Raw genomic sequence first — 41,747 nt, 5'->3', positions numbered from 1 at the left:
GTATAGATATAATATAGGTTTAAATAAAAAGAGAGGTTTTTATCTTTATAAAAATGATTGGTTTGAGAAAATATTAAACATTATAGTAATGGTAGATTAGTTTTTTAGAATAAAAAAATTATTTTTATTTAGGAATGCTGGACCATCAAGGCCATATTGGATCCATTAAGCAAGTATTTCTTTACTATCATTATGAAAAAGTAAAGGAATCGCAAGAAGAGGCACTTAAATATTTAAAATTTAGACGTTAAATTAAATGATTTCGAATTTCAATTTCAATTGAGTAAGTATTGTGCTAGAGGATGGGGAAGTTTAACACGCTTACTTGTAGAGGCATTTAAATATTATTATCTGGCATTTCTTTAAGGTCATAAAAAAGCAGAAAAAGCATTATTTCCTCGCATTTTACAGCAAAAAAACAGAATAATCGCCTGTCTAGGAAGATCTTCTGTTTTCAATTGATTTAATGGAGATGGCAAAAATCGATTTAATAAAATTTTATTGTCAATAACTTGGAGCATCGCTCCAATTTTCTTTGAACCGCTACGCATCCAACCTTAGTGTGCGCTGAGCCCATTCTAAGATGCTAAAAAATACATGCCGGTCAAATAGAATTGATGACTTTCATCGACAAAAAAGGTTCTCTCCATTCCTCTGGATTATTTCCGACAAATTCAATTTTTATTTTTCTTTCCTTGTTTAAAACGCTTTCATTAAAACGATGGAAAAGTAAAGACCGCATCCATTCTATATAAATGTAAATTTGCTTTTGCTTCATTATGAAAAATCTCGCCTTAAATTTTGTTCATAATATGGAACTGGTAGAAAATCGATAGATCCTATTTCTGACACCCTAGCATAAAAATAAAATAATTTTTAAATTTGTTAAAGAATCCTCATCATCAGGGTTTCAAAAAAATTATTAACGAACATTTTATCAAGGATTGAAACGTATTAAACATTTTCTAAAAAAACTAATTAGGGAAATCATTAATTTAAAAAATGCCATAATGAACCAAAAAAATGCCCATTTTTATTGATAAAAAAAATTTTGAACAGGTTTGCATACATTTTTTCTGGAAATAAATGCTCAGGTTTGGAATAAAACAAGACTCGATCCCTAAGGATAGGGATCTACCACCAGAAGTTTTATCAAATTGAGAAGTTTAGATTCATGAAAAAATTCAATACCTATTATCATTCTTATCTATTTAAATGCTGGCTAGTTGCCTTAGCTTATCAGTCAGGAATTTCCTCTTCTCTAGCGGCTTCCGATGAAAAATATGACGAATTTGCCAAATCTTCATCTGCCTATGTCAACCCAAGTTTGAATCAAGGAACAGGAAACATTAAAATTGTCAAAAAGAAATCTTTTCAAAATGACAGTTTAAAAAATATTGTTGGGGTAACTTCTAACACTAAAACAGCCGTTGGGCAAGTTTCTTCCCTTCCCGTTTCTTCTTCTGACGAGTTAATTGATGATTTAAGTCATTTCTTAGCTAATGATGACAAACTCCTTGCACAACTAACAGATGGCGAGCAATCTTCTTCACTTTTAAATTTAAATACCCCTTTTGATTCCAATCACATTCCCCTTCCGGTTTTGACTCCTTCTCAATATCCTAAAGAATCTCCTATTTCTCAACCTTCTACTTCACAAATCGATTTAGCACCTTCTGCTTCACAACCCTCTCAATCTATTATCGATCGCCCTCAAGGGTCCGTTGACTTACCAGATATCACCCAACCACCAGCCAATCCTCAAAAAATCAACGAGAATAATCCGTCTATTCTTACTTCGCCTAGGTCTGCAAACTCATCTTCTGCAAAGACCTCAACCAATCTTGAAACAACTCCGCAAACAGACGTCCCTTCAAACGGGCAAGGTTTAAAAGAGATCTCGATTAATTTTAACAACGTTTCAATGATTGAATACATTCGATTCATCAGTCGAATCTCTAACAAAAATTTTATTTTTGATGATGAAGATTTACAATTTAATGTCACAATTGTTTCTGAAGAACCAACCTCTGTTGAAAACCTTATGGCAGCCCTTTTACAAGAGCTCAGAATTCGTGATCTACTATTGATTGAACAAGGAAATAATTTAATTATCCATCGCAATTCTCGCGTACGTGCTCCCTCACGAATTGTCTTTAGCGGAACAGAACCCACAACATTTGAAACAGAAATTGTCACTCGTGTATTTCGTTTAAATACTTTAGATCCGCTCAAAGCCAGCGAAATTATTAGACCTCTTCTTTCAGAGGATGCTTTAATAGAGGTCTTACGCGACTCCAATAATCTAATTATCACAGATTTAGTTACTAATGTTAATAAAATTGCTCAACTAATTTCTACCCTTGATGCTCCTAATAGTGGAGTGATAGTTGGACAATATGTGGTTCGAAATGCTTTTGTCGCTTCGCTTGCCGATTTGGCAACTAAAATTCTACAACCAATTGCGCAAGGAAATCCTTTTGTTTTAGTTCCTCATTCCTCAACTAATAGTATTTTTATCGTTTCTAATCCCTTCATTGTAGACAAAACTCTAGCTATTCTCGAAAATTTAGATATTAATGAAGGTAAAACTAAAATCCTTGATCTCGAGAAATTGCGTATACAGCAAGAAGAAGCTACTCGATTAAGATATCCACCAGGAACTCACCCAGGGGGCCCAGATAGCTCAGCCGTTCCGGAAGAGCGAGATACAAGTGGAGTGGGAACAGGTGGAATATCTCCAAAAGGGACTCCTTTACGAGCAGGTGACACTACTGGAACATTAAACATTCCAGGAGCCCCTCTAAATCCTAATTTTTTACCAGGTAATGAAGGAAGGTTAGGAATTTTTAAGGAAAATCAAGAATTTCTTCCCGGTGGAATCTCCCCTAATTCACGTTGGGCTCAAGATCTTCCTGCTGGACACATTGAAAGAACTCTATTTTTCATTTACAAACTTCGCTACCGTAAAGGGGAACAAATCGTCATGGCTCTTCGAAGAATCGGAGAAAGCTTGCAGATGACAGGATTAGCAAATCTAGATTTGATTGCTTCCATTAACAGTAGCCAATGGATTGAATCTTCTAATTCGCTTATTTTTACTGGAACCGTTCCTGCTTTAGAACGAATTAAAGAGCTTATTTTAGAAATCGATACTCCTCTACGGCAAGTTTTTATCGAGATGCTTATTCTTGATACAACTATTACAGATTCTTTAACGTATGGAGTGGACTGGGGATCACGTTTTGGAGGGGGTAACACGGCAGGTGGTCAGAATTTCCTTGGAACAGGGTCTGGGCTTGTGGGTTCTTTAACAAATGCTATCACAAATAATCCTATTGTGGATACCGTTCTAAGTGGGGATGGCTATACAGCCGGTATTATTGGCCGTCATTTAACCCATGGTGGATTGCATTTCAGTACGATTGGAGCTCTGGTTAAAGCCATTCATTCGGATACAAAAATTAATATTATCATGAACCCAAAAATCGTAACGGAAGATAACAATACCGCCGAGGTTTTTGTGGGTTCGACAGACCGTTATAAAACACAGTCAATTGCTAACGACATTGGATCTGTGATTACCAATAATTTCCAATTTATTGATGTGGGGACCACTTTGCGAGTTACTCCATTAATTGGGAATAACGGAATTATCACTCTTGACATCATTCAAGAAGTAACCAATGATGGGGGTAACGCTAATCCTAATGTCGGGAATAATCCCTCTGTAGTGGACGTTAACTTAGTCCCTGTCTTGTCAAAAAGTCGTACAGTTACTAAAGTTCATGTCCCAGACGGATTCTTTGTTATTTTGAGCGGTATGATTCAGAGCACCGAGTCTAGATCTGTAAATAGAATCCCCTGTTTAGGAGGGCTTCCTTTAATAGGAGGAATTTCTAAACAAAAATCGAATCGCGACAGCAAACGTAATCTCATGATTTTTATTCGTCCTCTTATCGTTGATACAGAAGAAGACCTCGAGAGTGTGACCAAACGTCAACAAGATGTTTGTATTGAAAAATCTAAATTCAAAAGATCGTGGAATTATGAACTTGATGAAGCAATGGATTTCTTAAACCTTAAATTGACAGATCCAGATGAAATTGGTCGTACGGTTCGATGATAAAAAAGATTTGTAAATATGCCATCCATCTCGCATTGATAGCTCAATTGGCCTTAACATCAAGTTGCCAAATGACAAATTGTGAGATGGATCCTATCATTGTTTACACACCGCCATCTCATCAACTTACAGATTTACCATCACCTTTTCAACGTCTTTCTCCTGAGGAAGAAAAAAGCGAATGGGGTAAGGAGCTAATCATTGGAGAGGTATTTGCCAAAGAATGGGATTTATATCGAGCTATTACAGCCTATAAAAGAGCTTTAATTCTTATCCCAGAAGAATTAGTCGAACGAAAGCTGCAGCTTCATTATGATCTATTACTTTGTTACTATCTAGGTCATAAATATCAAGAAGTTGTGAACATTTTTGAGTCAACTGATCTCCTTCAAGTGACTTACTTATTTCCTGCCTTCAACAATCTTCTTCTCATTCTTTACGAAAGCTATCAGCAATTAAACCAAGAAGAAAAAGCAGAATGTATTCATAAAATGATTCAAAAATGTTCAAACGAAACAGCTAAAGATTTGACTCTATTTTCTCTTTTGAAAAAAAAACAAATTGACGAAGCTCAATCACTCATTCATCAACATCGAGACTTTAAAAGTATACAATCTATTTTAAATACGTATTCTACATACGCCAAATCGCCCAAACGAGCCCGTTTTTTAAATGCTGTTTTACCAGGAGCTGGCTACTACTATGTAGGCCAAAAAAAATCAGCTTTAACCTCTTTTATGATTAATGCATTATTTACTTACGCTGCTTATCAATTTTTTCAAAGAGGTTATCCGGCTGCGGGTATCATTACAGCTAGTATGGAGATGGGGTGGTACTATGGAGGGATCAATGGGGCTGGTCAAGAAGCTCAGGAATTTAATAATCGTCTTTATGAAGGGGTCTGTAAAAAAATTTTGGTTGATCATCAATTATTTCCAGTTCTTATGTTTCAAACGAGTTTTTAGCGTGAAAAAATATTGTTTTAAATATTTTATGTATAGTTTCATTTTTATTACCCCTTTGTTGAGCGAACCTTGGGGAAAAGATGCGGATTTAATTTCTCCTCATTTTGATGTTTGTCCTTCTTCCTCTTCTTCTCTTTTAGCAAAATTAGGCATGCAAGCCATTCGCTTTCACCAAGAAGTGATCTCACCTGCTGACGGGCCAAGAAGCCATTTTATTCCCAGTAGTTCTCAATATACATTAAATGCAATGCGTAAATACGGTTTTTTTCGAGGTTATACGATGGGGTGTGATCGCTTAATGAGAGAAAATGACGATCCGTGGATTTACCGAACAATTCTCGATCCCAATGGTAAATCAATCAAATGGGATCCTGTTCCCTAAAATTTTATAAAAGTATATTTTTTCTTTCATGAATGGGAGAATTGTGAAGTTAATTCAGCAAGATCTTCTCATAGGTATTTATGGCCTAATAGAAAAAATGATGATGATTATTGATTTGTAAATCAAGAAGCCCTTATAAAGCGCTTTTAAATTTTCCCAAGCCCCTATTACGGTGAGCCTCTTTTAGAAACTCTTACTAAAGAAGTTCAAGAAACAAACATTAAAAGCAAAAATTATTTTTTTGGTAATTTTTCTTTTCTTGTGCCTTATCAAGACTCTAAAGTTGGTTTAAAAGGCCTCTATCACATAGCCCTGACTTATCGAGTTAAGGACGCTAATTTTGAGGATTTTAATATATCAATTATCAATGAAGATGTTAACGAAAGCCTTTGAATCTGTTAGCATACTCTATGTCAAGAAGATTGCTCCCCCTCTTTTAAAAAACCTAGTCGGATTTAATTTCAGTAAAAAGTTTTTACCATAACTTTAACTTATTTGTCCTCTGCCATCAAACAGCTCTGATAATATAAATAAAATTAGTTGGCTACTGGTGAAATAACTGAAGAAGGATCTATGACTTGAGAAGCAGAAATAGCTTCGGGCATAGGCATCGCAGTAATAGGAGGAACAATTTCTGAAATATTTGCTGTATCGATGGATAAAAGCTCATGTGCTCGTATAAAAGCTTTTTGGACAGATAATTGAGGATGTTTTTCGTCAAAAATAAATAAATTGCTTTTTCCCACAATATCAATGATTCCCGAATCACTCAAGACATCCCAAATTTGATGGGTTAATCCACAGCCAATAAGGTGCCTTCCTGAAGATTTCAAATAATGATGAAGTTGTTGTAATGCTAAACAAGTTGTCGCATCAATATCACGCGCATTTTTGAGCTGTAAAATGAGGACTCTTGTTGTTGTATCATCTTCTGTGATTGACTTTAATGCGGCCTGAAATAAATCTGCTGAGCCAAAAAACAGTTCCCCTTCAACCTTAATAAAACGAATACTTCGAGGTTCTTGTAATTGATGGTGATCGATTGTATGCAAGACTCCTTCATTATCTACTGTAAACTCGACAAGCTGAGGAATCGCTGCTTTTTTTAAGTAAAGCGAAATAGACATGATAACACCTATGTAAAAAGCAATATCTAGTCTAAAAAAGATGCAAGACAATATTGTTAAAATCAAAACAAAAGCATCTGATCGCGTAGCTTTCAAACAGACAAATAATTGTTTTAAATTCACGATATTACTAGCTGATGCAACTAGAAGAGCTGCAAAAGCGGCAACAGGAATATGTCTAATGAGAAAACCAAAAGCAAATAAAATTAAAGCAACAGTTAGAGAACTTACTATTGCTGCTAAACGTGTTTTAGCACCATTTTCAAAATTTAATGAACTCCTAGCCGCACTTCCTGATACAGGCATCGCTCCAATAAAAGCACCAAAAAAATTTCCTAAGCCCACTCCAAAAATTTCTTGATTTGTAGAGAGATGCTGACCCGACTTTACGGCGATGGATTTAGAAGCTGTTGTTGCTTCCATGACACTTAAAAGAGCAATAGCAAAAGCGACAGGAAGTAAGTTGTTCATAATGCCTGTATTAAAATAAGGCAAACCCCAATTGGGAATTAATCCCTCACCGTTCGTTTCTCCAACAAGGGCAATAGGTTCCATTATTTTTCCAATATATTCCCAATTGAAAAATTGATATTCATTAACAATAAAATAATTGTAAATATAACCAAAAAAATAAGCAACAAGAGCTACTATAGCTAAAACAATGGCACCAGAAGGAAGCTTTCGATCAATTCTTCTTAATATGAGCAACAAACTTAAACACGTAACACCAATTAAAGCTGTCGGCCAATTGATCGTTGTCAAATGCGTTAAAATATAAACGCTCATCTCATAGAGAGAAGAAAGATGACGAGGGACAGGCATACCAAGTAATGGAAAAATTTGGTTAATCACAAGGGCAAGAGCAACCCCAGAAATATAACCAATAATCACCGTATGACTGACAAAGTGCGTCAACCTTCCCAATTTAAAAAATGCAGCTAAAATTTGAATTGCTCCTACTAACAACATAAGTTGGGATAAAATTTGCAAAATAAGCTGCTCCTTTTCAGGACCAGAAATATCTCGATAATAGGTAAATAAAATTTCTGAAATACAGGCTTGAATTAGAATAGCGATTGCATTGCTAGGACCAACAATCAAATGGCGAGAAGAACAGAAAATAGCTACCACTATAGCAGAAAAAACAGAAGCCAAAATACCACACGAAACTGGTAAACCAGCTACAAGGGCGTAAGCCATTACTTGAGGAACTGTCAGCATAGAAACAGATAAGCCCGACAGTAAATCTAAGCGCAATGCACTCCAAGAATATTTTTCAAAATCTTTCTTGAAAGCAATCAGAGATACTTCGTCATGATGAGAGTGTGACATAATTAAATAGGTAATTTTTTATGGAAATAACTTTATTCTAATTTATTAAAAAACTTAAATTTTTCTTAACGCTGTCTAGGCTTTTTGAAAAAAATATAATATAAAAATAAATGATATTTATTAAATAATAAACAAATTTAACTTTTAATTATAAAACCTATCAGGATTGTTTTGAAACAATTATTTAAAATATATATATATTTTTAATCGCTTTTTATTTAATATTTTTCTGTAGAAATGCTTTTTCGAAGCTCAAAATTCAAGTCAGACCACTTATCAAAAAGATTAGAGCTAAAAATATTAAACTATTTGATTCAGAACTTTTCATTCTAAATTGTTCGTCAATTGTAATCAACCGAGGATCATCATGACCCATTTACCCAAACTCGCCATTGTTGGGCGACCAAATGTGGGAAAATCAGCACTATTTAATCGAATCTGCAAACAAAAAATTGCAATCGTGGATGAAGCGGAAGGAATAACTCGGGATCGATTGTATGCAGAAGGCGAACTATTTGGACTCCATTTTCAAGTAATCGATACAGGCGGTATTAATGCTCGTTCAAAAGAAGTTTTTAATGAAGAAATCAAACGTCAAGCTGAAATCGCGATTGAAGAAGCAGATACTATTGTTCAAGTTGTCGATGCTCATGTCGGTTTAACAGAATTGGATAAAGAAGTTGCGAAAGTTTTGCTAAGAACAAAAAAGCCTGTTTGTTTGGCCGTCAATAAAATTGACAATTTATCACAAACGTCTTTAATGCATCAATTTCATTCTTTAGGAATCAAGCAAATGATTCCCGTTTCAGCAGCGCAAGGCTGGCAAATTGCAGAACTATTGGAAACAGCTTTTGAAAAAATTTCGCGTGAAATTGAATCTCAAGAAACTTTTTCTTCCATTAAAGTGGCGATTGTGGGAAGAGCTAACGTAGGAAAATCTTCCCTGGTTAACTACTTATTAGATGAAGACCGTTGCATTGTTAGTCCTATACCTGGAACAACTCGTGATAGTGTAGATATTTCATTTACCCATAAAGATGAATGCTACACTCTTATTGATACAGCAGGAATAAGACGAAAACGAGCTGAACATGAAGTTGTCGATAAATTTGCTGCAATTCGCACCGAAAGAGCTATTGAAAGGGCTGATTTATGCGTTTTGATGCTAGATGTCCAAGAAGGAATTACAGCGCAGGATAAGAAAATAGCGAATACGATCGAAGAAGCTGGACAAGGCTGTATCATCTTGCTTAATAAATGGGATCTTGTTCAGGGTTTCCGTATGGAACATTGCCTGCAAAACTTGGAGGAAGAAGTTCCTTTTCTTCGTCATTGTCCCAAGATTTTCACCTCTGCTAAAACGGGACGTAACATTGATAAATTGTTTCCTTTAATTCAAGAAGTTTATGCAAATTCGCAAAAAAGAATCACAACACATCAATTGAATAAATTTATCGGAGAAGCACTCCAAAAAAATCATCCTCCTATGATTCAAGGTAAGCGTTTACGCATTTATTATATGGCACAGGTTGCCGTTAAACCTCCCAAATTTATTTTATTCGTTAATTATCCGAATTTGATGACCGATACTTATAAAAAGTATCTTTATAACCAATTTAGGGAAGCTTATGCCTTTACTGGCGTCCCTATTCTTATTCATTTGAAAGGAAAAACAAAAAGAGACAAACCAGTTTCTTCCTTGCCTCTAACTCGAAAACAAACAAAATCAACAGATCAGGAAAATAGTGAATATGATGAATTGTATCAGGAGCAGAGGGTAAGTGATGAAGACTATTATTTTGAAAATGAAGAAGATTTAACAGAAAAATAAGAGGAAACTAAGATGGAAGCTCCGCTTCATTTAAACTTAAATCTTTCGTCTGGTCATTTACCTTCTCAGATAAATACCATTAAAGAAATAGATCGTAAAATAGAAAACACTTTGATTAGAGCTTTTAAAAGCCCTACTTTTTATGCATTTGTTTGTTTGGGAACATTAACGGGACTGTCTTTTTCTACTTTGATTAGAATCACCATCTTATCACCCAAATTACTAAAAACAACTTTATTAGCTTTATCTCTTGCTTTTATTTTTTTACTAAAAAATAACAATCACAAAATTTGGTTTGAGTTTTCTCTTTTATGTATTAGGCTAGAAGCTGCTTTTATTAAAGTTATGTCTAAACTACTTCCCTTTTCTACGAAAAGAAATTGGTATGATGAAATCCAATTTTCTCACAATTCTACCATGAACCATAAATTACTTTTAGGAGCTATTCCTTTAGCGACGATGTCTCACCATCGAGAACTTCAAAATCTTTTATCTGATCGTTCATTTTCTGTTTTAAGTGTTTTAAAAACATTTGAAAACACTGAAAATGGGTGTATAGGATCTCCTGTTTTCCCAACTGACTGGGCTCATTTAAGTATTCCACATAAACAAATTGAAATCTTTGATTTACATCCCATTCCTATCAATGAATTAAACGAAGGGGTTAACTTCATTCATGAGCAATTGCAGCAAAGACATGTGTATGTTCATTGCAAAGTTGGCAGAAGCCGTAGTGCGATGATGATTATTGGATATATCATGAAATATTGCCAGCATGAGCTAGTTCTACAAGAAGGCACGAATTTAGTTCAACAAGCAATCAATTTTGTAAGAAAAAGTCGCCCTCAAATTTACATCAATTCTGTTCAAAAACAAGCTTTAAACAATTATGCTGTCACCCTGATGTCGAATTCTATAACGCTGTAATTGAAATTTAATAGAAAAGTCACTAGGAATAAAAAAACCCGTTTGTTTTACAAAGAATTTTTATTACTTATCTTACCTACGAAAGGGTAGATGGAAAATAATTTTTTTTATCCCTAAATCCAAGTCTCAAAGAAAAAACTTTAAGTTTAAATTACTAGATCGAATCGTTATAAAGTGCAAATTATGTTTGAAATTTTATTGATTTTAATGTGTTTGATTCTTAATGCATTTTTAGCTGGAGCAGAAACAGCTTTTATTGCAGTTAGTAAATCAACTTTGAGAGAATGGATTAAAAAGGGGCATGCAAGAGCTAAATTGCTTTTAACTTTACGCGAAAATCCAGAGAGAACTCTATCCGTTATTCAAATAGGAATTACTTTTTTTGGGGCATTTGCAGCAGCTTTAGGGGGTGCTGGCGCCGAAGAAACCATTACTCCTTGGCTAACTTCTACGTTTAGATTGACTGAAACTTTAGCTGAAATTCTTTCGTTGATGATTGTTGTTGTTCCTTTAACTTTCGTTAGTGTAGTAGTTGGAGAGCTTGTTCCCAAAACTCTGGCATTAAGACGCCCTTTATTTTTTGCTTCGAAATCTGCACCTTGGCTTTTTCAGGCCAGCCGATTTATCAGCCCTATTGTTTCTTCACTTGAATGGTCGACCAAAATGGTTTTAGCCTCTTTTCCAAAGCACCACGTTGTGAGTGAAGAAAGTCAAGAGGAATCAAATTTTCCCTTAGAACATCTTTCAACGTTCGATAAGCAATACATTTTTAATATTGTTAAGGTTGAAAAAAAAACTGTCAGAGAAATTTTTGTTAGTTGGCCTGAAGTTATTAGCGTTAACTGTGCTCAAACATTGTCCGAAGTAGAAAACATTGTCATCTCATCAGGTCATACACGCTTACCTGTTTTACAAGGTCAAGAAGTTATGGGAATTATCAACGCTAAAGAATTTTTAGCTTTTCAAAAAACTGGGCAACAAAATTGGATGTCTATTGTTCGTCCCCCCCTTAAAATTGAAGATAAATTACCCATTCTCTCTGCTCTTCGTTTTATGCAAGATCATCGGAGTCATATGGCTATTGTCTATCAAGGAAAAAATAAAAGGGGGATTGTTACCATGGAAGCTATTTTCGAAGAAATTGTCGGTGATATTTACGATGAAGAAGATGATGGATCATTAAAAAGAATCTTGGGTCGTTCTATAAAATAATTTGTAAAATTAGAAGAATTTTTTTTTATTATTCTACATCTGAAAGAGTCATATGATCATCATCTTTTTCTTCGTAAGTGAGAAGTTCAATTAGTTCATTTCTGGTGAACTTTTTCAAGGTATTTTGATCATCAACGCCAATGATTTCTTCCATTAACTGGCCTTTTCGGTTTATCATTGCATCAATTTTTTCTTCAAAAGTTCCTTTTGTCACAAGTTTAAAAACTTGAACTCCTTTCATTTGCCCAATTCGGTGAACACGATCTGTCGCTTGATTTTCACGTGCCGCGTTCCACCAACGATCATAATGAATCACAACAGAAGCTGCTGTTAAGTCAATTCCCAATCCTGCGGCTTGAAGTGATCCCACAAAAACTTCACACGAAGGATCATGATTAAACTTTTGCAGCTGTCCTTTTCGATTTTGTGTTGACCCTCGAATCGACGCGTAACCGATTTTTTGATCATTTAAGTAATTTTCAATAATATCTAGCATGCCCAGATATTGTGAAAAAATTACTACTTTTTGCTGGCTTTCTCTTGCTTCACGTAAAAGCTCTATAAAAAGTTCCCATTTACCAGAAGAGTATTTTTGATAGTCTCCCGGATTTTTTAAATGAACTGCTGGATGATTACAAATTTGCTTAAGACTAGAAAGAAGAGCAAAAATATGTAAATAGGGGATAGGTGTTTGATCATCTTTTAAATCTTGCATTAAATGACGTTTACGCTGTTCTAAAACTTCTGTATAAAGTTGCTGTTGATAAGGAGACAAATCACAATAGGCTATTTCTTCACTCTTTTCGGGTAAATCTTTCAACACATCTTCTTTTTTACGACGCAATGTAAAAGGTTTAATTAATCGATTTAGGATATCTTTTTTGTGTGAATTATATTCTCTTTCAATAGGTTTAATAAAAAGCTCTCGATAGTCATTTTCGTTTGGCATGTAAGTTGGCAGAACGATGTCAAATAAAGATTTCAATTCTCTCAAATGATTTTCAATGGGAGTCCCCGTTAATCCTAATTTCATTTGAGCTTTAACATTTTTTAAAGCAGCGTAAACTAAACTTGTCTGATTCTTGGCAACTTGAATTTCATCGAAAATAGCAATTTCAAAATTCACTTGAGAGAGAAGTTCTTTCTCGTTACGAAGAATTCCATAAGATGTCAGAAGAATATCATAACTTTGATGAAAAGCCGCTAAACTACGTTTTACACCAAAAAATGTACAAATTCTCAAACCTGGCAAAAATTGCTCTAATTTATCTTGCCAATGGTAAATGACAGAAGTTGGACAAACGATAAGAAAGTGCCTTTGAATACCTTCTGCATAATTACGATAAAGATTAGCTACAGAAGCTATCAAAGCCATGGCTTGATGGGTTTTTCCCAGCCCCATATCATCGCAAAGTAAACCAGCTAATTGTTGATGATAAAGAAACCATAACCATTGAACACCAATTTCTTGATACGGTCTTAAATGACTGTTAAGACCTGTAATATTAGGTACATCTGGGGTTTGAAGTTCCTGTAAAGCGATAAAATTTTTCTGACTAGTTTCTAATTCAAGATTTTCAGTTTCAAAAAATTGTATTTGCTCAAAAGCATTGAGGCGCATAAATTCTAACGTTGTTAAAAAAACCACTTCTTCATCTTTATCAAATCGATCTTTATCTAATCTGCGAATCCAATCTAATTGTTTATCTTGAAGAGCGATTAATCCTGCCTCAAAAAAAGCAAATTGTTGCTTCTTTTTGTTTAAAGCTTGGCGAAGAGCCGTAATTGGGATAATGCCATTTTCAGTTTGATAATATAGTTTAAAGCGATACCAACCTTTACCTTTTTTCTCTTCCGCTTCAACAAAACTTGTCACCAATTGTTTTTTTTGAGGTTTGAGAAATCTTGGGTCGATATCATGAATGTAAGGGCGAATTTCTTCCATTTCATAAGAGAGAAATAAATCTAATTCTTCCCCTGCTAATTCAATAGGGTAGCGAAATTTTTCAGGAAGTCTTAAGGGAGCAGAGAGCTCATAAAACCCTTTTTTCTCGATATAAATGAAATCATCAAACAAACGAAAATTTGTGTCTTTCAAAAAAGGTAACAAAACGTATTCAGGATTAATTTTTATGGTGCCCTTTTGAGTCATCTGAAGATGGAGTTTCGTTTTTTCGAGAGGACATTTTTCATAAAAAAAATGAGGAATCAAAGATAGCTCGTCGCGATTCATTCGAATAAATAAAGGAACTTGTTCGGGACTTAATGAAAAACCAGGCTTTAATAAATGACTAAACGGGCCAACGGATTTAGAATAAAATCCATATTCTTCTAAATAAACCCATACTCCAAAATCCTGCAAACGAGCTCGTTGTTTTGCTTTCGCTAGGGAGCATTGAAAAGTAAGACGATTTGTTTCACTCACTTGATAACTTAATTGATATTCAATGCTTCTAATATGCGTATGAAATCCTTCTATGTTATTTAACCAACCACGATTTTGTGTCACAAAATCTGATACTTGATAAATAGGAATCATCGTTTCCACTTCCTCAAATCGCTTATTTTCTAAGGGATAAAAACCTTCTCCATCTAGATAAGCCCAATCTCCAATGATTCGTGAATAGTTTAAAGATAAGTCGCCTATTTCAAATAAATAAGCAACAATATGCAAATTCCATTTTTTATCGAAAAACAATTGATAGGAAGGAACCTGTACAGATCTATGAATCACTTCATTCGTTAATAAAGTAGAAAGAAAACGTTGATGCTCAGTTAAAGCAACGGACAATTGTTCTCCTTCTAATTCTGGAGTTTGCAATAGATTATGTGGTTCATCAGTATAAAACCCCTCTTCAGGAATAAATATCCAATTTTCTAAACGTATCCCACCTAAGTAAGTATCCGATTCCTTTTTAATTTTGGGTGCTTTCTCAAGAGATCCTTCAAATATGCGCATGATTCCCGTTGTTTTATCATACTCTATACGATCAATTCCTTGATTATTAGCATTTCGAACTGATAAGGGAGATTTGACAGTAGCTAAAGAAGGAATAATGAATGGCAAATTAGCTTCCGATAAATAAAACCCTATTTCTAAATCGTAGAAATCAATTTGTATCCAATTAGGGAGTTTCTTTTTAGAATACTGGAATGATACTTGATACTCTTCTTGATTATCTTGTTTACGCATTAGCCATTTCGCTAAATCACTCCAATAAGAAAGATCATATCTTAACTGTGGATTAGGCCTACCCTCACGCCAAAGTAAAAGATCTTCGTTGGATAAATTAGAAAATTTTAGAGAAGTTTCTTCTGTTTCTTTAGGGCGAGGAGTCACTAGTTCATCTAAAAATAAAATCGATGAATCACTCAAAGCTTTGATAGAAAAAATAATTTTCTCTGAACTAGACTGAAAAATATAATGACCAGGTTGGAGTTGCTTTAGCTCCATTAATGTGTCATTTAAACGATCTTCATAAAGGAAACAAAGATGATTCCACAAAGATCGTTCAAATCTTAAATGTAAGGGTGTTTCATTTGTATTGAATAAACTCAAATAAGCAACAAGTTGATGTAAGCATCCTTCATCTTGACTATTACACGAACAAAAAGCATCTTTAATGTTTCCTTGTGCTTCTAATTGGAGAAAAACCCAATACTCTAAATGTGTGTATAAATCTTCAACAAGAATCTGATAAGTTGCCCCAGAAAATTCAATCTCTTTCGCTAATTTTGCATTTAGCGATTTTTCTGCATCTTGAAAGTAAGGTTGTAAATAAGCAGGAATAGCAGTCATCGTTTCTCTTTAAAGCTAAAAGGACAATCAAATTTTCTTCAAAACTTTTAATCATATAATAATCAGAAAAATAAATGTATAAATTCTAGAGCTAATTGCAAGACTCTGAAATTTTGAATTTTTTGTGGTAATTAAAGAAGTAATGATGTTTCAAGTGCTAAATGTTCAAACATAAGGTCAATAAAAGAGGCTTAATACTCTAAGTCTGATTTAAGCTCTTCCAAAAGAATTCCAGAAGGTAGCTGATCACCAAATAACCGGTCTTTTTCTATCTGAGAAAATATTCTTTCAGAAGACAAACGATGGGTTAAATCAACATCTGGAAATTTTTTAATTAACTTCTGAATTAGAGTTTCAGATACATTCAATTCTCTTTGATTTGTCTTTTTTGCTAACTGTTCTAACAAGAAAAGGTAGTGAAATGGATCTTTAGGAGTGATTTTTAACAACAGCTCAATCCATTTTTCAACCATGTCTTTTGAGATAACTTGACCTGCAGATCCATAAATCAAATTCCTCGTTCCAATTCGCGAAAGAGCCCAATAATCGCATATTTCTTCTTCACCTCGAACAAATCTTTGAAGAATTAAATTCCCTAATCGATGTTTTAAAGAAAGTTCAATCCTTTCCAAAGCCGCAAAAGCTCTAATTTTTTCTGAATAGGCATAAACTTCATTTTTTCGCTTACAATTTAATTGACCACTTTTCTTATCCACCAAAGTCTCTATTAAATCACTAGCTATTTGCATTTGTTGGCCTTTATTCAGCCCTCCAGCGATTCGTCTAAAACAAATCCATTTTTGAATTAAAACCTCTTGTGTTTTGCTGCTCTTGAAATCACTTAAAATAATTTTCCATAGCTCTTTAACCCGAAAATCGTCAAGAGGAAATCCAAATCCTGGGCGCAGAAAAAATCCTGCTAAATTCCACCATCGCGTTTCATATTCTTGCGAAAGTTTGCGATTTGCTGCACACTTTAATAAAGGATTCCACAATTCTCTTAAAATGCTTAACGACCAATCTTTCCTTTCTATTCCTAATTGATTTTCAAGTTTTTCTATCAATTGATTTGATTTGATAGATGAGGTTCCCATAAAAAATTCTTCAAGGATTTTTGAAGCAAGTTTTAAATAAGTCGTATCAAATGTTTCATCCTTTCTTATCTTATCGATAAATTGTAAACTATCCTCTTGCCCAGACACTGAACGGAGTTGAAATTCTAAATGCCAACGGTGTTCAGTTTTTTGAGATTCTAACCAAAGTTCCAAAGTACCAATTGGAGTAAGTTGAATATTCAAACAAGCAGGAATTTCTTCGTTTTCTGTTTGTTTTTTTCCATAGCGAAGAACCGTTTGAATCAAGGGTAAGCGATGCATTTCTTGTTCATCAATCAATATCTGATCACCTTCTTTATCATTTAATCTCATATGTGACGTCAATAAATGAAAACACACTGGAGTATTAGTCCGAAGAAAAAACGTTTGCGTGGGTTTGAATACAGCTCCTTCCTCAGCTCCTCTAGAAAGCAAGGTTAAAGCTTTTTTAACAATTTTTCCTTGAGCATCTTTAACATCTATTTCCAAATAATAAGTTCTTGGCAAACCTCCTCTGATAGAAACACCTTGACCTCGACGCGCTTTTGCATAATAGGCTGCTCCTTTTGCAACAGCTAAGTCCAAACTAGCAGAAATTAAAACGGAGGGAGGAACAGATGAAAACCATTGAGCAAGAGCATCAATAATTGCTTGCTGGAACAAAATTGGCTTTAGAACACCTCCATTAAAAAGAATATAGTTGATTTTTTTATTGGTTTGAAAATAGTTTGCTTGCTGCAAAAAACGAGCCAAATGCTTTAAAATTGATGGCTCATCTTCATAAGGTAAACCAACTGTTCTGATTCCTTTTGTCTTATTAAATTTTAATGCCTCATCTAAGTTAAGAAAATTAAAAAAGCCCTTTAATAAATACTGTTGTAATTCTCCCCTTGTAAGAGAGGCTGACATACTACCTTTAATGACAGACGATCCAGAGCCTTGCAAAGTTACTGTATACGACTCTTTCACTTGTTTGGTATCCAATAACGCTTCTTTAGCAAAACGAGCTTCAGCGAGTAATTGAAGCCATTGAGTTGACTCAAGATTGGAAAATCCTTGTGCTTGAAATTTTTGTTCCAGATAATGGGCAAGAGCAGAATCCATGTTATCTCCCCCCAGCAATAAATGGTCTCCTACAGATCTACGTTGAAAAAAAAGCTCTTTTCCTTTTTCCTGAATTTCAATTAAACTAAAATCAGTTGTTCCTCCTCCGACATCACACACTAAAATAGTTTCTCCAGCAGAAAAAATCTCTTTCCACTGTTTCTCATTTTGAGAAATCCAACTATAAAAAGCTGCTTGAGGCTCTTCTAAAAGCGTCACATGTCGCAATCCTGCCAAACGAGCAGCTTCAATTGTAAGAGTGCGAGCTACCTCATCAAAAGAAGCTGGCACAGTCAAAATAATTTCTTGTTCTTCAAATTCTGAAGAATGATCTTCTCTTGCAAAAGATTGATTCCATGCCTCTTTAAGATGAGCCAAATATTTTGCACAAGCTTCGACAGGGCTAATTCTTTGTAGAGGATCTGCTGCCTCTATTGGTAATATTTTATCCTGTCTGTTAGCTGCTACATGACAAAGCCAACTTTTAGCCGATTGGACAAGTTTCGTCGGAACACGAGCTCCTTCTAATTTAGCAAATTGCCCCACAACAGAAAATTTTTCTTCTTTCCAAGGAAGGCGTAAAGCCCCTTCCGGCCATTCATTCGTGCTTAATAGATAACAGAATGAAGGGAGCGTTGAGAGAGATTCAATCTTTCCAGGTGCTGTTAACTGAGAAATAGAGAACAGCTCTATAGCCCAATACGGTTTTAACGTATCTATGAAAGAAATTGCACTATTTGTAGTCCCTAAATCAATGCCTATAATGTAGCGCATAGTCCTCAGAAAATTAAATTTGAATTTAATGAAAGAAAAACATGTATCAAAACTCAAAATGAGGTGTTTTGCAACCTGTTAACCGTTTTTTATTTGAAAAATTTAAGATAAGAGATTTTCTGCTGGAACATATGTATAACCTAAATCGTAAGCCACTGATTCATTCGTAATTTGCCCAAAACAAACATTCAATCCATGACGTAAACCCACATGATCAAGTAGTGCTTTTTTCCATCCTTTATTGGCAATCACAAGAGCATATTCTGTAGTAGCATTTGTTAATGCTTGAGTTGATGTTCTTGCACAAGTGCCCGGCATATTTGTTACACAATAATGAAGGACACCATCAACTACATAAGTAGGTTCAGTGTGAGTGGTAGGCCTTGATGTTTCCATACATCCACCTTGATCTATTGCTACATCAACAACTACTGTACCGGGAGACATTTTTTGGATCATTTTTCTCGTTACAAGCTTAGGAGCTGTTTTACCTGGAATAAGAACAGCACCAATGACGAGAGCTGCCTTAGAAACCGCTTCCTCAATTGTTAAAGGAGAAGAATACATTGTCTTCAAAGTAGGTCCATATAATGCATCCAAAAACCGTAAACGGTTTAAATCTCTGTCAAATATTGTCACACTTGCTCCAAGCCCGAGAGCCATACGGGCTGCTTCTGTTCCAACAACGCCACCCCCAATAACGACAACTTCAGCAGGTGCAACACCAGGCACACCACCTAATAATAACCCTTGCCCTCCATAATTGAGTTGTAAGCTTGTAGCCCCCACTTGAATAGCGATGCGACCTGCAATTTCACTCATAGGAATAAGAAGAGGTAAACGTCCTTGAACATCAGTAACAGTTTCATAAGCAATAGCAACAACTTTTTTTTCTACTAGATGTTTAGTTTGCTCAGGATCTGGAGCTAAATGTAAATAGCAAAATAAAATTTGCCCCTCTTTCAAAAGAGGAAATTCACTAAGTTGGGGTTCCTTAACTTTAATAATCATTTCAGAATTATAAACCTCTTCTGCCGACTGAACAATTTTGGCGCCTGCACGGGTGAACATTTCATCATTATAACCAATTTTATCTCCAGCAAGTGATTGCACAAACACTTGATGGCCTGCATCTACTAATAAACGCACCATGCTAGGAGTAGCTCCGACACGATATTCATGATTTTTAATCTCTTTCGGAATCCCAATAATCATAATTCTCTCTCAATTTATAATAACAGTTTGATTAATCTACTAAAGTCACTTCTGGAGTTTGATGAGTAAATTCTAATGACAACAATTTAGAAACACCTTTTTCCTCCATGGATACTCCAAATAAGACATCTCCAATTGCCATCGTTCCTTTATTATGAGTAATAATTAGAAACTGACAACGATCTGCAAAATGTTTAACGACGTTAACAAAACGTTCAACATTTGAGTCATCTAAAGGAGCATCAATCTCATCGAGAATACAAAATGGAGCTGGTTTAACTTCAAAAATCGCAAATAAAAGTGCGACTGCGGTTAAACATTTTTCACCTCCTGATAACAAGCTAATCGAACGCATCTGTTTTCCAGGAGGTTTAGCGCTGATTTCAATTCCAGCTTCTAAAATATCATCGGTTTCCGTAAAATGAAGGTCTGCTTCCCCTCCGTTAAATAAAATTTGGAAATTTTTCTTAAAATTATGGCGAATTTCTTCAAAAGTCTCCTTGAAAAGCTTGCGGCTTTCTTCATCTAATTGTGATATGATTTGCAATAATTCTTTTTTAGATTCATGCATATCTTGAAGTTGTTGATTTAAAAAATTAAACCTTAATTGATGCTTTTCCAAATCTTCTATAGCAGATAAATTCACATCCCCTGCAAGTTGAATTGTTTGTTTGATTGTGCGAATTTGTTTTTCAACTTGTTCAAGAGAAAGATTGATCGGTAATGTCAATAATACAAGATCTGCCACAGCCAAATCATAACGTTCTCTTAATTCCGTTTGTAAAGCTTGAGCGGAGGAACTTAAATGAGCTTCTAAAATTTGAATTTGAGCCAGATCAGACTCCATTTTCTTTGTTTCAGCATATTGAGATAAAGTTTTTTGTTCCAAATCTTCCAAGGATTTTTTTAGGACTTCACATTCTTTTTCTCTATCACTATATTCATTATGAACGAGTTGTAATCGTTCTTCAAGAGAGGTTAAAGACAATTGATTTAGAGATTGTTTTTGTTTTAAATGATATTGTAATTCTTGGGATTCTCCCATCTCCTCTGTGAATCGTTGCACTTGATAATCATGGTCTTGTTCTTTAGATTCCAATAAATGATGTTGATGCAATAAATGTTGTTTATTTTCTGAAAGTTGCCGATATAACTCCCCTTTTTCTTTATGGTCTTGCAATTGAATACGAAGAGCGCTTTCTTGCTTTTCTAATTCTGACTGCAAGAGGTCAACTTCCTGCTGCCGTTGAATAATGTCTTGTCTAAGGATAAAATGTTTATTTTGAATTTGTTTCAGAAGGTAAGTCTGCTCTTCAATTTGTTCAAAAATAATTTTCTCATCAATTAAAATTTGAGTTTGCTCAATTTTTGTTTTTTCTAAATCTCCTAATATTCTTTGCAAACCAAAATTTATCTCTACTAATTTCATTTCATCTCTTCGAAGCATTTTATCTAATTCAGCTCTTTCTGCTTGTAAAGAGGTTTTTTGTTGCACCATCCGTGAAAGGGTTTGTTCTATTTTAAGAACCTGATTTTCCTTTACTTCTAATTCAGTTCCTAAGCTTTTTAACTCTGTTTCTCTCAAAAAAACTTGGTTTTCAGAGATTTTGACTTTAAAAAAAACATTTTTATGATCGATAAAATTTTGATCGGGAGTCCACCCCTCTAGGCCTGGTTCATTTAAATTTTTGCTACCTTCTTCATAGGAATTAAAGAGAATAACATTTTGAAGAAAATGCATAATCACAGGATGGACATCTTTTTTAATTAAAAAAGAGGATGGATTTTTAGAAAAATTTTTCCTTTCTTGCAACATTTCCAAACAAATTAATGAGTAATCTTGTAAATTTTCTCGTTTAGCAAATTGAAGAATTTGTTCAAAATCTGCTGCCGTTTCGACGACAAGCGTTTGTGAATAAGCTTTTAAAATAACAGAAGAAGCTTCAGCAATCTCTGGTTCTAATGCAATAAATTCATACAAAGGTCTCAACTTTTTAAAAAATAAGCTTTGCGAATTTTGACTTTCAAAAAGCAATCGTTTACTCCCCGAAGAAAATCCTTCATGTTCTTCTCTCATGCGAAGCAAAATTTTTTGCCGAGCTATTAATTCAATAAGTTTTCTTTTATGAATTTCTATTTCTTTTTGCTTAGTTTCTTGATCTCTGGCAATAGTTTTTAATTCTTCTTCATATTGTTCTAAACGATCTTTATGGGAATCTACTAAACCTGATATTTGTTGAAGTTGCTTTTTCTTTTCTTGGATAAGTTGAGTTATTGTTTGACTATCTTCTGACAATTGCTTTAATCGAATTTTGAGAGTTTCTTTTTTATCTTCGTAATTTTCCAATCTCACTTCAGTTTGTTTTATTTCACTTAATAACTGACTTTCTTCCTGTAAATGCTTAATATGCGTTTGCTGCTTAAGTTGCAGCTCTTGCCGCAATTTAGTTACTTCTCTTTCCTTAAATTTGACTTTGTCTTGCTGATGGGAAAGTTTTGATTCAAGGTCTTTAAACTCTGCCTCTAACTTATTTTGATTGGATTGAATTTCTTGCAAAGTCTTTTGGCGAGCTTGACGAGCAATCGCTAATTCTTCTAATTCTCTTTTGATTTTTCTTTCTTTTAATTGTATTTCTTCTAGACGTTGCTTTTCATTTTGATTTTCTTGGATAAGAAGTTCTTTTTCATTTCGAATCTTAAAAAGTTCTTCTTGCTTACTTTTTAAACTTTTATCGCTCGTTTGAATACGCAGTTTAATTTTCTGCGATTCTTGTTGAGATTGAATTAAAGATTGTTGTTGAATTGTTAAACGTTCTTTTTGCTTTTCCTGCTTTTGATTCACATCAGTTTTTTTCTTTTCGATCCCTTCCCAACGCAATAAATAACTTGTCTTTTCAAAAGACTCTAACTGCGTTTTACTTTCTTTAAATTGTAAGGCTTTTTTAGCTTGTACTTGCAATGTTTCAATTTGCCTACCAACTTCTAAATGAATATCGTTAACGCGGGAAAAATTTAAATCAGCTTGTTCGAGTCTTTTTAAAGCCTCTCTTTTACGCTGTAGAAAACGTAAAATTCCAGCCGCTTCTTCAAAGATATGACGCCTTTCTAATGGAGTGTAATTAATAACCTGATCGAGCTTGCCTTGCTCAAATATAGAAAAAGCATTTCGCCCTACTCCTGAATCTAAAAATAAACCTTGGATATCTTTTAAACGAACTAAATTTCCATTGATAAAATACTCTGATTCTCCGCTTCGATGTAATCGCCTTGTTAAAGTAATTTCTTCATAGTCAATAGGTAATGCTCCCTGTACTTCTGTAAGCGTTAAAGAAACCTCAGCAAAATTGAGGGGCCTACGATGATTGGTTCCTGCAAAAATAATATCAGGCATTTTATGGCCTCGCATAGACTTCGCTGACTGCTCACCTAATACCCAGCGAAATGCATCGGCAATATTTGATTTACCGCATCCATTAGGACCCACGATACATGTAATTCCTCGATCAAAATTCAGAACTGTTTTATCTGCAAATGATTTAAATCCTACAGCCATGAGTTTCTTTAGACGCACAATAACCTCCCTTTATGCAACAGCAAATAGCATATCAGAAGAAGTTCTTTCAAAACGAGTATTTTGTGTTACGCTAACCTGTTAGATTATTTTTTTGTCATCTATAGAAATCCTTCCTTTTAAGAAGAGAGTTTTTTATACTCTTTTTATTATCATTTTGAGTAAAGGACATGCCATGATTGATATTCGCTTAATCCGTAAAGATCGTTTTGCAGTCGAGAAACAGTTAAAAACGAAAGATCCGCAAATTGATCTTACTAATATTTGTCGCCTCGATCATTCTATTCGCGAAGCTAAAACAAAAGTTGAAACTCTCAAGGCAAAACGTAATGAGATTTCTCAGAAAATCGGAGAAATGAAACGAGCTAACCAAGATACTTTTTCTTTAATGAATGAAGTAGCAGGATTTGGAACAGAAATTCATCTTTTGGATAACCAAATTAAAGAATGGGAAGAACAATTTAATTATGAGTTATCTAGCTTACCTAATCTTCCCATGGAAGATATTAAAATCTCTCAAGATCCTAAAGATAATGTTGTTATCAAAGAGTTTGGACAAAAACCTATTTTTTCTTTTCCATTCAAAAATCACGTAGAACTTAATGAAAAATTAAATTTATTTGATTTTAAGCGTGGAGCTAAAATTTCTGGAACAGGCTGGCCCGTTTATCGAGCCATGGGAGCACGTCTAGAATGGGCCCTCATCCAATATATGATCGAAATTCACGTCAAAAATGGATTTACACAATGGATCCCTCCCCTTCTTGTTAAAAAAAATACTGTGTTTGGATCTGGACAATTACCTAAATTTGATAGTCAACAATTTAAAATTCAAGATGAGGATTATCATCTTTATTTAATTCCCACAGCCGAAGTTCCTCTTAATGGATTGCATATGGATGAGATTATTCCTCAAGAAGAGCTCAGTCTAAAATATGTCGCCTACACCCCCTGTTTTAGGCGTGAAGCAGGAGCAGCAGGATCGCAAGAACGTGGTCTAATTAGAATGCATCAATTTAATAAAGTCGAAATGTTTTGCTTTACAAAACCGGAGGAAAGCGCACAAGTATTCAATCAAATGATGAATAGCGCAGAGGAAATTTTGCAAGGCTTAGAACTCCATTATCGTAATGCTTTACTAGTAACTGGAGACATGTCTTTCGCTGCAGCGCGCACAATAGACATTGAAGTTTGGTTACCAGGACAAAACAGATATTATGAAGTCTCTTCTGTATCTAATTGTACAGATTATCAATCCCGTCGTTCTAATACACGTTTTAGACGCGAAGACGGAAAGTTAGATTTTGTTCATACCCTTAATGGTTCTGGATTAGCGACTTCTCGATTAATGGTTGCTTTATTAGAAAATAATCAACGGGAAGATGGCTCTGTTTGTATTCCTAATGTCTTACAACGCTATTTAAACGGACAAAGCACATTGAATCCCACAATTTGAAACACAAGTAAGCGAATTTACCTTGTTAACAAGGTAAATTCTCTCTGAGGCTTTTCTTACTCATAAAAATAAGTAATTTAAAATCAATCAATTACAAACAAAAATTTCTTAGTTCTTGAAAAAAGATATATTATTAACTATAAGCTTATTTATTTTAAAAAATTAGTATTATTAATCCTGTTAATAGATCAGAACTAGATTTGTAACTTCCTAAAAACAGCTTTAGTAAACAGTTTGATTTGCATTTTACTTAAGCATTAGTTGACAAATTACAGATCTGAAATTGTCGAAATCTAACTTTTTTTAAGCATTTTACTGACTTAAGTAAAAATCAGAAACATTTTATTGCAAAATCTTTAAGAGAGAACGATTTTACAAGTTCTTTATTTTCAAAGGACTAAAATAATAAAAATTTCGCAAAAAAAAACCTTTGACAGATAATTAAAAGATGATTGATAGTGGCATCGAATTACGCAGAGTTTTGTTTACAGAATTTGCAGTGATAATTTATTGGCAAAACCTGTAGTTAATTTCTAATAGCTCTTTTTTGAGCATGAAGAAAATAAGGGTTGTCAAAGTGATTAGATTAAATTCTAATAATTAAACTAATCATAAAAGCCTGTTACTTGCTCCGCAAGTCTGGCAAAACAAAGCCAACATTTTGAATTTAAGGTAAACTTAAACGTTAACAAGGAAAAAATATGCGAAAGTTGATAACCTTCTTAATGACGTTATTAGTAGGATCTTCAGTATCTTACGCCAACGCCGATTTTGGACAACTAACCTTTGAAGTTGGATATCGTCATGATGACATTAGCTGGAACCAAAAAGCTCCATCTTATAATCCAAACTATAAACTCCACAGAAAATTTAAAGACCTCGACATCGTTCAAATTGGTTTGAAAGGAAGAACAATGTTAGGTTACAACTTCTACGGTCGCGCTTCTGTAAATTGGGGCTGGATCGTTGACGGTGATTACAAAAGAACATTTTCTACTTACAAAAGCCCAGTTATTGCTGGTTTTGGTTCAGAAGATTTCGTTGTAACAGATACACGTAGAGATGTTATCGATGAAAACTTTGTTTATGATCTAAGCATTGGTGTTGGATATCCATTCTATTTTAGTGATTGCACATTAGCATTATCACCAGTAGTTGGTTATGCACTAGATTCACAACATATTTCTGTTGAGCAGGGTGGCTTAGGATTTGATTCAACTGGTGCTGTTAATCCTAACACCTACGGAAGCTACACACACAAATTTAACAGCCGTTGGTATGGACCTTTTGTTGGAGTTGATTTCAATTACCGCCCATATGGCGAAACTTGGAATCTTTATGCTGAAGTAGAGTACCATTTTGCTCGTTTCAAAGGTAGATACCATGATGAGCTACTTAGCCAACACCATATACATCGTTCTAAGCATGCTCATGCGTGGACATTTGCATTGGGTGCGGATTATGACTTCTCTAATGACTGGACAGCTGGACTTTGCGTAAAATTCCAAGACTGGACAGCTTCTAGACGTCATGGCCACCATGGTCACGTAAGCAGCAATTCAAATGATGAAATCATTAACATCAGTGGAAATGAAAGAACTTCACACAAATGGAATTCATATGCTATTAACTTGACATTTGGAAAACAATTCTAATTTCCTTGTCTAGTTGAAATCATATTCACAAATACCTAAGGTAACTTAAAACTTACCTTAGGTATTTTTTTGTCTATGTAAATCCTATTAACTTTTGGAAGTCCAGAGTCTAAAGTATGAAAAATTACTATTTAAATGACTTACTCTCATATTTAAACAATGCTCCTACACCTTGGCATGCAGTCGAAGAAGCTTGCCAAAGACTTTCCACACATGGATACACTGAGTTAAAAGAAAATGAGAAATGGGAACTAAAACTCGGACACAGTTATTATATTAAACATCATCAAACTACGCTTTGCGTTTTTACTCTTCCTAAAAATTCACCTATACGCGTTCGTTTATTGGCTTCTCATACAGACAGTCCAGGATTTAAACTTAAGCCCCAAGCAGAAATCCGCCGCCATTCAATGATTTTATTGGGTGTTGAAATCTATGGATCCCCTCTTTTAAACTCTTGGTTAAATCGAGATCTTGGAATCGCTGGGCACATTATTTATAAAAATAAAAATAATCAGCTAGAAAATTGTTTAGTACAATTAGACAGTTTTCCCGTTGTTATTCCACAATTAGCTATTCATCTAGATCGAGAAGTAAACGAAAAAGGACTTTTATTAAATAAACAAGAACACTTAAATGCATTAGCTGCATTAGAAAAAGATATTCCAACAGGGCAGACTTATTTAGAAACTATTTTAAAAAAACAGATTGATTTCCAGGAACTTTTAACATTCGATTTATTTCTTTATCCTCTTGATAAAGCTCGATTTGTTGGTTTCGAAAATCAGTTCATCTCTTCTTATCGAATCGATAGCTTAGCTAGTGTCCATGCTGCCCTTTCAGCACTTATTGAAGCAGCAACTCCTCTTGAAAATGATATAAAGATGGCCATTTTTTGGAATCATGAAGAAGTCGGCTCACACACATCTCAAGGAGCAGAGTCTCCCTTTTTTCATCAAACATTAGAAAGAATTTTATTAAATCTAAATTGTTCAAAAGAAGATTTTTTTCGCTTACTTAATCAATCACATTGCACTTCGATTGATTTAGCTCACGCTTTGCATCCAAACTATCTAGATAAACATGATGGGATGCACCAACCTAAACTAGGGCAGGGAGTTATCATCAAAAATAACGCTCAACAGCGATATGCTTCAACTGCAACTTCATCCATTCCCATTCATCTTGCCGCAGGAATAGAGCAAATTCCCCTCCAGCATTTTGTCAGTCGTAACGATATACCCTGTGGTTCAACTATTGGACCTTTGCAAGCATGTACGGCGGGAATTTCAACAGTAGATATTGGTTGTGGCGAACTTTCTATGCATTCTTGCCGAGAGTTAATGGCCTCAGAAGATTATATTCATCTACTCAATCTATTAAAAGTAATTTTAAAAATGCCGGAGTGGCCAATTATTTAATCAAAATAAAAATCGCCTTTTCAATGTGAGTTGAAAAGGCGATAAAAATTTAAAAAGATTAAACTGCTTGAAGATTGGGATCTTTAGTGGGATCTTTGGGATTAAAGGTTTCATGAAAGACTTTCCCAGGATCTAGCATCCCTTCTAAATGATGGCTCTCTCCTACATAACCTAAAATGGTTTCTATGGCTCGTATTCTTTCTTCTGCTGGTAAAATATCCAATTGCGCTTTTATCTGATTTAAAAGAGTTGCTACCATTTGTTCCTGCGCTGTTAAAGAGCCTGATGTCTTAACGGGAATGGTTCCATTTAATAAATCTCGAAATTCTTGAGGCTCCATCCCCCAATATTTTCCAGATTGAACTTTACCTACTTCAACGGTATATAATAAACTTAAGGCCACACTAGCTAAAACAAGCTTGACAAGTGCGGCCATTCTTTCCTTTAGTTCAGGGCTCATTTGGTCAGCCCCTTCCATTTTATTCACATAAGTCATTGCCACAAAAGCTGGATCCGCAACCATTTTAATTACATCACGGGCAAAGTTTTGTGCAGCTTCTACATGATTTTCCCCTTCTCTTTCTTTAGCATTGCTAACAGCTTCATCCAAAGCAGTCGCATAAAAAGTAGATGCAACCATCAAATTAATCATAGGAATCATATCTTGAATAACTAACTGTGGAAAAACAGGTTGCAGCTTTTCTAACAATTCGACAGGTCCTACAAACGGGCTGCTACTGACTCCATCTATTGAAGTTGTCAATTCTGTAGCTCCTAAAGACATAGCTCCTCCAATTATCATTGTGGAAATCAATGTTAGAGTAACTTGTCGAGCCGCGTCACTAGCTGGTGAACTTTCTGAAGCTGAAGCAGCTTCAGCAACACGTTCAAATTTATTCAACCGATCAAGAGAGTTGAGAAAAGTATAAGGAGCTACATTGGCTGTTGTAGGATTTGCTGCAGCTGCATTCGCAGAAGTAGGATCTTGTATACCAGCGACATTTCCTTGTTTAGGATCACCATTAAGTCGAATATCCTGTAATGCCAGATATTGGGGAGAATTGATCAATCGTTGAACATATTCATCAATTTCTTTGATATTTTTCAACCACCCATCTAACATCTCATCCATAATTTTTGACGTTTGTTCTTGCATACTTCGCATAAATGCTAAAATAGGCTGACTACTATTATTCATTGATGAAACAACTAAAACGAGAGAAGTTTCCCCGTTCGCTGGAGGTGAAACTAAAGCAGGGAAATTGGGAGGGGGGATCATTAACGATGCAACAACCTTACTTTGCTCAATTGTTGAAATGGTAGAATTATTTGTCTTTGATTCGGAATTTTCGGTTGTTTCTACTTGAGTCGGACCATGGACTGCTCCATAAGAATAGCCATGAATATTTGCATCTAAATCAGACATATCACTTTCCCCTTGTCTAAGAAATTTGCATTGAAATCGGTAAGAGACCGATTGTCAGAAGGTCAAATTTTAGAGTAAAGGCTAACTTGCTAAATTCTATGCCTTACGCTCTATAACTTCATTATATCATAATTAATTTTATAAGACATCAATTAACCTAGAAATTCCCTTATAAAACTCATAGGAAACTTTTTTACCCTTACCTTAAAAAATGAAAATAAAATAGATTTTTTTGCTTATTAAGAGATTTCAAGGATAATTTATGGGAAGGAATTTTCACGATTATTAAAAACATAGATGATTGGGTTCACGCCCTTCAGTCCCAGCTGGATTCTTATAAAAAGTAATGATAAATGGCTTCCCTAAAACGAAAATTCAGCAGAATTGTGATAGGGCTTAACAAATACTACTCTTTCATCATAAAAAAATTTCGACTGCTACTCGCAATTAACTTCTCTCGAAAATGGCAATCATGGAAAATTCTACATAAATGCCAATTTAATAATGTGCTCCATCAAATTAATGGATACTTTTCAGAGATAAATAAGGTTAACAACTTATAGGTTGGGATTTTTGTATTTGTTGTTTTGCTGTTAGGAATGCATTTGTTTGCTCAGTTAAAAGTTAATTATTCGCAAACAGGTAAAATTGGCCATGTTCTGTATACTCAGATAGTTGAGGTCCTTGCTTTATTTTACCATGATCAATTAATTGTTTATTCCATTTCTGCTCAAAAGACTTTCAAAAATCATCTACCTAACAATGTCATTTGATTAAATCCATTTTGATCTCTCATGTCATATTAAAAATTAGTTTGGGAAAACAAATGTTTTAAAACAGAGGCCTTTTGTTATTTAAATTTTATTCTTTTATTCATTATCAAAGGGATAAATCCAAATTTCAGTTTTATAAATTATAAACAATACAACCTAAACTATAATAATTTATGACCCATTTATTTCATGATCCTATCATCTCTTGGACTTAAATTATTGTAGATTAAAAACTAAAGATTCTATATTTGATCCCGATTGTTTCTTAATTAATTTTTAATAGCCCTTCATTGATAAAATGAAATTTCCTATTTTAATTTATTAATATTGCAATAATTTTTATTTATACATCATAATTTTAAAATATCTATAAATTAAAATTTATTTCACTCATTGAGATGGTCATTTTGAATATTTCTAATTTTGGGCTTAATTCTAGTCATCTTGTCTATACAACGATTTCACCTTACTATCCCCTTCAAGACATTAACGATCAACGTGAGAATGAAAGTACTTCCTTAGATAATTCTTTGCCTAATCTAGAAGAAACTAGTGCACCAACGATTCCAGCTCCCACTCTTTTACCTTCATCTGATGAAATTCAAATAAGCTTTCGAGAGGGAACTTCTCTAACTATTTCTCACTCTCAGCTAGCTTTATTAAGGGAAAAATCACACTACTTTAAGAATCTGTGGTCGGGGCAATTTCAAGAAACCCTACAACACCCTCTCGATTTAACACAAAAAGATTTTACGCTTTTACTCAATTGCTTAATGGACGCTAACTTTAAAGTTCCCTTAGAAGAGATCTCCTCTTCTATTCAACTCGCCGATTATTATGAATTGACAAAAGTGGTGAAGAATTTAGAAGAACAGTTAATTGATGGATACAAATCACAGAAATTTGAAACTTTTAACTCCACTGAAGAAAGTTTAATCGGATTAAAAGAGCTTTTAAATTTTGCACATCGCTGTCAATTAAATAGATTGAAAAACTATTTAGAATTTATTGTTGTGAGTGCCTTATTAAACCAGACCAGTCAGTTAGCTGAGTTTGAAAGAATTATAAATCACCTCTCAAATGAGATAGAAGCACTCAATTTTTCAAACAATACTTATTTAACAGATGCTCATTTCTCAGCTTTAAAAGTTTGTAAAAATTTAAAAGTACTTCATTTAGTGTCATGCCAGGCTATTACGGACGATAGATTAGCGCATTTAACACCCTTAACGGCTTTGCGGCAACTAAATCTAAGCAAGTGCAGGAATCTCACCGATGCAGGCTTGGTTCATTTAACACCCTTAACGGCTTTGCAGCATCTAAATCTACGCTGCTTTGGAAAACTTACCGATGCAAGCTTGGTTCATTTAACACCCTTAACCGCTTTGCAGCATTTAGATCTAAGTTGGTGCAAGAATCTCACCGATGCAGGATTAGCCCATTTGACACCTTTAACTGCTTTGCAGCATCTAAATCTGAGTGGGTGCTTTCATCTCACCGATGCAGGATTAGTCCATTTGACACCCTTAACGGCTTTGCAGCATCTAAATCTGAGTGGGTGCTTTCATCTCACCGATGCAGAATTAGTCCATTTGACACCCTTAACGGCTTTGCAGCATTTAGATTTAAGCGATTGTGAGAATCTCACCAGTGCAGGATTAGAACGTTTGACATCCTTAACCGCTTTGCAACATCTAGGTCTAAGCTACTGTATGAATCTCACTGATGCAGGCTTGATTCATTTAACACCTTTAACTGCTTTGCAGCATCTAAATCTGAGTGGGTGCTTTCATCTCACCGATGCAGGATTAGTCCATTTGACACCCTTAACGGCTTTACAGCATCTCAATCTAGGTGAGTGTGAGAATCTCACCGATGCAGGATCAGCCCATTTGACACCCTTAACGGCTTTGCAGCATCTAAATCTAAGTAGGTGCAAGAATCTCACCGATGCAGGATTAGCCCATTTGGCACCTTTAACGGCTTTGCAGTATTTCAATCTAAGTGGCTGTGAGAATCTCACTGATGATGGATTAGCCCATTTGGCACCTTTAACAGGTTTGCAGTATTTCAATCTAAGTGGCTGTGAGAATCTCACCAGTGCAGGATTAGAACGTTTTAAAGCTTTAGCAGCTTCACTCAATTTAAAAATTATTAGATAGAAAAAACTTTCAATAAAAGAGAAATCTGGCGGCGAAAATAAAAGAGTACTTTGTCCTAAGAAGGTGAAGGATAAAATTTCATTAAAGTTTATCGATTCCCAACGAGACGCTTTTCTAAGAGAATTACTCGCTAATTTTGGAGGCACTATACAAACAATTTTATACTTGTAAACGCCAAAAATACTCTTAACCTAAATTTTGGGTTTTTAGGCAACCATTAACAACAAACGATGCTGCTCTGCTAATTTTATCGATGACTTTTTAGGTTGGTGAGTATAAGCAACAATCCCAGCCAATAGATTAATTAAAAAATTTCCGACATTTCTGTGGCGTGTCTGTTCAATTTGAGAAATATTTTTTAGTTGATCATTCACCATTTCAATAATAGCTCGTTTTCTACGAATTTTGTCTTTCAACTTTATAAGATTCTGCTTTCTATTCGATCTTATGATCGTCAATTGTTCAAGGCCTTGTTCCAACATTCAGGTTGAGGTCCTTGCTTTGTTTTGCCATGAAAAATTAACGTTCATTCCATTTCTGCTCAAAAGACTTTCAAAAATTATCTAGACGACAATATCATTTGATTAAATCTATTTTGACCTCTCATCTCGTATTGAACATTAGTTTAGTAAAACAAATGTTTTAAATCATGCAGAGGTCTTTTGTCATTTAAATTTTATTCTTCTTATTCATTATCAAAGAGATAAATTCAAAATTCAGGTTTATAAATTATAAACAATCCAATCTAACCTATAATAATTTATGACCCGTTTGTTTCATGATACTATCATCTCGTGGACTTAAAGTATTTTAGATTAAAAACTAAAGATTTTATATTTAAGCCTGATTGATTCTTACTTAATTCTTTAACAGCCTTTTATTGATAAACTGAAACTTTCTTTTAAAATTTGACTTCCTATTTTAATTTATTAATATTGCAATAATTTTTATCTATACATCATACTTTTAAAATATCTATAAATGAAAATTTATTTTACTCATTGGGACGGTCATTTTGAATATTTCTAATTTAGGGTTTATTCCTAGTCATCTTGTCCATACAACGACTCCATCTTACTATCCTCTTCAAGATATTAATGACCCTCTTGTGGATGAGAATAATCCCTTAGTCAATCCCTTGGCCAATACAGAAGAAATTAGTGCAGTAACAATCCCAGCTCCCACTCTTTTACCTTCATCTGAAGAAGTTCAACTGAGCTTTCAAGAGGGAATTTCTCTGAACATTTCTCATTCTCAGCTAACTTTGTTAAGGGAAAAATCGCCCTATTTTAAGAAGCTGTGGTCGGGGCAATTTCAAGAAACTCTGCAACATCCTCTCGCTTTGACACAAAAGGAGTTTACGCATCTGCTTAATTGGGTCATGGATGTTAACTTTAAAGTTCCCTTGGAAGAGACCTCTTTTTCTATTCAACTAGCCGATTATTATGGACTAACAGAAGTGGTGAAACGTTTAGAAGAACAACTGATAGAGGGATATAAATCACAGAAATTTGAATCTTTTAACTCTACTGAAGAGAGTTTAGTCAGATTAAAAGAACTTTTAAATTTTGCGCAGCAATGTCAATTAAACACTTTGAAAAACTATTTAGAATTGACCGTTGTAGGCGCCTTATTAAACCAGACCTCTCAATTGGCAGAGTTTGAAAGAATTATAAATCATTTTTCAGATGAAATAGAAACTCTTGATTTTTCAAATCAGACTTATTTAACAGATGCCCATCTTTTAGCATTAAAAGATTGTAAAAATTTAAAAGTACTCCATTTTAAGAAATGCCAGGGTCTCACTGATGCTGGATTAGCCCATTTGGCACCCTTAACGAATTTGCAGCATCTAAATCTGAGTAGGTGCTATCATCTTACCGATGCAGGATTAGCCCATTTGACACCTTTAACGGCTTTGCAGCATCTTAATCTAAGCTACTGTGAGAATCTCACTGATGCAGGCTTGGCCCATTTGAAACCCTTAACGGCTTTGCAAGATCTAGATTTAAACCAATATGGAAATCTCACTAATGATGGATTAGTTCATTTGAAACTTTTAACGGCTTTACGGCATCTAGATCTAAGCTACTGTGAGAATCTCACGGATGTTGGATTAGCCCATTTGACACCTTTAACGGCTTTGCGGCAACTAAATCTAAGCAAGTGCAGGAATCTCACCGATGCAGGCTTGGTTCATTTAACACCCTTAACGGCTTTGCAGCATCTAGATCTAAGCTACTGTGAGAATCCCACGGATGTTGGATTAGCCCATTTGACATCTTTAACGGCTTTGCAGCATCTAGATTTAAGCGATTGTAAGAATCTCACGGATGCTGGATTAGCCCATTTAACACCTTTAACGGCTTTGCAGCATCTCAATCTAAGTGGGTGCTATTATCTCACCGATGCAGGATTAGCCCATTTAACACCTTTAACCCCTTTACAACATCTCAATCTAAGCAGGTGCACTAAACTCACTGATAATGGATTAGCCCATTTGACACCCTTAACGGCTTTGCAATATCTAGATCTAAGCCAATGCTGGAATCTCACTGATGATGGATTAGCTCATTTGACACCCTTAACGGCTTTACAGCAACTTGATCTAAGCAGGTGCAATAAACTCACTGATGATGGATTAGCCCATTTGACACCCTTAACGGCTTTGCAATATCTAGATCTAAGCCAATGCTGGAATCTCACTGATAATGGATTAGCCCATTTGAAACCTTTAACGGCTTTAAAGCATCTCGATCTAAGCGATTGTAAGAATCTCACCGATGCAGGATTAGCACATTTGACACCCTTAACCGCTTTGCAGCATCTAAATCTACGCTACTGTATGAATCTCACGGATGATGGATTAGCACATTTGGTACCTTTAACGGCTTTGCAATCTTTAGATCTAATTGGCCGTAATAAACTCACCGATGCAGGATTAGCACATTTTAAAATTTTAGCAGCTTCACTCAATTTAAAAATTATTAAATCCTTAATTTAAGATTTTAAGTGGGTTGGAAAAAATCAATAGATGCTTTACGAATTACTTTGAATATGAAAATTGCAAGTTAACTTTTTTATTTTTTGCGTCATTTTTGGAAAAATCTGAGAAGCATTCATTCTCAAAAAGAAGAGTAGCTGTTTGATACAATCCCACTTTATTATAAGAAGGAAAGGGCTAAATATTGAGTGAGATTCAAAGAAACAGCCTCATTTAATTTATAAAGAAGAGATGAGCCAATCACTTTAAACAAAGGCTTAGCTTTGATCTCAGCAAGTGTTATTTTGAAGCCCTTTTTGATAAAAACAATCTGCTTCTTGTACCGCTTTTTTATAGTCAAATCGATAAGTTTAGCAGAGGAGCATCGCTTGTTGTCCATGGCTGCCTAAAAACCCAAAATTTAGGTTAATAAACTCAAAAATGCTATTTAAATAAAATTAATTATCATTCGTTTAACTATTTTTAACTAGCTTTTATCAAAATTTAAAAAATTCTTTTCAATAAAGCGAAGAATATCATTCGCTTTAAACCTAACAGAATTTAAGCTAGATGGGTTACAATCCCAAACCTTCCACTAACCTTCACCAGCAAAACTTGTATTATAAAATTTGTTTTGACATATTCAAATTTAGAATTTATTCATTTAAAATGTAGAAAATCAGGGAATCATCCATGAGCTAACTATCCCTCTTGGTTTGTAGAGATAGGCATGCTTTTGACTTTTGATTTTTTACTTATTTCTCATTTCTTTTACAGTCTTGCATTTACATATAAAGTAAGTTGAAAACATGCGGCCAGTCTTTTTGTTATAAGGAAAAATGACTATGGAAAAACTTGACCATGTACTCTCAGAACCCAGCGATTTGATCCAAGCTATTCAACAAGAAAGTCAAAAATTTCAAGAGTATTATCTTTGGCTGGAAATGGCTATGCCTTCCTTGTTTTTTGAGGAAGTTTCTCGGGATAATGTCATGTTGATCACCCATAGTTTGATGGGTTTCGATTTACAAGACTACTTCTCTATTATTAATCTTAAAAGCGCTTCTATTGTTCTTTGTTTAGAAACTTCCGACGCAGATTTACGCATTTTAAATCACTATACGTCTTATGGGATTAAAAATTATCAAGTTTATACTTCCAACATTTCCTTTCCTCATATAAAAGCTCGCTTAAGAATTGCAATAATTGATTTCATGAGTGCTGGAGAAGGAGCTGAATCCCTCTTCCCTGATAGTTCCAAAGAAATTTTAAAACAGTTAGTTAAAAAAGAGAATGCAGAAATTAGCGATCTTGACTTTGAAACACTACTCATTAAAATAAATACCCCATTTCTACACTCTTTACCTATAGAAAGACTTTCAATTGCTTTAAATGTCCTTTTCAAGGCGCAATTTCAAGATAATTGTCAATATGAAGTTCGCTATGAAGATAATTGGCAAAAGAAAGATAACGGATCCATGCATCTTATTTTAGCTTGGAGAAACACCCCAAAACATAATTTTCTCTATCACGTCGCACAAGTTATTTACCGTCATGGCTTAAGCATGAGAAGAGTCAATGCAACATATATGGATCCTCATGAAAAACAGAGTGTCCTTGTCATGGCACTTAGTTTACATGGAAGCAATGGAGAGCCTGTTTGGAATGTCGCCGATATTCCTGATTTTTTAAGAGAAATTGCAACTGTCAAGTATTTTGATCCTTCAGATCGCATCAGCGAACGATTAGTTAACTCCCATATTATTTCAGGAAATATGGGCAATTTATTAAAAGCGATGGTTAACTTCATCCATCAAACACTCGTTCATTTAGATGCTAATCTTTATACCGTGGAAAATATTGAAGAAGCTTTCTATCGGCATCCTGAATTGACAATTCAAATTTGTGAGGCTTTTAAACTTAAGTTTGCCCCCAATCATTGTGATTACGATTTATTTTTAGAAACCCGGAAAAAATTCTTGAATGATGTTTCTCAACTAGACACGGGACAAGAAAATAATGACATGCGACGAAAAAATATTTTGCTCCAAGCAATGAGTTTCATTTATTACACTTTAAAAACCAATTTTTATCGCTTAAATTATACTGCATTGAGTTTCCGTTTGAATCCTGCTTATCTGAATGATGTTCCGTTTGATAGACAAACAAAATTCCCTGAACTTCCATATGCCATCTTTTACATTCGAGGGATGCATTTTTTTGGTTTTCATATTCGATTTAAAGACTTATCTCGGGGAGGATTACGTACAGTTTATCCTGAACAATTAGAGCAAATGATTGCTGAACGAAATAATATTTTCACAGAATGTTACAATTTAGCTTGGACGCAACATAAAAAGAACAAAGACATTCCAGAAGGAGGAGCAAAGGGAATTATATTCTTAAAACCTTTTGACCAAATTGATTCTGACTCTCAAATTCTTAAACGGGAACTTGAATGGTCTAACATAGAACCTCAAGAAATAGAAAATAAAATTCAAATATTTCGCCAAGAACAAAAAATTGAATATCTTTATCAATCCCAAAGAGCTTTTATCGAAAGCCTCATTACAATCGTTAACTGTGACCCTGATGGGAAAATTCGTGCCAAAAATATTATCGACTACTGGAAACGAGCTGAATACATTTATTTAGGACCTGATGAAAATATGCACGATTCTATGATCGAATGGATTGCTAACTTTAGTCGAAAATATCACTACAAGCCAGATAGAGCCTTTATATCTAGTAAACCTACATTTGGAATTAATCATAAAGAATATGGGGTGACTTCCTTAGGATTAAATGTCTACATGCATGAAATCTTAAAATATATGGGTATTCATCCTGATAAAGACTTATTCACAGTAAAAATGTCTGGGGGACCTGATGGAGACGTTGCTGGTAATCAGCTTCTCAATCTTTATCACCATTATCCACACACAGCTAAAGTTATTGCTTTGACAGACGGAACAGGAACTATTCGAGATGATCAAGGTTTAGATTTGAGCATCATTAAAGAGCTTTTTTACCAAGGTAAAGGCATTTGTTATTACCCCCCTGAAAAACTTTCTTCCGGGAGTTTTTTGGTAAATAAAGGCCATAGAAGATATCCTTCAGCTTATATTCAAGAAACTTTGTGTTGGAGAAAAGTGAATAACGAAGTGATTGAAGACTGGTTATCTGGCAGCGATACAAACCACTTATTAAGGTATAATCTTCATAAAACCAAAACCGATATTTTTATTCCCGCTGGAGGGCGGCCTCGAACTTTAAATGAAACTAACAGCCATGAATTTTTAGATGAAAATGGTAGGCCTACATCTCGTGCAATTATTGAAGGAGCTAATTTATATTTGACTCCTTCAGCTCGCCGTTTTCTAGAAGAAAAAGGTGTTTTAATCATCAAAGATAGCTCTGCCAATAAAGCAGGCGTCATTTGTTCTTCATTTGAAGTTTTATGCGGGCTAACGCTAAGTGAAGAGCAATTTTTAGAGCATAAAGAAGCCTTAGTTGCACAAATTTTAGAAAGACTCAAAATTTGTGCTTTAAATGAAGCAGATCTTCTTATAAAAACTCATCAAAAAACAGGAGAATATCTCACTTCTATTTCCGACCAGATTTCTTCAAAAATTAATCAATATACTTATGAAATTCTCGATTATTTAGACTCTTTGTCTCTTCCTCATTCTTCCCAAGATCCCATGATTAGAGGATTTTTAAATTACTGTTTGCCAACTTTAATTGATCTTTTTTCAGACGAACTTTTGGATCAAATACCCGAGCATCACAAGAAGGCCATCATTGCCTGCCATCTTTCTGCCTATATGGTTTATAAAAGAGGACTTACTTGGTCTCCCTCTATTATTGATATTCTTCCACTTGTTCTTGCTGGAACTTCCCTTGCTAAATAAAACCTAAAAAGAAAAATTATAGCACTCGATATAATCGAGTGCTAAATTTGTTTGACGAAATTTTCCCTCTTTGTGTATAATAACAAAATTATTAGGGAGGATTCGCTCTTGAAAATCATCAAACCAACACCGATTAAACGCGTGGGTAAACACGATCGAGAAAGACGGGTTTTATTAGGCTTAGTCGATTACTATATTCAAACTGGAAAACCCGTTGGATCCAACACTTTAAAAGAAGCTGGATTTGAAGATTTGAGCTCTGCAACCATTCGTAATTATTTTGCCCAACTTGAAGAAGAAGGATATTTATTACAATCTCACTCTTCTGGTGGCCGCATTCCTACGGATTTAGCCTATCGAATTTATGCTCATGCTTATCTCAATACCAATGAACCTTATCCTAAGCAAAATCCTTTTGAAGCTTTTAAAAGTTTTGAATCAAAGGAAATCGCTATCTTTTTGCAAGAAGCTGCAGAAAAACTTAGCTGGGAAACTAATTGTGCTGTTTTCCTTTCTGCCCCTCGGTTTGATCACGATTTTATCGCTAACCTCAAGCTAGTTCCATTAGATGCCTATCGGTGCCTTTGCATTATTATGACGGATTTTGGAGTTATTAAAACTGAAGTCATGCATTTGCCAGTTAAACTCTCTCCTTTTGGAATCAAACGCATTGAGAATTATTTTCATTGCCGCTTAACGAATTTAGGAGAACCTGAAAATTTAGAGCCTGAGGAAGAAACTATTGCTCAAACTTTTTATAATGAATTAATGCTTAGATATATCGTTGGTTATTCAAATTTTATTGATGTGGATCTTTACCGAACTGGCTTTTCTCGCCTACTCTTTTACTCAGATTTTCAGGATACCAACTTACTTGCAAGCAGCCTATCTTTATTCGAAAATGCATATAGCATGCGCCTTCTTTTAAAAGAATGCAAAGCCTTAAATCATTTAAGATTTTGGATTGGGGATGATCTATCTTCTTTTGCAAATTCGAGCCCTAGATGTAGTGTTTTAACTATCCCTTATTATATCAATTACAAGCCAGTCGGCGCAGTAGGTTTATTAGGCCCAACAAGATTGCCTTACCGGGCATTGTTCAGTTTATTAAAGCTATTTTCTGATTGTATTAGCGAAACTGTTACAAAAAATGTTTATAAATTCAAAATTGATTACAGGCAACCTGAGCAAAGCTTATATTTGAAAAAAGAAGAAAGTTTACTGATTGGTCAATCACGTTTCCTCATCGAAGATAAGCGACCATGAAGTTATATAGACCAGAATGATAAAGGAGAAAAAAAATGGTTGACAAAGACGAAGAGCAAATAAAACAAAACGTAGAGGAAGATTTATCTTCGACAGTAGAACAAACAGGGGAAGAAAATGTAGAATTCCCATCTGCCCCTAATCATCCCAAACAGGTTCTTGTTACAGATGAAGAATTAAAAGCTTTAAAAAAAGAAGTGACAGAATACAAAGATAAGTATTTACGACTTTTGGCCGATTCTGAAAATGCACGGAAACGATTACAAAAAGAGCGGCAGGAAATTAGTCGTTATGCCTTGGAAAATATGGTGGTTGATTTTTTAAAACCTTTAGACAATTTAGAAAATGCGTTAAAATTTGCGCAGGGCATGTCTGATGAAGTTAAAAATTGGGCTTTTGGATTTCAAATGATTTTAACTCAATTTAAAGATGTTTTAGCAAGTAATGGTATTACAGCTTTAGAATCACAAGGAACTTTCTTTGACCCTCATTTACACGAGGCTATTGAAATGATTGAAACGGATTCATATGCTCCTGGCATTATTGTAGAAGAAAATGTCCGCGGATATAAAATGGGGGATCGAATGATTCGTCCTGCACGCGTCAAAGTTGCAAAAGCAATCTCTGCAATTGATCCGCAAGATAAATCAGAGCTTAATGAAAACAATTAAATAATTAGAGGAGATTTGACTATGAGCCAAAGTCAAACAAAAAAAGGGCGTATAATTGGAATTGACTTAGGAACCACTAATTCTTGTGTTGCTGTGATGGAAGGTGGAGCCCCTAAGGTAATCGCTTCTGCTGAAGGAACACGTACAACTCCTTCTGTTGTTGCTTATAAAGGAAATGAGCGTTTAGTTGGGATTCCCGCTAAAAGACAAGCAGTAACAAATCCAGAAAACACCATTACTTCTTCCAAACGTTTTATTGGACGAAAATATCAAGAAGTTCTCAATGAAATAAAAACTGTACCCTATAAGGTAACCAGCAATAACAACGGTGATGCTGTTTTTGAAATTCAAGGAAAAATTGTTACACCAGAAGAAATTGCCGCTCAGATTTTAATTAAAATGAAAGAAACTGCTGAAGCTTATTTAGGTGAAAAAATAACCGAGGCCGTTATTACAGTCCCAGCCTATTTCAATGATTCGCAGCGTCAATCTACTAAAGATGCTGGCCGTATTGCGGGTTTAGATGTCAAACGAATCATCCCTGAACCGACTGCTGCTGCT

Annotated in this window: 25 protein-coding genes and 1 pseudogene (1 of these 26 only partly in view); 16 read left to right on the top strand and 10 right to left on the bottom strand. The window is 34.7% G+C overall.

Annotated features, from left to right (window positions below):
- Positions 1 to 368: 368 nt before the first annotated feature.
- Entirely contained in the window at positions 369 to 551 is a 183-nt protein-coding gene (locus BU804_RS03810; RefSeq protein WP_075883041.1) for a hypothetical protein, read from the bottom strand.
- 53 nt (positions 552 to 604) lie between these two features.
- Entirely contained in the window at positions 605 to 778 is a 174-nt protein-coding gene (locus BU804_RS13225) for a hypothetical protein (protein WP_158025012.1), read from the bottom strand.
- Positions 779 to 1,174: 396 nt separating this feature from the next.
- Between BU804_RS13225 and BU804_RS03805 the strand changes: the two genes are divergently transcribed.
- Genes BU804_RS03805 through yidD form a run of 3 tightly spaced genes read left to right on the top strand, consistent with a single transcriptional unit; the run spans position 1,175 to position 5,473 of the window.
- A complete protein-coding gene (locus BU804_RS03805; protein ID WP_075883040.1) occupies positions 1,175 to 4,126 on the top strand; it encodes a hypothetical protein in 2,952 nt (983 codons plus the stop codon).
- Positions 4,123 to 5,091, top strand: a complete 969-nt coding sequence (locus BU804_RS03800) for a hypothetical protein (RefSeq protein WP_075883039.1) — start codon at positions 4,123 to 4,125, stop codon at positions 5,089 to 5,091. Before BU804_RS03805 ends, BU804_RS03800 begins: the two co-directional genes overlap by 4 nt.
- A gap of 1 nt (position 5,092) precedes the next feature.
- Complete coding sequence (gene yidD, locus BU804_RS03795) at positions 5,093 to 5,473, top strand: membrane protein insertion efficiency factor YidD (RefSeq protein WP_193427193.1); 381 nt, start codon at positions 5,093 to 5,095, stop codon at positions 5,471 to 5,473.
- Between the two features lie 536 nt (positions 5,474 to 6,009).
- On the opposite strand, the gene BU804_RS03790 is transcribed toward yidD, so the two are convergent.
- On the bottom strand, positions 6,010 to 7,932 hold the full coding sequence (locus tag BU804_RS03790; RefSeq protein ID WP_075883038.1) for a SulP family inorganic anion transporter: 1,923 nt from the start codon (positions 7,930 to 7,932) through the stop codon (positions 6,010 to 6,012).
- 367 nt (positions 7,933 to 8,299) lie between these two features.
- On the opposite strand from BU804_RS03790, the gene der reads away from it, so the two are divergent.
- The 3 genes from der to BU804_RS03775 all read left to right on the top strand — a co-directional run bounded on the left by der (position 8,300) and on the right by BU804_RS03775 (position 11,902).
- On the top strand, positions 8,300 to 9,763 hold the full coding sequence (gene der, locus BU804_RS03785; RefSeq protein WP_075883037.1) for a ribosome biogenesis GTPase Der: 1,464 nt from the start codon (positions 8,300 to 8,302) through the stop codon (positions 9,761 to 9,763).
- Positions 9,764 to 9,775: 12 nt separating this feature from the next.
- Entirely contained in the window at positions 9,776 to 10,690 is a 915-nt protein-coding gene (locus BU804_RS03780) for a dual specificity protein phosphatase family protein (RefSeq protein ID WP_075883036.1), read from the top strand.
- Positions 10,691 to 10,873: 183 nt separating this feature from the next.
- Positions 10,874 to 11,902, top strand: coding sequence for a hemolysin family protein (locus BU804_RS03775; RefSeq protein ID WP_075883035.1), 1,029 nt, complete (start codon positions 10,874 to 10,876; stop codon positions 11,900 to 11,902).
- Positions 11,903 to 11,930: 28 nt separating this feature from the next.
- Here the strand turns inward: BU804_RS03775 and BU804_RS03770 are convergent, their stop codons facing one another.
- The 4 genes from BU804_RS03770 to smc form a co-directional block, all read right to left on the bottom strand.
- Positions 11,931 to 15,701 carry a DEAD/DEAH box helicase gene (locus BU804_RS03770; protein WP_075883034.1) on the bottom strand — a complete coding sequence of 1,257 codons (3,771 nt, stop codon included), beginning with the start codon at positions 15,699 to 15,701 and terminating at the stop codon, positions 11,931 to 11,933.
- 191 nt (positions 15,702 to 15,892) lie between these two features.
- On the bottom strand, positions 15,893 to 18,673 hold the full coding sequence (locus BU804_RS03765; protein ID WP_075883033.1) for a hsp70 family protein: 2,781 nt from the start codon (positions 18,671 to 18,673) through the stop codon (positions 15,893 to 15,895).
- Between the two features lie 102 nt (positions 18,674 to 18,775).
- Positions 18,776 to 19,888, bottom strand: coding sequence for an alanine dehydrogenase (gene ald / locus BU804_RS03760; RefSeq protein ID WP_011176033.1), 1,113 nt, complete (start codon positions 19,886 to 19,888; stop codon positions 18,776 to 18,778).
- A gap of 31 nt (positions 19,889 to 19,919) precedes the next feature.
- Positions 19,920 to 23,459, bottom strand: a complete 3,540-nt coding sequence (gene smc / locus BU804_RS03755; RefSeq protein WP_075883032.1) for a chromosome segregation protein SMC — start codon at positions 23,457 to 23,459, stop codon at positions 19,920 to 19,922.
- 175 nt (positions 23,460 to 23,634) lie between these two features.
- On the opposite strand from smc, the gene serS reads away from it, so the two are divergent.
- The 3 genes from serS (at position 23,635) to BU804_RS03740 (ending at position 27,991) form a co-directional block, all read left to right on the top strand.
- Positions 23,635 to 24,915 carry a serine--tRNA ligase gene (gene serS, locus BU804_RS03750; RefSeq protein WP_075883031.1) on the top strand — a complete coding sequence of 427 codons (1,281 nt, stop codon included), beginning with the start codon at positions 23,635 to 23,637 and terminating at the stop codon, positions 24,913 to 24,915.
- 701 nt (positions 24,916 to 25,616) lie between these two features.
- Positions 25,617 to 26,570: an autotransporter outer membrane beta-barrel domain-containing protein gene (locus BU804_RS03745; RefSeq protein WP_075883030.1), complete on the top strand. Its 954-nt coding sequence runs from the start codon at positions 25,617 to 25,619 to the stop codon at positions 26,568 to 26,570.
- Between the two features lie 116 nt (positions 26,571 to 26,686).
- On the top strand, positions 26,687 to 27,991 hold the full coding sequence (locus tag BU804_RS03740) for a M18 family aminopeptidase (RefSeq protein ID WP_075883029.1): 1,305 nt from the start codon (positions 26,687 to 26,689) through the stop codon (positions 27,989 to 27,991).
- Between the two features lie 58 nt (positions 27,992 to 28,049).
- Here BU804_RS03740 and BU804_RS03735 read toward each other — a convergent pair whose 3' ends face one another.
- Positions 28,050 to 29,417 (bottom strand): hypothetical protein, encoded by a 1,368-nt coding sequence (locus tag BU804_RS03735; RefSeq protein ID WP_075883028.1) that lies wholly within the window; start codon positions 29,415 to 29,417, stop codon positions 28,050 to 28,052.
- A gap of 605 nt (positions 29,418 to 30,022) precedes the next feature.
- On the opposite strand from BU804_RS03735, the gene BU804_RS17380 reads away from it, so the two are divergent.
- Entirely contained in the window at positions 30,023 to 30,190 is a 168-nt protein-coding gene (locus BU804_RS17380; protein ID WP_445082298.1) for a hypothetical protein, read from the top strand.
- Positions 30,191 to 30,597: 407 nt separating this feature from the next.
- Positions 30,598 to 32,352 (top strand): BTB/POZ domain-containing protein, encoded by a 1,755-nt coding sequence (locus BU804_RS03730; RefSeq protein WP_075883051.1) that lies wholly within the window; start codon positions 30,598 to 30,600, stop codon positions 32,350 to 32,352.
- A 206-nt stretch (positions 32,353 to 32,558) separates the two neighbouring features.
- Here BU804_RS03730 and BU804_RS03725 read toward each other — a convergent pair.
- Positions 32,559 to 32,834 (bottom strand): annotated as a pseudogene (locus tag BU804_RS03725) (transposase); the annotation flags it as partial.
- 533 nt (positions 32,835 to 33,367) lie between these two features.
- Between BU804_RS03725 and BU804_RS03720 the strand changes: the two are divergent.
- Positions 33,368 to 35,356, top strand: coding sequence for a hypothetical protein (locus BU804_RS03720; RefSeq protein ID WP_075883027.1), 1,989 nt, complete (start codon positions 33,368 to 33,370; stop codon positions 35,354 to 35,356).
- Between the two features lie 160 nt (positions 35,357 to 35,516).
- On the opposite strand, the gene BU804_RS03715 is transcribed toward BU804_RS03720, so the two are convergent.
- Positions 35,517 to 35,735, bottom strand: coding sequence for a hypothetical protein (locus BU804_RS03715; RefSeq protein ID WP_075883026.1), 219 nt, complete (start codon positions 35,733 to 35,735; stop codon positions 35,517 to 35,519).
- A 445-nt stretch (positions 35,736 to 36,180) separates the two neighbouring features.
- Between BU804_RS03715 and BU804_RS03710 the strand changes: the two genes are divergently transcribed.
- The 4 genes from BU804_RS03710 to dnaK all read left to right on the top strand — a co-directional run.
- On the top strand, positions 36,181 to 39,249 hold the full coding sequence (locus BU804_RS03710; protein ID WP_226996120.1) for an NAD-glutamate dehydrogenase domain-containing protein: 3,069 nt from the start codon (positions 36,181 to 36,183) through the stop codon (positions 39,247 to 39,249).
- 108 nt (positions 39,250 to 39,357) lie between these two features.
- Positions 39,358 to 40,515 (top strand): heat-inducible transcriptional repressor HrcA, encoded by a 1,158-nt coding sequence (hrcA, locus tag BU804_RS03705; protein WP_075883024.1) that lies wholly within the window; start codon positions 39,358 to 39,360, stop codon positions 40,513 to 40,515.
- Positions 40,516 to 40,550: 35 nt separating this feature from the next.
- Entirely contained in the window at positions 40,551 to 41,186 is a 636-nt protein-coding gene (gene grpE / locus BU804_RS03700) for a nucleotide exchange factor GrpE (protein WP_079988589.1), read from the top strand.
- A gap of 21 nt (positions 41,187 to 41,207) precedes the next feature.
- Positions 41,208 to 41,747 carry the 5' end (the start) of a molecular chaperone DnaK gene (gene dnaK, locus BU804_RS03695; protein WP_075883023.1) on the top strand. It continues 1,419 nt past the right edge of the window, so the window shows 540 of its 1,959 coding nt (coding positions 1-540); it begins with the start codon at positions 41,208 to 41,210; its stop codon lies off the right edge, out of view.

The organism is Candidatus Protochlamydia sp. W-9 (assembly GCF_001950615.1).
Lineage (GTDB): Bacteria > Chlamydiota > Chlamydiia > Chlamydiales > Parachlamydiaceae > Protochlamydia > Protochlamydia amoebophila.
The sequence above is the reverse complement of the archived record's forward strand: the minus strand, read 5'-3'. Positions and strand labels throughout refer to the sequence as shown.

Bases quoted from the DNA above. Each gene is read 5' to 3' on its own strand.
- BU804_RS03810 (WP_075883041.1), bottom strand. From the start codon at position 551: ATGCGTAGCGGTTCAAAGAAAATTGGAGCGATGCTCCAAGTTATTGAC.
- BU804_RS13225 (WP_158025012.1), bottom strand. From the start codon at position 778: ATGAAGCAAAAGCAAATTTACATTTATATAGAATGGATGCGGTCTTTA.
- BU804_RS03805 (WP_075883040.1), top strand. From the start codon at position 1,175: ATGAAAAAATTCAATACCTATTATCATTCTTATCTATTTAAATGCTGG.
- BU804_RS03800 (WP_075883039.1), top strand. From the start codon at position 4,123: ATGATAAAAAAGATTTGTAAATATGCCATCCATCTCGCATTGATAGCT.
- BU804_RS03790 (WP_075883038.1), bottom strand. From the start codon at position 7,932: ATGTCACACTCTCATCATGACGAAGTATCTCTGATTGCTTTCAAGAAA.
- der (WP_075883037.1), top strand. From the start codon at position 8,300: ATGACCCATTTACCCAAACTCGCCATTGTTGGGCGACCAAATGTGGGA.
- BU804_RS03780 (WP_075883036.1), top strand. From the start codon at position 9,776: ATGGAAGCTCCGCTTCATTTAAACTTAAATCTTTCGTCTGGTCATTTA.
- BU804_RS03775 (WP_075883035.1), top strand. From the start codon at position 10,874: ATGTTTGAAATTTTATTGATTTTAATGTGTTTGATTCTTAATGCATTT.
- BU804_RS03770 (WP_075883034.1), bottom strand. From the start codon at position 15,701: ATGACTGCTATTCCTGCTTATTTACAACCTTACTTTCAAGATGCAGAA.
- BU804_RS03765 (WP_075883033.1), bottom strand. From the start codon at position 18,673: ATGCGCTACATTATAGGCATTGATTTAGGGACTACAAATAGTGCAATT.
- ald (WP_011176033.1), bottom strand. From the start codon at position 19,888: ATGATTATTGGGATTCCGAAAGAGATTAAAAATCATGAATATCGTGTC.
- serS (WP_075883031.1), top strand. From the start codon at position 23,635: ATGATTGATATTCGCTTAATCCGTAAAGATCGTTTTGCAGTCGAGAAA.
- BU804_RS03745 (WP_075883030.1), top strand. From the start codon at position 25,617: ATGCGAAAGTTGATAACCTTCTTAATGACGTTATTAGTAGGATCTTCA.
- BU804_RS03740 (WP_075883029.1), top strand. From the start codon at position 26,687: ATGAAAAATTACTATTTAAATGACTTACTCTCATATTTAAACAATGCT.
- BU804_RS03735 (WP_075883028.1), bottom strand. From the start codon at position 29,417: ATGTCTGATTTAGATGCAAATATTCATGGCTATTCTTATGGAGCAGTC.
- BU804_RS03715 (WP_075883026.1), bottom strand. From the start codon at position 35,735: ATGGACAACAAGCGATGCTCCTCTGCTAAACTTATCGATTTGACTATA.
- BU804_RS03710 (WP_226996120.1), top strand. From the start codon at position 36,181: ATGGAAAAACTTGACCATGTACTCTCAGAACCCAGCGATTTGATCCAA.
- grpE (WP_079988589.1), top strand. From the start codon at position 40,551: ATGGTTGACAAAGACGAAGAGCAAATAAAACAAAACGTAGAGGAAGAT.